Annotated in this window: 15 protein-coding genes and 1 pseudogene (1 of these 16 running past the window's edge); 8 read left to right on the forward strand and 8 right to left on the reverse strand. The window is 74.6% G+C overall.

Going from position 1 to position 57,671, the window contains the following annotated elements; all coding sequences use genetic code 11:
- Nucleotides 1–1,060 precede the first annotated feature (1,060 nt).
- Genes panD through ACIPXC_RS27265 form a run of 3 tightly spaced genes read left to right on the forward strand, consistent with a single transcriptional unit; the run spans nucleotide 1,061 to nucleotide 3,856 of the window.
- Nucleotides 1,061–1,477: an aspartate 1-decarboxylase gene (gene panD, locus ACIPXC_RS27255; RefSeq protein ID WP_401623454.1), complete on the forward strand. Its 417-nt coding sequence runs from the start codon at nucleotides 1,061–1,063 to the stop codon at nucleotides 1,475–1,477.
- Nucleotides 1,478–1,505: 28 nt separating this feature from the next.
- Nucleotides 1,506–2,465 (forward strand): class I SAM-dependent methyltransferase, encoded by a 960-nt coding sequence (locus ACIPXC_RS27260; RefSeq protein WP_401623456.1) that lies wholly within the window; start codon nucleotides 1,506–1,508, stop codon nucleotides 2,463–2,465.
- 35 nt (nucleotides 2,466–2,500) lie between these two features.
- Nucleotides 2,501–3,856, forward strand: coding sequence for an acyltransferase domain-containing protein (locus ACIPXC_RS27265; RefSeq protein WP_401623458.1), 1,356 nt, complete (start codon nucleotides 2,501–2,503; stop codon nucleotides 3,854–3,856).
- 40 nt (nucleotides 3,857–3,896) lie between these two features.
- Here ACIPXC_RS27265 and ACIPXC_RS27270 read toward each other — a convergent pair whose 3' ends face one another.
- The 8 genes and pseudogenes from ACIPXC_RS27270 to ACIPXC_RS27305 all read right to left on the reverse strand — a co-directional run bounded on the left by ACIPXC_RS27270 (nucleotide 3,897) and on the right by ACIPXC_RS27305 (nucleotide 9,849).
- On the reverse strand, nucleotides 3,897–4,454 hold the full coding sequence (locus ACIPXC_RS27270) for a DUF2087 domain-containing protein (protein WP_401623460.1): 558 nt from the start codon (nucleotides 4,452–4,454) through the stop codon (nucleotides 3,897–3,899).
- Between the two features lie 65 nt (nucleotides 4,455–4,519).
- A complete protein-coding gene (locus ACIPXC_RS27275; protein WP_401623462.1) occupies nucleotides 4,520–4,855 on the reverse strand; it encodes a DUF6204 family protein in 336 nt (111 codons plus the stop codon).
- A gap of 58 nt (nucleotides 4,856–4,913) precedes the next feature.
- Nucleotides 4,914–6,590, reverse strand: coding sequence for an MFS transporter (locus tag ACIPXC_RS27280; RefSeq protein WP_401623464.1), 1,677 nt, complete (start codon nucleotides 6,588–6,590; stop codon nucleotides 4,914–4,916).
- Nucleotides 6,587–7,324: a TetR/AcrR family transcriptional regulator gene (locus ACIPXC_RS27285; RefSeq protein WP_401623466.1), complete on the reverse strand. Its 738-nt coding sequence runs from the start codon at nucleotides 7,322–7,324 to the stop codon at nucleotides 6,587–6,589. Before ACIPXC_RS27285 ends, ACIPXC_RS27280 begins: the two co-directional genes overlap by 4 nt.
- 118 nt (nucleotides 7,325–7,442) lie before the next feature.
- Nucleotides 7,443–7,706 (reverse strand): annotated as a pseudogene (locus ACIPXC_RS27290) (crotonyl-CoA carboxylase/reductase); the annotation flags it as partial.
- 10 nt (nucleotides 7,707–7,716) lie between these two features.
- A complete protein-coding gene (locus ACIPXC_RS27295; protein ID WP_401623468.1) occupies nucleotides 7,717–8,112 on the reverse strand; it encodes a DUF3037 domain-containing protein in 396 nt (131 codons plus the stop codon).
- Entirely contained in the window at nucleotides 8,109–8,888 is a 780-nt protein-coding gene (locus ACIPXC_RS27300; RefSeq protein ID WP_382506817.1) for a HipA family kinase, read from the reverse strand. Before ACIPXC_RS27300 ends, ACIPXC_RS27295 begins: the two co-directional genes overlap by 4 nt.
- A 202-nt stretch (nucleotides 8,889–9,090) precedes the next feature.
- Nucleotides 9,091–9,849, reverse strand: a complete 759-nt coding sequence (locus ACIPXC_RS27305; RefSeq protein ID WP_401623470.1) for a 4'-phosphopantetheinyl transferase — start codon at nucleotides 9,847–9,849, stop codon at nucleotides 9,091–9,093.
- Between the two features lie 400 nt (nucleotides 9,850–10,249).
- Between ACIPXC_RS27305 and ACIPXC_RS27310 the strand changes: the two genes are divergently transcribed.
- The 5 genes in view from ACIPXC_RS27310 to ACIPXC_RS27330 are tightly spaced (at most 57 nt apart) and all read left to right on the forward strand, a layout consistent with a single transcriptional unit that may run on beyond the window.
- Nucleotides 10,250–16,312, forward strand: coding sequence for a beta-ketoacyl synthase N-terminal-like domain-containing protein (locus ACIPXC_RS27310; RefSeq protein ID WP_401623472.1), 6,063 nt, complete (start codon nucleotides 10,250–10,252; stop codon nucleotides 16,310–16,312).
- A 57-nt stretch (nucleotides 16,313–16,369) separates the two neighbouring features.
- A complete protein-coding gene (locus ACIPXC_RS27315) occupies nucleotides 16,370–29,728 on the forward strand; it encodes an SDR family NAD(P)-dependent oxidoreductase (RefSeq protein WP_401623474.1) in 13,359 nt (4,452 codons plus the stop codon).
- Complete coding sequence (locus tag ACIPXC_RS27320) at nucleotides 29,725–34,407, forward strand: amino acid adenylation domain-containing protein (RefSeq protein WP_401623476.1); 4,683 nt, start codon at nucleotides 29,725–29,727, stop codon at nucleotides 34,405–34,407. Before ACIPXC_RS27315 ends, ACIPXC_RS27320 begins: the two co-directional genes overlap by 4 nt.
- Nucleotides 34,407–53,972 carry an SDR family NAD(P)-dependent oxidoreductase gene (locus ACIPXC_RS27325; protein WP_401623478.1) on the forward strand — a complete coding sequence of 6,522 codons (19,566 nt, stop codon included), beginning with the start codon at nucleotides 34,407–34,409 and terminating at the stop codon, nucleotides 53,970–53,972. Before ACIPXC_RS27320 ends, ACIPXC_RS27325 begins: the two co-directional genes overlap by 1 nt.
- A protein-coding gene (locus ACIPXC_RS27330; RefSeq protein WP_401623480.1) for an SDR family NAD(P)-dependent oxidoreductase crosses the window boundary here: on the forward strand, nucleotides 53,969–57,671 show its 5' portion. The gene runs 3,332 nt beyond the window's last position; 3,703 of the gene's 7,035 nt are visible here — the first part of the coding sequence; its start codon is at nucleotides 53,969–53,971; its stop codon lies beyond the right edge, outside the window. The genes ACIPXC_RS27325 and ACIPXC_RS27330 overlap by 4 nt, the downstream gene beginning before the upstream one ends.

Below are 57,671 nucleotides of genomic sequence, written 5' to 3' on the forward strand. Positions count from 1 at the left end.
GAACATCCCGCTTCGCGGGACGTTCCCGAAAACCGGGATTAACCCTCATAAAGCGACCCTGACGAGGTTGACCAAACAGATAGGGGCACCCCCCCCGCGTGTGCTTCATCCGCCACGCCGAGTGTTGCCATGCTGCAGTGTCCCGCGCTTCCGGAGAGGGCCTGCTCCACGGGGGAACGATGCGTTGAGGAAAGGGAGGCCAAGATCCCGTCGGGACCGTCCAGAGGCACTGGCCGCGGACATCTGCGCATGGGATCGATGGTGATGCTGCTGTCGACAGGTCCCACGGTGTTGAAGCGCTGAACCGATCCGATCCAGGTGATGAAGCGGCCGTTTCTAGGGAATTCTGTGGGGCTGCTATCCGTGGCATATGTATCGTCGTTGTCGCACACCATGAGCGCTAACCGGGTACCGGTGTCTGAGGTGTCGAGCCCTGCGGGAAGCCCTTTCGTAAAGCGTTCCGCTACGAGCCAGCCGGATTCATTTTCGGCCATCTGGGCCGAGGTGAGGGTCACTACGTACGTCATGATCGGACTCTATCGACCCCCACGACTGCAGGTGCTCGCCTGGTCCGTCAGGTGCTGCGTGGTCGCGCGGGCCCTGGTCTTGTCCAGTTCGGGGCTGGGGCCACCGAGTTGGCACCGTATGCGGCAAGTGAAGGACTGATGGAGTTGCATCGCGGCGGTGCAGCAGCCAGCCCGGATGCAAATGGTGCGACATGCCCTGCGCATGGTCGGTTGATTGATCGCGGCGGGCATCATGAGATGCGTCCGAGGGGAAGTGAGTTGGCCTGGCCCTTCCTAGACCGCGTGACGAACCGTCAGGGAAGTCAGCACTTGGTCAGCATCAGCCCCCCCACCTTCCGAACCGGCTGTCCGATGCGATCCTTGTTCGGCGGCGTCACATCAGCCTGGTGCCCACGGAAGTGCAGGCCAGGAGCCTTCTCGTCCGAGGCGATGGATTTTCCTTTGGATCTCCGACCCGACGCCCGCCGGTGTAGAGTGCAGAACGCCCTTGACCTGCAGAAAGCTGGCAGGGAGCCGTCCTCCAGGAGCTCGAATTGCTGCGCACCATGTTCAAGTCCAAGATCCACCGTGCGACGGTGACCCAGGCGGACCTGCACTACGTGGGCTCCGTCACCATCGACTCCACCCTGATGGCCGCCGCGAACCTGTTGCCCGGCGAAAAGGTCGACATCGTCGACATCGACAACGGGGCCCGCCTGAGCACCTACGTCATCGAGGGCGAGGCCGACAGCGGGGTCATCGGCATCAACGGCGCCGCGGCCCGCCTCGTCAACCCCGGCGACCTCGTCATCATCATCTCCTACGCCTCCATGAGCGAGGAGCACGCCCGCTCGTACCAACCGAGCGTGGTGTTCGTCGACGCCGACAACCGACCCGTCACGACCGGCACCGACCCCGCCGACGTACCCGAAGGATTCGGCCTGGTGCGCGGCGACACCGTCACCGCCTGACCACCCACCCCGCTCACCGGAGACCCACATGAGTGCCACCCCTGACGTCATGACCGCCTTCACCAGCGGTCTCGCGGACATCAACCTCGACGAGTCCGGCACGGCCCGCCGCGGTGAGAACGCCGCCGGCATGAAGTCCGCCAGCGCCACCATCTACGACATGGCCGCCACCCTCTCCGGCCACGGGGCCCTGTGGAACTGGGGCATGCACGACCCCGCCCTCGTCGAGGAGATCCGCGCCCGCGTGCCCGGCTTCGGCGAGCCCTGGACCGACGGCTTCAGCGAGCAGCTCTACTTCCTCGCCCTGCGCGAGCTCCCCATCGACCTCGACGACTACGCCGGACGCCACGTCCTCGAAGTCGGCTGCGGCATGGGAGAGGGCCTCAACCTCCTCTCCCGCATCGCCCCCGGCGCCCGCATGACCGGCCTGGACCTGTCACCGAAGGCCGTCGCACGGGCCACCGCCACCCTGTCCCGGGGCGACGCGCTCACCTTCGTCCACGGCGACGCGGAGGACCTGCCCTTCGAGGACGGCTCCGTGGACGTGCTCGTCAACATCGAGAGCTCGCACACCTACCCCGACCTCGGCAGGTTCCTCGCCGAGGCGGCACGCGTGCTGCGCCCCGGCGGCTTCCTCAGCCACATCGACGTCTACACCCGGCAGCGCACGGAGACCATGCGGCGCACGGCGGAGGAGACCGAGGGCCTGGAGTGGACGGCCGACCACGACATCTCGGACCGGGTCCGCGCCGCCGTCCGCCGCCGGATGGCACCCGGCAGCCACTTCCGCACCACTCTCGGCAAGCAGCGCATGAACCCGCTGGTGCGCCAGATCGCAGCGCACAGCCAGATCCTCATGTTCGGCGGCATGTTCGCGGGCTACCAGCCGCCGCCCGCCATCAAGGCGCTCAGCAAGCTGGGCATCGTGCCGTGGATGAGCGGCCTGCCGATGGAGAGCTACCGCCACCGGATCGCCGTCCGCCGATGACCCGCCGCCCCGGCCGTAACCGAAAGGAGGGAACAATGAGTCCACGACTGTTCGCCGTCGCCGCCGGCAGCGAGGACCTGCTCCGGGTCCTGCTGTACGCCCACATCGACAGGATCCGTGCCGGCCGCGAACTGCCCTCGCTCGCCCGGTACTGCCACGAGGCGGCGACGGGCACGGCCGGCATCCACCGGATCGCCTTCGTCGTCGACTCGTACGACGACCTGCGCACGCAGCTCGAAGAGGCCTGCGCGGGCGAGGTGGGGCGGGTCCCGGCCGAGGTCACGGCCCGGCGCCCCGGCCTGGTGTTCGTCTTCGCCGGGCAGGGCGCCCAGTGGTACGGGATGGGCCGCGAACTCCTCGTGCACCAGCCGGTGTTCCGTGAGGCGATGCACCACTGCGACCGGCTGGTGGGCGAGTTCGCCGGCTTCTCCGTCGTCGAGCAGCTGGAGCTGCCGGCCGAGGAGGCCCGGCTGGACGAACTGGACGTCCTCCAGCCGACGATGGTCTCCCTGCAGATCGCCCTGACGGCGCTCTGGCGCAGCTGGGGGATCACACCCGACGCGGTCGTCGGGCACAGCATGGGGGAGATCGCCGCCGCCCACACGGCCGGCGGACTGACCCTGCGCGAGGCCATGACGGTCGCCTGCCGGCGCAGCGCGCTGCTGCGCCGGATCTCCGGCAAGGGGGCGCTGGCCACGACGGAACTCTCACCCGCGCAGGCGCGGGCGGTGGCCGAGTCGAGCGGCGGCGGGATCAGCGTGGCGGGGGAGAACAGCCCCCGCTCCACCGTCCTGGCGGGGGACTCGCACTCGCTCGCCGCGCTCGTCGGCGAACTGGAGGCGCGGGACGTCTACTGCCGGGTGATCAAGGGGACGGTCGCCTCGCACAGCCACTACGTGGAGGAGCTGCGCGAGGACCTGCACGCCGCCCTGCGCACCCTGGAGCCGACCCCCACCCGCCTGCCGATGTACTCGACAGTGACGGCCGAGCCCGTGCGCGGCGCCGGGCTAGGGGCCGCGTACTGGATGCGCAACCTGCGGGAACCGGTACGGTTCGCGGCTGCGGTGGAGCATCTGGGCGCCGCGGGACACGAGGTGTTCCTTGAGGTCAGCGCCCATCCGGTGCTGTTGAGCCCGGTGCGCCAGACCCTCGAACACGGGGAACGGCAGGGATGGCTGCTGCCCTCCGGCAGGCGGCGGGCCGAGGTCCGCTCCATGCTCGCCTCGCTCGGGTCCCTGTACGCCTGCGGGCGGGAGCCGGACTGGGCCGCGCTGTTCCCGCAGGAGCGGGCGAGCTCCCTCACCCCGTACCAGGCCGCCGTACTGGAGGCGGCACGCCGGCCCCGGCCGGTACCCGCGGCGGCGGGCCGGGGCGCCGCCTGGCGCGAGTGAAACCCGAGGGGCCCCGTCCGGCCGGCCGGGGCCCCTCGGGTCAGGCGGCGCCGACCGGAGCGGCGGTGAGGCCGTACAGCCCCGCCTCCCGGCGCAGCACGCCGAGGTCGACGAGGGCCCGGCGCAGGGACACGGCGTCCAGGACACCGCCCTCGCACCACGGCTCCAGACGCTCCGTCACCGTGCGCTCGTCGTAGTCCTCGCCCGGGGTGAAGGTGGCCTCCCCCACGTGCCGCAGCACCGTGCGCCGCGCCTCGTGGTCGGCCTCTTCGGGCAGACCCACCAGTACCCGGTCGCGTACGAAGCCGCGCAGCCGGGCGTCGGGCTGCTCGGCGGCGGCCTCTTCCTCACGGCGGCGGGCAGCGGTCTGCGCCGCCTCCTCCAGGGCGCCTTCGTTGACGACGAGCCGGCCGCGCCCCTCGGGCACGAGCAGACCCGTCCGGGTCAGCTGCCCGATGGCCTTGGCCGCCACCGGGGTGTCGAGCCCCGCGGCCTTGAGGATCTCGGACGAGGTGGACGAGCCGAGCGCGACCGCGGAGAAGACGCGGCGCAGTGTCGGGTCGGACAGCACGAGGGTGAATTCGTCAGGTGTCATCATGTCCGCGTTCCCGCCGGTGCGGACCGGCGTGGCGCCCGGGCGCCGCGCCGGCCGGGACCTTCGGGTCAGCGCCCCTTCCGCTTGATCTTGATGCTGGCCAGGTCGGTGGAGACCGACTTCAGGTCGAGGCATCCGGCGCCGAGCTTGGCGACGGCCGCCACGGCGAGCTCCTCGGCCTGCGACAGGACGAGCTCCTCGGTGTCGTCGTCGGTCGCGGGGATCAGCACGCGGAAGGTGAACCCGTGCAGTCCGCGCTCGTAGTTCACCGTGCCCTCCTCGGTGAACCGGGCGCTGAGCACGCCGTGGTTGTCGGCCTGGGCGAGCAGCGATGCGCGCTGCTCCTCGTCGAGGGGCGCGAACTTGCCCCGGGTGAGGACCTGGTAGGTCGTACTGCTGCTCATGATGGGAGGTCTCCAGAGGTGGTTCTCGGGTTCGACTGGTCGTCAGAGGCGCGGCACATTAGGCCATTTCCTCCCGCCGGACCCGGTGGTGCGGCAGGAGCAGGACGAGGGCGGTGACCGGGACGAGGCCACCGGCCGCCCAGTACAGCGTCTCGCTGTAGGTGGACACGAACGTCTTCGCGCGGATCTCGCCGAGCGCGCCATTGATCGTATCCCGGGTGCCGCCGTCGGCGCCCTGCACCAGGGAGGAGCACGTGTCCGGAACCTTGGCCAGGTCGTCCTGGCCGAGTGCCTCGGTCGCGCAGTCCTGGAGGTCCGCGGCCTGCTGGGGCGACACCGACTGCACGGTGGGGGCGACCCGTTCGGCCTGCGGCCCGGCGTTGGCCGCGAGCGCCGCGAAGAAGAGGCTGCCGAGGACCGCCACGCCGAGCGCGGCACCGAGCTGGCCGGTGGCGTTGATGATGCCGGAGGCGGCGCCGGCCTCCTGCGGCGGGACCTCCCTGAGGACCAGCGCCGTCAGCGGGGGCATGAGCAGACCCATGCCGGAGCCGATCAGGAGCATCGACGGGATCGCGTGCCAGGAGGTGATGTCCGTACCGAAGTGGTCGGCCGCCCAGGCGTAGGAGACGATGCCCGCGAACATCAGGACGGCCCCCGCGAGCAGGCAGTAACGGCCGTAGAGCGGGGCGAACCTGCGGACGGCGAGACCGCCGACGACCGGCACGCACAGGGAGAACGGGATCGCCGTCAGACCGGTGTGCAGGGCCGACCAGCCGAGACCGGCCTGGAGGTAGAGGGTCCAGCTGAGGAAGAAGCCGGCGGGGATGGCGCTGAAGAGGAGCTGCACGCCGATGCCGGCGCCGAACGCGCGGACCTTGAACAGGGCCAGCGTCACCAGCGGCGAGCCGTCCTTGCGGGTCTTGTGGCGTTCGTAGACCACGAACAGCACGAGGACGGGGGCGGCGGAGGCGAGCGAGACGACGCTCCAGAGCGGCCAGTCGAGTTCGCGGCCGAGGGTCAGCGGCACCATGAGCAGCAGCAGTCCGAGGATCACCAGCAGCATGCCGATGATGTCCAGGCGCTTCGCGTGGGGGGAGCTCGACTCCCGCATCCACTTCGCGGCGCCGATCAGGGCCACCACGCCGACGGGCAGGTTCACCACGAAGATGCTGCGCCAGCCGAGGTCCAGCGGGCTCCAGCTGATCAGGGCGCCGCCGATGAGGGGACCGGAGACGATGGCCAGGCCGACCATGCTCGCGTAGAGGCTGACGACGCGGCCGATCTCCTGGGGGGCGAAGGAGACGTGGATGAGCGCGAGCACCTGGGGCACCATGATCGCGGCGGTGAGGCCCTGGAGCGCGCGGGCGACGACGAGTAATTCGGTGGTGGGCGCCGCGGCACACACGGCGGACGCGAGGACGAAGCCGCTGACGCCGATGAGGAACATCCGCTTGCGGCCGAAGATGTCACCGAGCCGGCCGCCGGTGATCAGCAGGACCGCGAAGCTCAGGGTGTAGCCGGCCGTCATCGCCTGGATGGCGACGGTCGAGGCGCCGAGGTCGCGTTGGATGCTCGGGATCGCCACGGTGATGATGTTGGCGTCGAGCAGGTCCATGAAGGTGGCGACCAGCAGGACGGTCAGCGCGAGCCACCGCTTCGGGTCGGGCTCGGGCGCGTCGGGGGTGGCAGGTGGGCCGGCGTTCGCCGGCTTTTCTGCCTGCCCTGCCTTGTTCATGGGTTCTTCTCCAGGTTCTCGATCGGGGGTTCGGCGGTGGGTTCCGCGGGGGGTTCGGCAGCGGTTGCGGTGCTGCGGGCGAGTGCGGTCCAGGACTTCATCAGGAGTTCCACCACGTCCACGACGGAGTCCATGCCGCTGTCGGCGGGGGAGAGCACGCGCTGGATGGACAGTCCGTCGTTCAGCGCGTGCACGATCAGGGCCAGCAGCTCAACGGGAGCCGGCGTGCTCACGCCGCGCGCGGTGAAGCCTTGCTCCAGCGACTGGGCGATGGCCTCGCGGGAGCGGCGCTCGCGGTCCGCCAGTACGGGCAGCAGCTCCGGGTCGCGCAGCCCGTAGAGCCAGAGTTCGGTGCGCAGGGCGAGCCAGCTGGCGAGGTTCTCGTCGCGCCGGCGGTGCCAGGAGCGGAGGTGGTCGAGCATCTCCTCGAAGGTGGCCGCCTGGCGGCTCATCGCCTGGATCTCTTCCAGCTCGTGCTGGGTCCGCTGTTCGAGCAGGGCGAGGACGAGCTCGTGCTTGCCCTCGAAGTTGCCGTAGAACGCGCCCCGGGTGTAGCCGGCGGCCTCGACGATCTGCTCCACCGAGGTGCCGCTGACCCCTTGGCCGGCGAAGAGTGCGGCCGCCGACTGAAGGATCTGCTCGCGGGTGACCTGCCGGCTCTGCTGCCGGGTGAGTCGCTTGGTGATGGTGATCGCCTCCTTGACGCGCTTCCCAGATACGAGACTGTATCCCAATACAGAGATGTATCTGAAACGCATTCAGGGAGGGCGGCCGCGCCGCGGGGGCGCACATGCGAACGGGCTGCCACCGGTGCCCGAAGGCGTGGTGGCAGCCCGTGGCCGAGTCGCAGGGTCAGCCGGAGGCCGGTGCCGGGACCCGGAAGCGGTTGATGGCGTCGAGGTGTTGGGCGCGCAGTTCGTGGTCGCGGACGCCCAGGCCCTCCCCGGGGGCCGGCGCGAGGACCCCCACCTTGCCGTGGTGGAGGTTGCGGTGGACGTCGTACAGGGCCTGGCCGGTGTCCTCCAGCGCGTAGACCTTGGACAGCGTGGGGTGGATCCTGCCCTTGGAGATCAGCCGGTTCGACTCCCAGGACTCCCGGTAGTTCGCGAAGTGGGAGGAGGGCGGCTCAGCGCACCAGACGGTGCATCAGCCGGGCCAGTTCGGCCGTCGGGTCGGCCGTGAGGCCGCCGTGCACGGGTCCGGTCTGGACGACCGCGCTGCGTGGGGCCGTCAGCCAGCCGAACCGCGAGCGCAGCGTGCCGGCTCCGGCCTGGCCGGCCTTCGGCTCGCCCGCGCAGATGGCGCGGATCGCTTCGAGCGCGTCGGTGACACCGGTCAGGTCGACCTCGGGGTCCAGGGCGCGCAGGCGTGCGGCGTCGACGTGGATCTCGGCCGCGAGGAAGTCGGCCTGCTTGCAGTAGAGCAGCGCGCCGACGTTGATCCGCTCGCCGCGGTCCACGCGGGGAACGGCCTGCAGCAGCGCGTAGTCGAAACCGAGGGAGGGCGAGACATGAGTGCTCATGCCGCCACCTCCGGCCACCAGGCGCGCTCACCCGCGAGACGGGCCAGCAGGTATTCGCAGTAGCGTTCGCGCAGGGTTTGCGGGTCCGCGCCGTTCGCCGAGTTCATGGTGACCAGGAAGTCGTCGGGCACGAGTCCGAGGATCCGCTCCAGCGCCTCCGGCGTCACGAGGGCGGCCAGCTCGGCGTCGAGGGCGTCGAGGACCGGGGGAGCCAGCGTGGACACCCGCTCGGACAGGACGTGCGAGCCCAGTCCGTAGTCCCGGTTGGCCCAGCCGTCCACCGACGGCCACGAGTGCTGGAAGATCAGCGCCGCGCCGTGGTCGATCGCCCACAACTGGCGGTGCCAGATGAGGAGGTTGGGGTTGGACCAGGTGCGGTCCACATTGGCCGTCAGGGCGTCCAGCCAGTAGATCCGGGCGGACTCCTCCGCCGGAGCCCGCCAGGCGATGCCGTCGTAGCCGACCGAGCCGGGCAGGAAGTCCATGGCCAGATTGGGGCCGGTGCTGGCCTGGAGGAGCTGTTGCACCTCCTGGTCCGGCTCGCGGCGGGCCAGTTCGGCGTCCACGTCGAGGAGGACCAGGTCGGGGACCCGGATGCCGAGGTGCCGGCCGAGCTCGCCGACCACGATCTCGGCGACGAGAGCCGCGCTTCCCTGGCCGGCTCCCCGGAACTTGACGACATAAGTGCCGTCATTGTCGGCCTCGACGATACCGGGGAGTGAACCGCCCTCGCGCAGGGCCGTCAAATATTGCGTTCCTTTTACTTCTTGCAGCATGTCGATCACCCTACTGGCGCAAGATGGGCCCTCCAAGGGTGTGATCGAGTTCCGGCCATTGGCCCGGCGGCCCCGTGCGGGTCGGCTGCGCGGGGGTTCGGCGAGTTAATTGGCTGATTTCCTGCGGAACCCAGCAAGCGAATGCGCCCGCATCCCATGAATTTCAGCCACTCGTCGACAGTGGCCGGAATCCAGGGTGTCATCACCGGTTACCGGACGTCGCGGGTGCGGGGACGGCCGGTACGACGATCCCCGTCGCCACGTACTCGACGCCCTCCCGGACGACGGTTCGCCAGTGCCCGGTGAAGGTGTTCACCCGGCGCCCGCCGACCACCGGGCCCGGCACGTGCAGCGAGCTGCTGAAGGTCCCCTGCTCCGGATCGGGGGTGATGGTGCAGTCGCTGAAATCCAGCAGCCGGCCCATCAGCGGGAAGCACGTCTTGTACGTGCTCTCCTTCGCGCTGAACAGGAGCCGGTCCCAGGCCACGGCGGGATGGGACAGCGTGAGGCGGTCCAGGGTGCGCCGCTCCTCGGGCGAGGCCACCATCCTCTCGACGCCCCTGGGCAGCACGGAGTTCGGTTCCGCGTCGATCCCGACCGCGGCGACCGCCGTGGTCCTGGCGACCGCCGCCGCCCGGTAGCCGGGGCAGTGGGTCATGCTGCCCGCGACGCCCTCGGGCCAGGCCGGAGCCCCGGCGGGACCGGGGAGGATCGGTCCGGGTGGCATCCCGAGCCGGGCCAGGGCCGTGCGGGCGCACAGCCGGACAGTGGCGAATTCTCGACGGCGCTTGTCGACCGCGCGCTTCACCCTGTCCGCTTCCTCCGGGTACAGGTGGATGTCCGGCGGGTCGGCGAACAGTTCCACGATCTCGACGTCCGGCAGCGTACCGACGAGTAGGCCGGGCCCCCCGGCGACGGGGTACGGCTCGGGCCCCGGCCCCGTGGGGGGTACGGGGTTCACGTCATCCGGCCAGGTCGGCCCGGGTTTCCGTCCCGGATGGCGGATGCCGGGATCCGGCTCTGGAATTCCTGACACGAGCGCCCCCTCCACTTGCGTAACCACGCATGATCATCCACGATGCATTCTCGCCGGTCCTCGAATTCCGGTGACGGGAAAGAGGGCCTGGCCGAGGGTAGTTTCAGTAGTCAACCACCTCGGTGGTCACTGTGCTATACAGGGCCTTGCGGGAGTGGTTTCAATGGTCAACTACTTCGGTGGCCGGTGTGCTAGACAGGTTCAGGGAAATGCATCGGGGGATGTGGATGATTCAGCGCTGCCATCAGTCGTGGTCGCATCCGGGTCGGGTTGCACGCCGGCCCGCAGCGGCCGCCGAGCGCACTGCGGCCGGACGGGCACCCATATGCTGACCCGCCGGATCGTCCTCGGCCTTCCCGCACTCTCCGTCGGCGGCCTCTCCGAGAACTGGCTGTTACGCGAAGCCGGCGACCTCCACTGGTCGCTGATCGGCGAGCACTTCGGTCTCCCCGTCGCCGAACTCGCCGACGCCGGCGGCGAACGGCTGCTGCCCGCCTTCACGCGTGCCCGGCTCACCGCCGCGGACTCCCTCCGCTTCTTCACCGAGCACGACGAGGGAGAACTGACCGGCACGCTCGCCCGACTCGACGAGCACGCCTTCGCCAGCGACATCCGCTTCGCCACGCCCACGACGTCGGTCGACGTCCGGCTCCTGACCTCCTTCGTGCGCAGGGGCCCCGGCAACTGGCTCGTCCCCGGCACCCCGCGGCACGAAGGCCGCGGTCCCGTGGCGGACGCGAGCACGGAACACCGCCACTTCCAGGACGAGTTCCGGGCCCTGACCCGGCTGGAGCCCGACGGCGCCACCGGCCTCTACGCCGACACGTACGAACTGAACCCCTTCGCGGACGTGAACGCGGCGGGCCTGCTCTACTTCGCCTCGTACCCGCACATCAACGACCGCGGCGAGCGCAAGTACGTACGGTCGGTGGTGCCCGGAGGCGAGTGGGCCGTCGACGCCGTCACCCTCAGCCGGGACATCGTCTACCTCGGCAACTGCGACCTGGCCGACGCCGTGCGCTACCGCCTGGACGGGTGCCGCCGGGAGTCGGGGGACCGGGTGGTCCTCACCTCCTCCCTCCTGCGCGAGCGCGACGGCCGGACACTCGCCCGACTGGAGACCGTCAAGCGGCTCGTCCGGCCCGAGGCCTTCGCGGCCCTCCCGGGCGACGGCGCGGCCCCGATCGCGATCGGGGCCGCCGCTCCTGCTGCCTCCGAGCCGCCGCGCGCCTCCCTGCCCGAAGACCTCGAGAACCGGCTCCTGGCCCTGCTGGAGGCCGTGCTCGGGGAGCCCGCAGGCTCGCTGACCGCCGACGACGACCTGCGCCCGCGCGGACTGGACAGCCTGTCCCTGTCGGAGGCCGCCGTACGCGCCGAGGACGAGATCGGCTGCGAGATCGACCCCAGCACCCTGTTCCAGGCGTTCACGGTCACCGCCATGGCCCGCGTCCTGCGCGGCGAACGCCCGGTTCCGGCCGCGGCCCCGCCGTCGGCAGCGCCGGCCGCCGTACCGTCGGCGGCGGACGGCGCCGCCCTGCCGATCGCCGTGATCGGCATGGCCGGCCGGTTCCCCGGCGCGCCGAGCGTGCCCGAACTGTGGGACCTCCTGGGCCGCGACGAGGACGCCGTCCGCGACGTTCCCGCCGACCGCTGGAACGCGGCCGACCACCCCGGGCTGATCGGCAAGGCGGCCCTGCTCGACGACATCCGCGGCTTCGACCACGAGTTCTTCTCCATCAGCCCCCGTGAGGCCGCCCTGATGGACCCCCAGCAGCGGCTGCTGCTGGAGACCGTGTGGGCGACGGCCGAGGACGCCGGATGCGATCCGGCCTCGCTCACCGGCAGCCGCACCGGCGTCTACGCGGGCGTGTGCCACTCCGACTACGCCGCGCTGATCGCCCGGCACGCCGGACGGGACGAGCCGCACCTGAGCGTCGCGGTCTCACCCTCCCTGGTGGCCAACCGCGTCTCGTACGCACTCGGCCTGCGCGGGCCCAGCGTCGCCGTGGACACCCTCTGCTCCTCGTCCCTGGTCGCCGTCGCACAGGCCGTCGCCGCGCTGCGCGCCGGCACCTGCGACCAGGCGTTCGCGGGAGGCGTCAACGTCCTGTGCGACCCCGCCCGGCAACACGCCTACCAGCGCACGGGCGTCCTGAGTCCGCGCGGCCGCTGCCACACCTTCGACGAGGACGCGGACGGGTACGTCCGGGGCGAGGGCGTCGCCGCCCTGCTGCTCAAGCCGCTGGACCGGGCACTGGCCGACGGCGACCGCGTGCACGCGGTGATCCGCGGCGTGGCCGTCAACCACGGCGGGCAGGCCCAGTCCTTCACCGCCCCCAACCCGGACGCGCAGGCCGACCTGCTCGTCGCCGCCTACAACGAGGCGGGCGTCGACCCCCGCACCGTCGGCTACATCGAGGCGCACGGCACTGGCACGCGCCTGGGTGACCCGATCGAAGTCTCCGGCATGGTCGCCGCGTTCGAGCGCCTCTACGCGCAGTGGGGTCTCGCCCGGCCCGCCGAGCCGCACTGCGCGGTCGGCTCGGTCAAGACGAGCATCGGCCACCTGGAGGCGGCCGCCGGAATCGCCGGCATGGTCAAGGTGATCCTGGCCATGAGGCACCGTACGCTGCCGGCCGCGCGCAACCTGAACCGCCCGAACCGGATGATCAAGATCGACGGTACTCCGCTGCGGCTCCAACGCGACCGCAGCGCATGGGAGTCGCCCGCAGACGGCGGCCCGCTGCGGGCCGGAGTCAGCTCCTTCGGGATGGGCGGCACCAACGCGCACGTGGTCCTGGAGGAAGGTCCCCGCGCGGCGGCGGCCCCCGCCACGACCGCTCCGGTGGTCGTGCCCGTCTCCGCCCGGACCCCGCAGGCACTGCGGGAGGCCGTGGCCCGGCTGCTGGAGGCGGTCCGCGCACCGGACGCCCCGCCGCTCGCGTCGATCGCGCGGACCCTGCACACCGGGCGCGCGGCACTGCCGTTCCGCGTCGCCGTCGAGGCCTCGGACCTCGGCGAACTCGCCGCGCGGCTCGCCTCGGTACTCGACACCCCGCCGAACGCGCCCGTGAACGGGCAGTCCGAGGGGGCGGAACCGGCCCGGTCGGCCCCGGACGCACCGCCCGTGTCCCTGCCGACCTACCCCTTCGGCCGCGACCAGCACTGGGTGGCACCCGTCGCGGGCGCGGAACTCCTCACCACCGAGTGGGCGGACGCACCCGCGCCCGACACCGGCGAGACCGGCCGGCTGCTGGTCGTCACCACCGACCCGGAACTGGCCCGTACGGTGCTCGGGGAACGCGCCGTCGCGCACGTCCCGGGGGATCCCGTCCCCGACCTGGCCGGCCTCGGCGGGATCGTCGACCTCGTCGACTGGTCCGCCCCCGGCGCCCTCGTCACCGAGCGCATCGCCCTGCTGCAGCGGACGCTCACCTCGAACCCCCGCGTCGGGCTGCGCTGCGTCCACGTCAGCGGCGCCGAACGCTCCGCGCTCGCGGGCTTCTACCGCTCCCTGTCCGGCGAGTTCCAGGCCCTTCACGGCCGCACCGTGCGCGTCGACGGCGGCGCCGCCGAACTCGCCGCCGCCGTCCGGGCCGAGACCGGCGCCGTCGACCGGGAGACGGAGATCCGGTACGAGGGCACGCGCCGCCGCCGGCCCGTGGCCGCCTTCGCCCCGGCGCGGGCCGCCGAGGACCTGCTCGCGGGCGTCGACCGGGGCGCCGTGCTCATCACCGGCGGCCTCGGCGGCATCGGACTGCGCCTCGCGGCGCACCTGGCCGACCGGGGAGCCCGCCACATCGTGCTCGTCGGCCGTTCCCGGGTGCCGGTCCGCAACCAGTGGGCCGCCCTCGTCGCCGCACCCGCCACGGACCCGGTGCTGCGCGCCCGCCTCACGGCGCTGCTCGCCCTCGTCGAGCGAGGGGTGACGCTGACCGTACGGACCGACGCCCTGGAGGACGTCGCCTCCCTGCGCCGGCTGATCGGCCGGGTCAGGAAGCAGGCCGGCGGGATCGACGCCGTCTTCCACTGCGCCGGGGTGATGGACCCGCCCACGTCCTTCCTGTCCCGCACGCCCGAGGAGATCTCCCGGGTGCTGCGGCCCAAGACCGACGGGCTGCGGGTGCTCTGGTCGGCCTTCGGGTCCACGCCACCCCGGCTCATGGTGCTGTTCTCCTCCGTCGCCGGAGCGCTGCCCTCCCTCGCCGCGGGCCACCTGGACTACGCGGCGGCGAACGGCGTGCTCGACGACTTCGCCGCCGCCCACGACACCGGCGCCTCCGGGTGCGTGGTGCGCGCCCTGCGCTGGCCCCTGTGGCGGGGCGTGGGCATGGGGCTGGAGCGTACGAGTGCGAGCGGCGCGCTCGGCATCCCCGACCTCGCCGCCCACGACGCTCTGGAACTGCTCGACCTCGCCCTGCGGGTGCCCGGCGACCCCGTGTCCCTGCCCTGCCGGGTGGAGCGCGCCGCCGTGGCCGCCGACGAGCTGTTCCTGGCACCGCGGCGCTCTGCGGAACCGCGCCCGGCGGTGCCGGCCGTGGCCGTGCGGGCGGCGACCGCGCAGACGGTGACCGCATCGGCCGCGACCGCATCGGCCATGGCCGGTGCGGCCGAGACCGCACCGTACGGCGCGTCCGCCCCGGCGGCGGCGCCGGACTGGCTGTACGCCGTCGTGGCCCGCACCACCAAGGTCGACCCCGGCCTGCTGGGTGCCGGCACCCTGCTCGGTGACATCGGCGTGGACTCGCTGCTGATGGCCGAACTCGTGCGCGACCTGGAGGAGATCCTCGGCCACCCGGTCGATCCGAGCCTCCTCCAGGAGCACCCGACGCTCGGCGGCCTCGCCGCAGCGCTCGGCGCGCCCCCCGCCGCCCTCGTACCCGAGCCCGCCGGCCCGCCCGCCCCCGCGGCGCAGGCACAGCCGGACCGGGCCGAACCGCGGGCCCAGGTCGAACCCCGGGTCCAGGCCCCGCTCCCGACCCCGCTCCCGGACGGGCGGCCCACGCCCATCGCCGTGATCGGGATGGGCTGTCGCCTGCCGGGCGCAGCCGACCCGGCGCAGTTCTGGGACGCGCTGCTGGCGGGCCGCGACATGGTCACCGAGGTGCCGGCCGACCGCTGGGACGTGGCCTCCTTCTACAGCCCGGACGGCGGACGGGGACGCAGCCAAGGCAAATGGGGCGGATTCCTGGACGACGCAGCCCTGTTCGACCCGGAGTTCTTCGGGTTCGACGCCGAGGGGGCACGCCACCTGGACCCGCTGGCGCGCAAGGCGCTGGAGGTGTCCGTGGAATGCCTGCGGGACGCCGGGTACCGCGAGGACGAGGTACGGGGAGGGGCGGTCGGCGTCTTCGTCGGCACGCGCACGGGCAACCACCGCGCGCACCTGCAGCCCCCCGAGCGGCCCTACATCGCCGGCGTCAACCAGAACTTCGTCGCCGCCCACATCTCGCACTTCCTGGACCTGACGGGGCCGAACCTCGTGGTCGACAGCGCGTGTTCCTCGTCGCTGGTGACCATCCACCTGGCCGCGCAGAGCCTGGCGGCGGGGGAGTCGTCGATGGCCCTGGCCGGAGGCGTGGACCTGCTGTTCGACGAGGAGCCCTACCTCATGCTCAGTGCCGGCAAGGCGCTGTCGCCCAGCGGCCGCTGCCGTACCTTCGACGAGTCCGCCGACGGCCTCGTGCCGGGCGAGGGCGCCGGCATGGTGCTGCTCAAGCGCCTCGACGACGCCCTGCACGACGGAGACCGGGTGCTGGCCGTGATCGAGTCCTCGGGCGTCAACAACGACGGCCGGACCATGGGGCACACCACGCCGAGCGGCCGCGCCCAACGGGCCCTGATCTCCGGTGTACTGGAGCGCGCCGGGGCCGACGCCCGCACCGTCGGCTACGTCGAGGCCCACGGCACCGGCACGATGATCGGCGACCCGATCGAGCTCCAGGCCCTGACCGCCGTGCACCGGACGTACACCGAGGACCGCGGCTACTGCGGCATCGGCAGCGTCAAGAGCTCGATGGGGCACCTGCTCAGCGCGGCGGGCGTCGCCGGGTTCATCAAGGCGGTGCAGATCCTGCGGCACGGCCGGCTCGTGCCCACCCTGCACTGCGACCGGCCCAACCCGCGCTTCGCCTTCGCCGACTCGCCCTTCTTCCCCGTCACCCGGGTCACGGACCTGCCGGCCGGGAGCCGGGTGGGCGTCAGCGCCTTCGGCTTCGGAGGCACCAACGCCCACGTCCTGCTGGGCCCCGGCGCCCCCGGGGAACCCGGACGGCCGGCGCTGCCGAAGCCCGCCTACCGGCGCAGCAGATTCTGGCGCCGGCCCACCGCACCCGGACCGGCCCCCGCGCCGGTCCGCTCGGCCCGGCTCGACCTGACCTTCCCGTAACCCGGCGCGGCCGGGCCCGAACACGCCCCCGCATCGCCGACCACCAGGAGAGAACACGTGGACCGAAGGTCCGTTCGCTGTGCCCTGCACCTGAAGCGGGACAACCCGATTGTCGACGACCACCGGGTGCACGGGGTGCGCACCCTGCCGGGTGTCACCTTCCTCGACATCGTCTACCGGCTGCTCGCCGCCCGCGACGTCCCCCTGGACCGCACCGAGTTGAGCGACGTGCTGTTCGTCGAGCCGGTGGTCACCACGGACTCGTTCGACCGTGAGCTGACCGTCGACATCACACCCGACGGCGCCGTCTTCCGGGTGACGGCGACCAGCCGCCGGATCCGCGACGGAGTGCCCGTCGACGACGGCGTGACCACCCACCTCCGGGCCACCCTGCGCACGGACCTGCCCCCGCTGGCCGGCGCCCCCGGACCCCAGCCGTCCGGCACGCCGCGGGACGTCGGCGAGGTCTACGCCACCGGCCGGTCGGCCGGCATCGAGCACCGGGCGTTCATGCGCTGCGCGGGAACCCTGCGGGCCACGGCGGACCGGGTGCGTGCCGAGATCGCGCTCGGTGACGAGGCACGGAGCACGGTGGGCGACTTCCTGCTGCACCCGGCCCTGCTCGACGGCTCGACCATGCAGTCGTACGCGCTCGCTTTCGACGGCGCGGACGCGGACGGGCGCCCCCTCATACCCCTGCACATCGGCTCCTTCCGCGCCGCCCGCACCCTCGGGGACGCCTGCACCGTCGACCTGCGCATGCACCCGGCGGGGGAAGGCGCCGGTGACGACGTGGTGAAGGCCGACATCGAACTGCGCGACGGGTCGGGCGCGCCGGCCGCCCGGTTCACGGACCTGACCTTCAAGCGGGTCCGCTCCGCCGCGGCGATCACCCGGCTCGCCGTCGAGCGGACGGAGCCGGCCCCGCGCGCCGCGGCCCCGGCCGGCCCCGCGCAACCGGAGGGCCCCGCGGCCCCGGCCAGCGCCGATGCCGGACCGGTGGACATCCGGGCCGAGGTGGTCGAGCTGGTCCGCCGGGCGGTCGGCAACCCCGCACTGGTGGTGGAGGGCGACCGGGGCTTCTACGACCTCGGCCTGGACTCCTCCCAACTCCTCACCCTCGTAAGACTGTTCGAGGAGCACTGGGACATCACGCTCTACCCGACCCTGCTGTTCGAGTACCCGACCGTCGACGCGGTCGCCGCCCACCTCACCGGACTGCTGCCCGCCGAACGGCCCGCCGGCCCGGCCACCCCCGCCCCGGCGGCGGCCACCCCCGCCCGGACCCACTGCCTGACCGGCCTGTGGCAGGCGGCACCGCGCCCCCTCGCACCGGCCGCCGGACCCCTTCTGGTCATCGGCGACCAGCGGGTGCGGACCGACCAGATCACCGTCCGGCGCGGTCCCGCCTTCCGCCGGATCGCCCCCCGCACCTACGAGCTGCGCCCCTTTGAGACCGGGGACCTGAGGCTGCTCCTGGCCGACCTCGCCGACCTCGGCACGGCCCCGGAAGCGGTCCTGCACGTCGCGGACCATGACACCGCCGACCTCCCCGAGGCCGTACGGTCCGCCTGCGGCGAGGTGCTCGCCCTCGCCCAGGCCCTCACCGACCGTCCGGTCCCCGTCGTGCACGCGGGCCCGGCCCCCGTCGCCGCCGCCGTGGCCGGACTGGCCCGCACGGTGCGCCTGGAGCAGCCGCGCCTGGCGATCACCGCCGTCGAGTGCGAGGGCCCCGCCGATCCGGACGCCCTGCTCGCGGAGTTCGCGGACCACGGGGAGCCCTGGGTACGGCACACCCCCGGCGGCCGCCACGTCCGCCGCTACCGCGACGCCGACCCCGGCCCCGCCGTGCCCCTCCGGCCCGGAGGCGTCTACCTGATCACCGGCGGCGCGGGCGGCATCGGCCGGGAACTCGCCGCCCGGATGGCCGCGCGCGGAGCCACTGCCGTCCTCGTGGGACGCACACCGCGCCCGGGAGCGGAGGGCCCCTACGTCCGCGCCGACATCACGGTGCCCGCCGAGGTCGACGCCCTGATCGGCGGCATCCTCGAACGGCACGGCCGGCTGGACGGCGTCGTCCACGCGGCCGGCGTCCTGCGCGACGGCCTGTTCACCACCAAGCCCGCCACGGACCTGGCGGCGGTCCTCGCGCCCAAGGTGCGCGGAGCCGTGCTGCTGGACGAGGCGACCCGCCACCTGGACCTCGACTTCTTCGCCCTCTTCTCCTCGGTGACCGGTGTCGCCGGCAACGCGGGGCAGAGCGACTACGCGGCCGCGAACGCCTTCCTGGACGCCTACGCCCGCGACCGCGGACTGCTCTCCCTCGCCTGGCCGCTGTGGGCCGAGGGCGGCATGCGCACGGACGCCGCCGCCGAGGCCCTGTTCGCCCGGCAGGGCCAGGCCCCGCTGCCGACCACGGCCGGCCTGGACGTGTTCGAGCGGGCCCTCGCCCTGTCCGGCACCGAGCTGGTCGTGCTCCACGGAGACCCGGAACGGGCCCGCGAAGCCCTGGGCCTCACCCCCGCCGACGCCGTCCCCACCGGCACCACCCCCACCGAGGCCCCTGCCGCCCCGCGGCCCGGGGTGAACCACGGCGCACCGCAGGACGAGGACCGGGACATCGCAGTGATCGGCGTCGCCGGCCGCTACCCCATGGCCGAGGACCTCGACCGGTTCTGGAGCAACCTGAGCGCCGGGCGGGACTGCGTCACCGAGATCCCGGCGGAACGCTGGACCTCGGACGGGTTCTACCGGCCCGACCGCACGCCCGGACACTCGTACAGCAAGTGGGGCGGATTCCTGGAGGGAATCGACGAGTTCGACCCCGGCTTCTTCCGGATCACCCCGCGCGAGGCCGCGGGGATGGACCCGCAGGAGCGGCTGTTCCTCCAGACCTCCTGGCACGCCCTGGAGTCCGCGGGCCTCACCCGCGCCGACGTGGCCGGCCGCATGGTGGGCGTCTTCGCCGGAGTGATGTTCAACCAGTACCAGATGCTCGGCCTGGGCGCCGAGGACCGGCTGCCCGTACTGCCGACCTCCTTCTCCTCCGCCGTCGCCAACCGCGTCTCCGCCTTCCTCGACCTGCGCGGCCCCAGCCTGGCCCTCGACACCATGTGCTCCTCGTCCCTGACCGCACTGCACCTCGCCTGCGAGAGCCTGCGGTCCGGGGACAGCGAGCTGGCGCTGGCGGGCGGCGTGAACCTGATCGTCCACCCGTACAAGTACCTGCACCTGAGCCAGGTCGGATTCGTCTCCTCCGACGGCCGGTGCCGCGCCTTCGGCGCCGGCGGGGACGGCTACGTACCCGGCGAGGGCGTCGGGGTCGTCGTGCTCAAGCCGCTCGCCCGCGCCCTGGAGGACGGCGACCGGGTCCTCGCGGTGATCAAGGGCAGCGCCGTCAACCACGGCGGGCGCGCCGGGGGCTTCTTCGTCCCGAACCCCGCGGCCCAGGCCGACGTGGTGCGCCGGGCCCTCGGCAGGGCCGGCGTGGACCCCGCCTCCGTCGGCTACATCGAGGCGCACGGCACCGGCACCTCCCTCGGCGACCCCATCGAGATCACGGCCCTCTCCCAGGCCTACGGCGACGCGCGGAGCCGGCTCGGATCGGTGAAGTCCGGCATCGGACACCTGGAGTCGGCCGCGGGCATCGCCGGGCTCACCAAGATCCTCCTTCAGCTCCGCCACCGCACCCTGGTCCCCTCCCTGCACGCCGACCCGGCCAACACGAGCATCGACTGGGACACCGCGGGCCTGCGCGTCCAGCGCGAGAGCGAGCCGTGGCCCGCCGGAGCCGCCGGCGGCCCGCGCCGCGCCGGAATCAGCGCGTTCGGCGCGGGCGGGTCCAACGCCCACGTCATCGTCGAGGAGTTCCAGCAGCAGACGCCGGCCACCGAGGGCCCCGCCACCCCCGGACCGCAGGTGGTACTGCTCTCCGCCCGCACCCCGCAGGCGCTGCGCGAGCTCGCCGAGCGGTACGCGGAGCCGACGGCGGGCGACCCGCTCGACGCGCTGGCCGACGTGGCCGAAGCGGCCGGTCTCGCCGGCGCCGACCCGGAGGCCGAGCTCGACGAACTCGGCCTGGACGTCGCCGACCTGCGCAGGCTCGCGCGGGTCCTCGCCGACCGGTTCCCGGGACGGGCCCCGCACGTCGACGCCCGCTCCACCCTCGCCGGTCTCGCCGAGGCCGTCTCGGCGGGCGCCGGACCGGAGGCCGCGCTGGCCGACATCGCGTACACCACGCAGATCGGCCGGGAGCCGCTGGAGGAGCGGCTCGCCGTGGTCGCCTCCGACACGGCCGGACTTCGTACCGCCCTCCACGCCTTCCTCGCCGGCTCGCCGGCGCCGGGCCTCCACCGGGGCACCGTCACCGGGCAGCGCCCCGCCGGCGCCCCGCCTGCCGCGGACCCGCTCCCGGCCGACCCGTCCGCGTGGGCGGCCGGCTGGGCGGAGGGCGCGGCACCCGACTGGCGCGCCCTGCACCGCGACCGGCGGCCCCGCAAGGTGGAGCTGCCGCAGTACCCGTTCGCCCGCGTGCGGTGCTGGGTCGACGTACCGGCCCCCCGGCAGAGCGCCCTTCCGTCCGCCGGGGCCGCTGCCGAGCCCCGCGCCGAGACACTCCCGCTGGACGTCCCCACCTGGGAGGCCGTCCCGGCGCCCACCGCGACGCCGGCCCCGGACGGTGCGGTCGTGGTGCTCCACGCCCCCGCCCGCGCGGACCTGGCCCGCGAACTGGCCGCCCGCCACGAGGACGCCGTTCTCGCCGAACTGGGCACACCGCTGCGGGTGACACCCCGTCTGGTCTACGTCCTGACCGGGCCCACCGACACCACCGTGGACGAGGTCGCGCGCGTCGCGCGCGCCGAGGCCGCGGGCGTGAAGGCACTCGCCCCGTACGCCCGGGCCTGGTCCCGTGCGCACACCCTGGACTGGGTGATCGTCACCACCGGCGCCGCCGCCCCGCCCGGACGCTCCGTCACCGACCCCTACGCCGCCGGGATCACCGGCTTCGCCCGGGTCATGGAGAACGAGCACCGTGGCTGGTCCGTCGCCTGCGTCGACCTCGACCCCGCCCACGCGTCCGCCGCCCTCCTGGCGCCCGAGCCCCGGGGAACCCGCGTCGCGTACACCGGAACCGTCCGCCACGCCCAGGTCCTGCGCCCCGCCCCGGCCGCCGCCGGGCCCGTCCCGCTGCGCCGCGGCGGCACCTACGTGATCGTCGGAGGCGCCCGGGGCATCGGCCTGGCCATCGCCCGCCGCCTCGTCGAGGACTGGGACGCCCACGTGGTGCTCGTCGGCCGCAGCGAGCTCGCCGACCCCGACCTCGGGGACCGGATCCGCTACGCCCGCGCCGATGCCACCGACCCGGGCCGGCTGGCGGCCGTACTCGACGAGGCGGGCCCGGTGCACGGCGTCGTCCACGCGGCCCTGGTGCGGCGCGACCGGCTGGTACGTGACCTCACGGACACGGACCTCGCACAGAGCCTGGCCGCCAAGTCCGGCGTCGCCGCGGCCCTGACCGACGCCCTGCGCGGACGGAACCCGGACTTCCTGGTGTTCTTCTCCTCCGCCCAGTCCTTCCTCGGCGACCCCGGCCTGGCCAACTACGCCGCCGGCTCCACCTTCCTCGACGCCTACGCCCATGCGCTCGACGCCCGCCTGCCCTACCCGGTGCGCGCCGTCGACTGGGGCTTCTGGGGCACCGTCGGGGCGGTGGCCGACGACACCCACCGGGACCGCCTGACCGCGGCCGGCTTCCGGTCCATCACACCCCGGGCGGGCTTCGCCGCGCTCGTCGAGACGCTCCGGCGGCCGGCGCCCCAGAGCGTCGTCGTGCCCGGCACCGAGGCCCTGCGCGCGCGCATGGCAGCGAACAGGAAAACGGAGAGCACCGACGTGACGCCCACCAGCGGGCGGCCGAACGCCGCCGACCTGCGCGTGGTGGAGGACTTCCACGCGCTCGACCGACAGATGACCCGCATCGCGGGCGGGGCCCTGCTCGCCCTGCTCGACGACCTGGGAACCTGGCACGGACCCGACCCCGACGCGGACGAGGTCCTGCGCCGGGTGGGCGTCACCCCCCGGTACGAACGCCTGCTGCGCACCGTGCTCGACGCGCTCGTGGAGGGCGGCCTGCTCACGGCCGACGCCGGACGCCTGCGCCCGACCCCGCACGCCCTGGCCGGCGCCCGTGCCGGCGGACACCTCGGACAGCTCGCCGCCCTCGCCGACGCGCACCCCGAGTCCGCCGTCTTCGTACGGCTGCTGGCCCTGTGCCTGGAGCGTTACCCGGAGCTGCTCCGGGGCGAACTCCTCGCCACCGACCTGCTGTTCCCCTCCTCCGGCACCTCGCTCATGGAACGCGTGTACCGCGGCAATCCCATCAGCGACCTCTACAACGGCCTGCTCACCCGCCGCCTCGTCGCGTACGTGGAGGAACGCCTCGCCGGCCTGCCCGCCGGCGCCACCGTGCGCATCCTGGAGGTCGGATCGGGCACCGGCGGCACCTCCGCCGGACTCCTGAGCGCCCTCGCACCGTACGGCGGCCGACTCGAGTACTGGTACACGGACCTTTCGGTGACCTTCCTCGCCCACGGCAGGCAGGAGTTCGGCGCCCGGTACCCCTTCCTCCGGTTCAAGCGCCTCGACCTGGACACCGACCCCGTCGGCCAGGGTTTCGACGAGGGCGGCTTCGACCTCGTGGTCGGCGCCAACGTCCTCCACGCCACCTCGGACGTCGGCCGTGCCCTGCGCCACCTGCGACGGGTCCTGCGCACCGGAGGCGAACTGCTCCTCAACGAGCTGACGACGGTCACCCTCTCCGGCACGCTCACCTACGGGCTGTTCGACGGCTGGTGGGCCCACGGTGACACCGGCCTGCGCCTGCCCGGCTCCCCGCTGCTGGACGTTCCCGGCTGGACCGGAGTGCTCGGCGAGGCCGGGTACGACGCGGTGACGGCCTCACCGGACTCCGCCCGGACCACCCGCAACTTCCAGCACGTCCTGGTGGCCAGGGCGGCGGCCGGCATCACCGCACCCGCCGGCACGCGGGCGACGGGGACCACGCAGTCCACCGGAACCGCCCCGGCCACAGCAGCCGAACAGGCCGCAGGGGTCGTCACGGCCGCCTTCACCGACACGCTGCTGGACCTGACCTCGGACGCCGCCGGCATCCCCGTCGGCGAACTCGACCTCGACCGGCAGATCGGGGACTACGGCTTCGACTCGGTCAGTTACAGCCTCCTCGCCAGCCGGCTCAACGAGACCTTCGACCTGGACGTGACGCCCGCGCTCTTCTACGAGACCCCCACCCTGCGGGCCCTCGCCGACCGCCTCGCACGCGACCACCGCAGGACGCTGCCCGCCGCCGCGCCGCCCGCCGCCCGGGCCCCGGAGGACCGGCCCACCACGACCTCGGCCGCGCACCCCGCCGGCCCGGAGGCGATCGCCGTCATCGGCATGAGCGGACGGATGCCCGGCAGCGCCGACCTCGGCGAGTTCTGGGACCACCTGGTGGAGGGGGACGACCTGGTCACCGACGTCCCCGCGGACCGCTGGGACCGCGACGCGCTCCCGGAGGGCGTACACGCGAGCCGCGGCGGCTTCGTCCACGACGTCGACCGCTTCGACCCCCTCTTCTTCGGCATCTCCCCGCACGAGGCCGAGGGCATGGACCCCCAGCAGCGGCTGGTGCTGGAAGGGGTCTGGACGGCACTGGAGGACGCCGGCCTGGCGCCGGGCAGCCTCGCGGGAACCGACGTAGGACTGTTCGTCGGGGCGGGATCGAGCGACTACGACGAGATCCGCGAGGCCGCAGGCCTGCAGGTCGACGCGCACGCCGCCACCGCCACCGCCCACTCCATCCTGGCCAACCGGGTCTCCTACCAGCTCGACCTGCACGGGCCGAGCGAACCGGTCAACACCGGCTGCTCCAGCTCCCTGGTCGCCATCCACCGGGCCGCCGAGTCCATCCGCTCGGGCGAGTGCGACATCGCCGTGGCCGGCGGGATCAACCTGGTGCTGTCCCCGCACAACCACGTCCTCCTCAGCAGCACGGGCATGCTGAGCCCGACCGGACGGTGCTGGACCTTCGACGCCCGCGCGGACGGCTTCGTGCGCGGCGAGGGCTACGGCTTCGTGGTGCTGGCCCGCGCCGAGCGGGCCCGGGGCCGTCAGGTCCGGGCCTGGCTGCGCGGCAGCGCCGTCAACCACGGGGGCCGGGCCCGGTCCCTGACCGCCCCCAACCCGGCCGCCCAGGCGGCGATGATCGTCCGGGCCCACGAGCGTGCCGGAACCGACCCGGCCACCCTGGGGTACCTGGAGACGCACGGCACCGGCACGGAGCTCGGCGACCCGGTGGAGATCAACGGCCTGCGGCTGGCCTTCGACGAACTGCTGAGCCGCCGGGGCACGCCCCCGCCGGCCGAGCCGTACTGCGCCATCGGCGCGGTCAAGGCCAACATCGGCCACCTGGAATCCGCCGCCGGCGCCGCCGGTGTGATCAAGGTGCTCCTCGCGATGGAGCACGGCGTGCAGCCGCCGCTGGCCGGACTGCGGGAACAGAACCCGCACCTGCGCCTCGACGGCAGCCCCTTCGAGCTGCTCCGTTCGGCGCGGGCCTGGCCGCCGCCGGCCGCCGGGCCGCGCCGCGCGGGCGTCAGCTCCTTCGGCTACGGAGGCGTCAACGCCCACGTCGTCCTGGAGGAGGCCGGAGCCGCGCCCGAGGCGCGGCGGCCGCACGGGCCCTGGGTGTTCCCGCTGTCCGCCCGCACCCCGCAGGCCCTGCGCCGGTACGCGACCGCACTGCTCGCGGCCGTCGAACGGGCCGACCGGACACCGGAACTGGCCGACGTGGCCCACACCCTCCAGCACGGCCGCGACGCCATGGCCGAGCGGCTCGCGGTCACCGCCGCCGACCGGTCCACGCTCGTCGCCGCCCTGAAGGCCGCCGCCGACGGCGCCGACCACCCCGCACTGGCCCGGCCCGCGGGCGGGGCGGACGCCGACCGCTGGGTGGCCGGAGAGGCGGTCGACTGGCCGGCGGGCGGGGTCTCGATCCCGCTGCCCACCTACCCGTTCGAACGCCGCCGCTGCTGGGTCGCCCCCGCGGCGCCCGCCGGTCCGGGGGCGGACGCCGACCGGGCGAACGCCGCCCCGGCGGCAGCGGCCCCGGTTCCGGCAAGCACGGCCCCGGCGAGCACGGCCCCCGCGTCGGCGCCTGCGGTCCCGGTACCGGTTTCGGCAGGTGCGTACGCCCTACGCCGGCAGCCCGTCGCCGACGTGGCCCTGCGCGGCCCGGTCACCGGCCCGGTCTGGGTGCTCGGCCCCGCCGAGCTGCCGGGGGCCGAGGTCCACCGGATCGGCGCGGCGCCGCTGGAGTCCCTGCCGACCCCCGTCGCGGTCCACGCCGTGGTAGAGGGCGAGCGCGGGGTCCTCGACCTCTTCCGGATCGTCCACCACCTCCAGGCGCGCCCCGGAGCGGGCGGCGAGCTGGCGCTGACCGTCGTGACCCGCGCCGCGACCGACCCGGCGTCGGCCGCGGCCCTGGGCCTCGCCCGGTCGGTGCGCAGCGAGTGCGAGCGCTGGCGGGTGGCCACCGTCGACATCGGCGCCGAGGACCCGACGGCGGTCCCCGTCGCCGCCCCCGGTGACTACGCCTTGCACGCCGGCCGTTGGTACCGCGAGGTGCTCCGGCCCGTCGACGCGACCGCCGGGGCCGCGCCCGTCCTGCGCGAGGGCGGTACGTACGTGATCGTCGGCGGGACCGGCGACGTCGGTCTGGACATCGCCGAGCAGCTCGTACGGCGCCACCGCGCCCGGGTCGTCCTCGTCGGGCGCTCCGCGCCGGACGGGGACCGGGCGGCCCGGATCAGGGCCCTCGACCCCTCGGGCACCCGGGTGGAGGTCCACCGGGCGGACGCCTGCGAACCGGGCCGGCTGCGCGCCGTGCTCGACCGGGTGGGCGTCGTCCACGGCGTCCTGCATTCGGTGACCGTGCCGAGCGACCGGTCGCTGGCGGCCATGGACGAGGAGTGGTTCCTGCGCGGCATGGCGGCGAAGAGCCGCACCACCGAGGCCCTCGCCGAGGCGCTGGGCGACCGGCGGCCGGACTTCCTGGCGCTGTTCTCCTCGGTGCAGTCCTTCCTCGGCAACCCCGGCCAGGCGGCCTACGCGGCCGGGTGCACCGCCCAGGACGCCATCGGCCGCGCGCTCGCCGCGCGGCTCCCCTACCCCGTCCGCGTCGTGAACTGGGGCGCCTGGGCCGGCTCGGCCCTCACCGAGCGGCACCGGGGCCGGCTGGCCGCGGCAGGGGTCCACCCGCTCTCGCCGGAGGCGGGATTCGAAGCGCTGAGCCGGGTGCTCGGCCGACAGGAGGTTCAGGTGGCAGTGGTCTCGGGCACGGACGAGTTCCTCGGCCGGATCGGTGTCCCGGCGGCCGGCGCGGACGTACGGCAGCAGCCCGCGACCGCGACCGCGACCGCGGTCTCGTCCGAGGCCGGGTCCTCCTGGCGCGCCGCAGCGGCCGACGAGATTCTGGCCGTCCTGCGCGAGGTGGCCGGCATCCGGCCCGAGGAACTCGCGCCGGACGACCTGCTCAGCCGGTTCGGCTTCGACTCGATCACGTACACGAGGCTGAGCTCGCGGATGAACGCGCGCTGGGACCTCGACCTGACCCCGGCCACCTTCTTCGGCGTGGCCACCGCCGACGACCTGATCGGCAAGATCCTCCAGCACCACGGAGCCGCTCTCGCGGCGCACGGGAGCGCGGACGCAGCGCCCGGGGCCACGGCATCCGACGGATCCGTGGCATCCGACGACGCCCCGGCGCCCGACCGGGCCCCGGCAGCCGAGCCGCCCCGCGCGTCCGAACCGGCCCGCGCGCAGGCCGTGGCCGCAGAGTCCCTCCCGGCCGCCTCCGTTCGGGCCGCCGCCCCGGCGCCCGTCACCGGCGAGCCCGTCGCCGTCGCCATCGTCGGCATGGCCGGGATGCTCCCCGGCTCGAACGACCTGGACGAGTTCTGGGAGCACCTGACGGCGGGCGACGACCTCGTCGACGAGATCCCGGCCGACCGCTGGGACTGGCGCCGCCTGCACGGGGAACCGACGCCCGGCGAGTTCCGCACCACGGCGAAGTGGGGAGGGTTCCTGCCCCGGGTCGACCTGTTCGACCCGCAGTTCTTCGGCATCTCCCCCCACGAGGCCGTGGCGATGGACCCGCAGCACCGGCTCGTGCTGGAGGCGGCCTGGAGCGCGATCGAGAACGCCGGCATCCGGCCGTCCGCGCTCGCCGGCACCGACACGGGCGTCTTCATCGGCAGCAGCACCTACGACTACTTCGAACTCCAGCACGCCCTGGGCGTCCCGCTCGACGGCTACAGCACGGTGGGCAGGGCCCACGCGATCATGTCCAACCGGGTGTCGTACCTGCTGGACCTGCACGGCCCCAGCGAGACCATCGACACAGCCTGCTCCTCCTCGCTCGTCGCCGTCCACCGGGCGGCCGAGGCGATCCGCGGCGGCGACTGCGAGGTCGCGCTGGCGGGCGGCGTGAACGTCATCGCCTCCCCGACGCTGTTCGTGGACATGAGCCAGGCCGACATGCTGAGCCCGGACGGCCGCTGCCGTACCTTCGACGCGCGCGCCAACGGCATCGTCCGTGCCGAGGGCGTGGGCGTGGTGGTGCTCAAGCGCCTCGAAACGGCGATCGCCGACGGCGACGTCATCCACGCCGTCCTGCGGGGCAGCGCCGTCAACCACGGAGGCCGCACCAACTCGCTGACCGCCCCGAACCCGGACGCGCAGGCCGCCTGCATCGTCAAGGCCCACCGCCGCGCCGGTGTGGACCCGCGGACCGTCGGCTACGTCGAGACGCACGGCACCGGCACCGAACTCGGCGACCCCGTCGAGGTCGAGGGCCTGAAGTCGGCCTTCGGGGAGCTGTACGCCGATCACGGCGCGGCACCCGGGCGGCCGCACGTGGTGCTGGGCGCGGTGAAGACCAACACCGGCCACCTGGAGGCGGCCGCGGGCGTCACGGGCCTGATCAAGGCGCTGCTCGCGATGCGCCACGGGTCGATCCCCGGCAACGTCCACCTGGAGAAGCTCAACCCGCACCTGCGTCTCGACGGCAGCCCGTTGCGCCTGCCGTCCGGGAACGAGCCCTGGAACCGGGGCCGCACGGCCGACGGGGCCGAGGCACCGCTGAGGGCGGGAGTGAGCTCCTTCGGCCTCGGCGGGGTCAACGCGCACCTGGTGGTGGAGGAGTACCGGGAGGCGCAGGTGCTCCCGACGGCGGGGGAGCGGCTGTTCGTCCTGTCGGCGAAGACCCCGGAGCGGCTGCGCGACTACGCCGCGCGCCTGGCCCGTTGGGCCGCGGACCACGAGGACGTGGACCCGGCGGCCCTGGCCCACACGCTGAGCACCGGCCGGGAAGCCTTCCCCGAGCGTCTCGCGGTCGTCGCCGACTCGCCGCGAGCGCTGGTGGCCGCCCTGGAGGCGTGGCAGGCCGGCGGACCGGTCCCGGGCGTCTTCGCCGGGGACGGCAAGGACGCCACCACCGCCCTGCTGCTGGACGGCCCCGAGGGCGGCCGGTACCTGCGGGCCGTGGTGGACGCGGGCCGGCTGGACAAGGTCGCCCGGCTGTGGGTCGGGGGCGCCCCGATCGACTGGGCGGAGCTGTGGCCGGGAACGGCGCCCCGGCGGGTGCCCGCACCGACCTACCCCTTCGCCCGGGAGAGCTACTGGCTCACGCCCGGAGCCCGCTTCGACGCCCTCCAGGCGGCCGAGTCGGGCCTGGTCGCCGACGCCGCGGCCGACACCGCGGCCGACACCGCGGCCGAGGCCGCGCCACAGACCCGTACCGGATCGGAGACCGCGACCGCAGTCGTGGCTGCGGCGCGAACAGCCGCCGACGTGGGGACACCTGACCCCGCTCGGCCGGCCGAGGCCGGGGCTCCCGCCGGAGACGACGCCGAGGGTGCCGTCCGTACGCACGTACGCGGGCTCCTCGCGGCGCACCTGGGCATGCGGCCCGAGCGCCTGCCCCTGGACCGGGCGCTGTCGGACGCGGGAGTGGACTCGCTGGGCCTGCGCCGGCTGAGCCGTCGCCTCGGCGCGGACTACCGGGTGGAGGTGCCGACCCGGATGTTCGGGGTGGCCCAGACGGTACGGGCGGTGGCCCGGGCCGTGTTCGAGGCGTACGGGCCACTGCCCGCGCCCCAGGAGCAGATACCGCAGCAGACACAGCAGCAGCAGACACAGCAGCAGACCCGAAGGCTGACGCAGGACCGGGAGCCGGGCCCCGCCCCCGCCGCCGCACCGGCCGCGGACCAGGTGGCCGCTCTGCTGGCCGGGCTGCGCGACGGAACCGTCCGCGTGGACGACGCGCTGGCCGTACTCGAGGGAGGGGCGGGCCGATGAGCACCGACCTGCGTGAACTGCTGGCGGCGATCGCCGCCGGCAAGCTGTCCGACGAAGTGGCCGAACTGCTGGTACGGGGCCTGGTCGACCCGACCGCACCGGCCGCCGCACCCGCCCCGGCCCCGCCGGCGGCCGCCGTCCCGAAGGCGCCCTCCGGGCCGTACCCGCTCAGCCGCGGGCAGGCCGCGCTGTGGGCCCTGCACGCCGACGATCCGCAGACCGTCTCCTACAACCTGCCGCTGGGCCTGTGGCTCGGGCAGGACGTGGAGGAGGACCGGCTCGTCGAGGCGCTGGCCGCGATGGTGCACAGGCACCCGGAACTGGGCGTCTCCGTACGCCTGGACGCCACGGGGCCGGTACAGGAGGTCACCGGCCGCGCCCCGGAGGTCGCCCGCCTGGACCTCGGCCACGTGACCGACGGGGAGTTCGCCGCCCGCGTGCGCAATCTGGTGCGCCGCCCGTTCGACCTGGAGCAGGACCCGCTGTACCGGATGTGGCTCGTCGCCGCCCCCGGCGGCGCCACCCTGCTGCTCCTGGTGTTCCACCACCTGATCACCGACGGGGTCTCCAGCCACCTGCTGCTGCGCGACATCGTCGCCTGCCACGACGCGCTCGCCGGGGGACGGGAGCTGCCGCCGGTCGAACACGCCGCCTCCTACGCCGAGTTCGTGGAGTGGCAGCGGACCATGCTCGCCGCCCCCGAGACGCAGGAGCACCGGAGCTGGTGGCTCGACCGGCTGACCGGTGCTTCCACGGCGCCGGTCCTGGACGCGCTCGCCGATCGCCGGCGCACCGGATCCGCCTCGCACACCGGCGGCGAGATGGTGCAGTTGCGGCTCCCGCACTCCACCTGGGCGGCCGTCCAGGACACCGCCCGTGCGGGCGGGCTGACGCCCTTCAGTGTTGTGCTCGGCGCGTTCCTCGCGCTGCTGCACCGCCACTCGGGGCACCGCGACCTCAGCGTGATGGTGCCGACCGACGGCCGTCCCGCGCAGCGCTTCGACCGCACCGTCGGCTACCTGATCAACCCGGTGGTCCTGCGTGTGGACTGCGACCCCGGCCACAGCTTCGGCGAGCTCACGGCCGCCGTCGGAGCCCGGATGGCGGAGGCCGAGGAGCACAGCGCGTACCCCTTCGCCTCCGTCGTCGACGACCTGCGCCGGGCGACCGGCACCGCGGCCGGCTTCGACATCGGCTTCTACATGCAGCAGGGAGTCGGCGGCGACCAGGACATGGCGGCCGGTCAGACCGTCTTCCGCGACGCGCTCGACCTGACCCAGGAAGGCGAGAACGACCTCGTCGCCGAGGTGGTCGTGCGCGACACCGGCGTGCTCCTTTACCTCAAGTACGACCCGGAGCGCTTCGACCGCTCCACCGTCGAGCGGCTGGCCGAGCACTACCGGCTGCTGCTGGACACGGTGACGGCCGACCCCTCCGTACGCCTCGGGGACCTCGACCCCGCCACCCCCGCCGAACGGCGCACGGTCGAGCGGGCCAACGCCACGCGCACCGAACGGCCGCGCGACGTCACCGCCGCCGACCTGGTGCTCGCCCGCGCCCGCCGCGCCCCCGGGCGCACCGCCCTCGTCGACGCGACCGGCTCGCTGACCTACGGGGAACTCGCCGGACAGGTGCACGCCCTCACCCGGATCCTCACCGAGCACGGTGTACGCCGGGGCGACGTCGTGGGCGTCCTCGTCGCCCGCCGGGCCGCGCTGGTCGTCTCCCTGCTCGCCGTCCAGGCCGCGGGGGCCGCCTACGTCCCCCTCGACCCGGAGTTCCCGGCGGCCCGGCTTGCCCACATCACCGCCGACGCGGCACCGGCCGCCGTGATCGTCGATCCGCACCTGGCCGACCGGCTGCCCGAGGACGCACCCGGCGTGCGGGTCCCCCTGACCGGCCTGGAGCCCGAGGCGCAGACCGTCGCCCCGGTCGCCCGCCGCGACGACGACCTCGCGTACGTCCTCTACACCTCCGGATCCACGGGCGAGCCCAAGGGCGTAGAGGTCTGCCACGGCAACCTGGTCAACCTGCTGGCCGCGACGGCCGAGCGGCCCGGCTGCTCCGAGGACGACATCCTGCTGGCGGTGACCACCGCCGGGTTCGACATCTCGGGTCTGGAACTGCTGCTCCCGCTGACCCGGGGCGCCACCGTCCACATCGCGTCCGAGGACGTGGTCCGGGACGGGTTCGCGCTGGCCGACCTCATCGGCGTAGCCGGCGCGACGGTCGTCCAGGCCACCCCGGCCACCTGGGAGATGCTGCTGCACGTCGGCTGGACCGGACGCGTGCGCAGGCTGCTGTGCGGCGGGGAGGCGCTCACCGCCGAACTCGCCGACCGGCTGCTGGACCGGTGCGACGAGCTGTGGAACATGTACGGGCCGACCGAGACGACCATCTGGTCCTCCGCCCAGCGGATCCGGCGGGGCGGACCCGTCACCGTGGGCACCCCGCTCGCCAACACCACCTTCCGCACCGCCGGTCCCGACGGCGCCCCCGTGCCCTTCGGCGCGGTCGGCGAACTGCTCATCGGCGGCGACGGCGTCGCCCGCGGCTACCGGGGCAAGCCGGAGCTGACCGCCGAACGCTTCGTGCACGACCCGGCGACCGGGGAACGGCTCTACCGCACGGGCGATCTCGCCCGCTGGTCGGCCGACGGGGACATGGTGCTGCTCGGGCGCGCCGACCGGCAGGTCAAGCTGCGCGGCCACCGCATCGAACTCGGCGAGATCGAGGCCGCCGTCCGGCGCGCCGGAGCGGCTGGTGCCGCCGACGGCATCGGCGACGTCCGGGTGGCCGTACGCGAGGACCTGCCCGGGCAGCCGCGTCTGGTGGCCTTCGTCCTGGCCGCCCCGGAGGCTGCGGAGGCCGCGGTCGGGGGGATCCGGGCCTGGCTGCCCGCGTACATGGTCCCCTCCCGCACGGTCGCGCTCGCGCGCTTCCCCCTGACCCCCAACGCCAAGGTGGACACCGGTCCGCTGATGCGCCTGCCGATCGAGGAACTCGTACACCGCTTCGGACACGGGGACCGCCCCGCCGAACGGGACGGGGAAGCGGACCGGCGGCCCCGGCCGGCCGGGAACGGAGACCTCGCGGAGCGGCTGCGCCACAGCGCGGCGGCCGTCGCCGGGCTGCCCGTGGAGGAGATCCCGCTCGACCGGCCGCTGGGCGAGGTGGGCTTCGACTCGATCGGCTTCACCCGCCTCGCGGTGGCGCTGCGCGAGCGGTTCGGCGTCACGGTGCGCCCGACCGTCTTCTACGCACGCCCGGACCTCACCTCGCTGGCCGCCCACCTGAGCGCGGCCCACCCCGAGGCGTTCGCCACGGCGGACCGCCGGACCGCCTCCCGGACCACGTCCGAGCCGGTGGCCGCGGCGGCCCCCGCGCAGCCCGGATTCGCGCCGGTGGCCGTCGTGGGCATCGGCGGACGGCTGCCCTCCTCCTCGGGCCTGGAGGAGTTCTGGCAGCACCTCGCCGCCGGACGCGACCTCACCCGGCCGTACCCCATGGAGCGGGGCTTCTCCGCACGGGTGTTCCCGCAGGGCCTGCGCGGCTCCTTCGTCGAGGACGTGGACGCCTTCGACGCGGCGCTCTTCCGCATCTCCCCCCGGGAAGCGGCGCAGATGGACCCCCAGCAGCGCCTGCTGCTGCACGCCGCGCACGAGGCCGTGCTCGATTCCGGCCAGGTCCCGGGCGCGCTCGCCGGCAGCCGCACGGGGGTGTTCGTCGGACTCAGCGGCACGGACTACCTGAGCCTGCTCGGCCCCGGCTCACCGGAGATGGGCGACCACTTCCTGATCGGCAACGTCCCCTCGATCGCGGCCAACCGCATCTCCTACGTGTTCGACCTGCACGGCCCCAGCGCCGTTTTCGACACGGCCTGCTCCAGCTCGCTCGTCGCCGTGCACCGCGCGGCCCGCGCCCTCCAGCAGGGGGACTGCGACATGGCCCTGGCCGGCGGAGCCAACCTCCTGCTGTCCCCGCACGGGTTCACCGGCCTGCGGCGCGCCGGGATGCTCAGCCCCGACGGCCGCTGCAAGACCTTCGACGAGCGCGCGGACGGCTACGGCAGGGGCGAGGGCGTCGTGCTCCTCGCCCTCAAACGCCTCGACCGGGCCCTGGCCGACGGAGACCCGGTGCACGGCGTGCTGATCGGCTCGGCGGAGAACCACGGCGGGCACACCCACTCGCTCACGGTCCCCAACCCGCAGGCGCAGCGCGACGTCGTGCTCGCCGCACACCGGTCGGCCGGGGTCGCGCCCGACACGATCGACTACATCGAGGCGCACGGCACGGGGACCCCGCTCGGCGACCCGATCGAGATCGACGCCCTCAAGGAGGCGTTCGGCCGACTGTACGCCGACTGGGGGATCCCGGTGGTTCCGGGACGCACCGGCCTCGGGTCGGTCAAGACGAACATCGGCCATCTGGAGGCCGCGGCGGGCGTCGCCGGCGTCGTGAAGGTCCTGCTGGCGATGCGTCACCGCACGCTTCCCGGCCTGGTGGACCTGCGGACGCCGAATCCGATGCTCGACCTCGACGGCAGTCCGTTCCGGATCCAGGCCGCCGCACAGACATGGGAAACACGCGAGGGGACGCCTGCCCGGGTCGGCGTCAGCTCGTTCGGTATGGGAGGCAGCAACGTGCACGTGGTAGTCGAAGAGGCGGGACAGCGTTGATGAGCGGCACCACCGAGGACAGGACCGCCCGACTGGTCCTCCTGTCCGCCGACGGCCCCGAACAGCTCGACCGGTACCGGGCCGAGCTGTGCACCTGGCTCGACGAGCACCCGTCGGCCTCCCTGGACGGCATCGCGCACACCCTGCGCGTCGGCCGGGAACCCCTGCGCGAGCGCATCGCCCTGGTCGTCGGGAGCGTCGCCGAACTGGCCGCGCGCCTGCGCGACGGGGAAGGCCTCGTGACCGGCACCGCGACGGCCGGCGCCGCCGCGGCCTCCGGCGGCGGGGCCGCGCCCGCGGCCACCGGCGATCCGGCAGAGGCCGCCCGCCTGTGGGTCACCGGCCGGGACGTCGTCCTGCCCGAGCCCTCCGGCGACCGCCCCGCCCGTCTCTCCCTGCCCCTGCCGCCCCGGCCGACCCGCCGCTACTGGATCAAGCCGCCCGCCGCCCTGGCCGACGGCCCCGGCGAACGGCTGCTGACCGGCGAGGAGTTCTACCTGCGCGACCACGCCCTGGGCCGGATCCGGATCCTGCCCGCCGTGGCAGCCCTGGAGTTCGCGGTGGCCGCGGCCGAACAGCAGGGCCACGGCCGCGCCACCGGCATCGTCAACGTGCTGTGGGCCCGCCCCGTGCTCGTCGAGGACGAGCCGGCCCGCGTGCGCCTGCACCTCGCGCCCACGGCCGACGGGGTCTCCTACGAGGTCCGGCTCACCGACGGCGGCGCCGAAGGCGCGCTCTGCTCCGCCGGCACCCTCCGCTTCGGCCCTCGTCCCGAGGCACCGCGCCTCGACCTGGACGCGATCCGGGCCCGGCTGCCGCGTACGGCCACCGCCGAGGAGTGCTACGAGGTCTTCCGCGTGCTCGGCGGCGGCTACGGGCCCAGCCTCCAGGGGCTGCGCTCGGTGCAGTCCGCGCCCGGCGAGGTCCTCGCGCACGTCGCCGTACCCGCGGCGGCGGACCTTCCCTTCTCCGACTTCGCCCTTCACCCCTCCCTGCTCGACGCGATGCTCCAGGCCTGCCTGTGGACCGACGAGGCCCCCTCGGCCCCGCGCGCCCGCGAACTGCCCTTCTCCCTGGACGAGGTCGAGATCTTTGGACCGCTCCCCGAACAGGGCCACGTGCACGCCGTGCGGACCCCGGCCGGCCACGACATCGCCCTCGCCGACGACCAGGGCCGGGTCCGCGTGCGGCTGCGGGCCGTCGTCACCCGGCCGGTCGACGGCGCCGCCCGCCTCGACGGCACCATCGGCGCCCACCTGCTCGCACAGCGCTGGCAGGACGCCCCCGCGCCGGCCGCCGGCCGGACCGTGCGCACCCTCCTGCTCGGCGAGGAGACCTTCACCGGAGCCGAACGCACCACCGAGGACTCCGTCTTCCCCTGCGACGGGGAACTCCTCCTCGTCCACACCGCGGGCGGTGACCCGCTGCCCGCCCTCACCGGGCTGTACCGGTCCTGGGCGGCCCAGCCCACCCGCCACCCGGTGCGCGTCCTGCACGTGTTCCGCACGTCCGGCGGGGTCGAGGACGCGCGCGCCGAGGCCCTGGACGGGTTCGCCCGGGCCCTCGCCAACGAGGACCCGCAGTTCCTCGTCTCCGCGGTCGACGCGGGCACGGCGGGCCTCGCCGCCACCGTCGAGTCCGAGGCGCGCGCCGCCCACGAGTTCCGCGTCCGCTACACAGCCGCCGGCCGGCAGGTGCCGCGCTGGGAGCCCGTGGCCCCCGACCCGGCGCCGCTCGCCCCGCGCGGCACCGTGCTGGTGACCGGCGGCGCGGGCGCCCTCGGCCGCCGGCTCGTCGCCCACCTGGGAGGCGACGCCCGCTACGTCCTGACGGGCCGTTCGGCGCAGGCCGACCTCACGGAGTTGCGCTCCGCCGGTCTCGACGTCCACTACGTACCCGCCGACCTGGGCGTTCCCGGCGCCGCCGGGGACCTCGTCGAGCGGATCCACGGCTCCTTCGGGCCGCTCCACGGGGTCCTGCACCTCGCCGGAACCACCCGTGACGCCCTGCTGATCGGCAAGAGCGACCAGCAGAGCGCGGCCGTGCTCGGCCCCAAGGTCCGCGGCACCGTGGAGCTGGACCGGGCCACCGCCGGCGACCCGCTGGACTTCTTCATCTCCTTCTCCTCCATGTCAGGGGCCGCGGGAAGCCCCGGCCAGACCGACTACGCCTACGCGAACCGCTTCCTGGACGCGTTCACGGCCTGGCGCCGGGGCAGCGGCCGGCCCGGCCGCAGCCTCTCCGTGCTCTGGTCGCTGTGGGCCGACGGGGGCATACGCGTCGACGCCGACGAGGCCTCGGCGGCCCGGATGGCCCGTCAGGTCGGACTGGTGGCCATGCCCACCGACGCCGGACTGGAGGCCTTCGACCGGGCTCTGGGCCACGGCGGCGACCACGTCCTGGTGGCGCACGGCAACCTGGCGCGCCTGCGCGAGGTACTGAACGCGCCGGCGCCCTCGGCCCCCTCCGTCCCCGCCCCGCGCGCCGTCCCGTCCGTCCCGTCCGTCCCGTCCGTCCCGACGGCGGAGCCGACGGCGCCGTCCGCCGACGCGGCCGAGGAGTTCCTGCGCGGGGTGCTCGCCGAGGTCTTCGAGTTCCCGGCCGAGGAGATGGAGGCCGACGCGCCGTTCGAGCGGTTCGGCATCGACTCACTGCTGATCATGGACCTGACCCGCCGCCTGGAGGACCACTTCGGATCCCTGCCGAAGACCCTGTTCTTCGAGTACCAGGACCTGCGCTCCCTCGCCGGCTGGTTCACCGAGCACCACGGCTCCCGCCTCGCGGAACTGGCACCCGCGCCCGAACCGGTGACCGTGCCGGCACCCCGGGCGGACGGGGCTCCGGAGCCGGTGGCCGCCGCCCCTGCCGTGCTCCCGGGAGCCGCCGAGGCCCCCGCCCACGCCCCCTCCGGGCCCGTGCCCATCGCCATCGTCGGCGTTGCCGCCCGCTTCGCCGAATCGGACACCCTCGACCAGTTCTGGGACCACCTTCAGGCGGGCCGGGACCTGATCACCGAGATCCCGGCGGACCGATGGGACTGGCGGGACTACGACCAGGCCACCCCCGCCGACCGGGCGGCCCGCTACAGCCGCTGGGGCAGCTTCCTGCGCGGCGTCGACATGTTCGACCCGCTCTTCTTCGGCGTCTCGCCCCGCGAGGCGGAGATCGTCGACCCCCAGGAACGGCTGTTCCTCCAGACCGCCTGGCACGCCATGGAGAACGCCGGACGCACCCGCGCGGACCTGCGCTCCCACCGCGTCGGCGTGTACGTCGGCGCGATGTACGGGCTCTACCAGCTTCACGAGGCCGAGGACGGCCGGATCGGCGCCTCCTCGCACGCCTCCATCGCCAACCGCGTCTCCTACACCCTCGGCCTCACCGGCCCCAGCCTGGGCGTGGACACGATGTGCTCCTCCTCGCTGACGGCCATTCACCTGGCCGTGCGCGACCTGCGCGCCGGGGACACCGACCTGGCCGTCGCGGGCGGGGTCAACCTGCACGTCCACCCGTACAAGTACCGCTTCCTCGGCCAGGGCAGCTTCACCTCCAGCGACGGCCGCTGCCGCAGCTTCGGCGCGGACGGCGACGGCTACGTCCCCGGCGAGGGCGTCGGCGCGGTGCTGCTCCGGCCGCTCGCGGACGCCGTCCGGGACGGCGACCACATCCACGGCGTCATCCTCGGGACCAGCGTCAACCACGGCGGCCGCACCAACGGCTTCACCGTGCCCAACCCCGTCGCCCAGGGCGACCTCGTCGCACAGGCGCTCGGCGAGGCGGGCGTGGACCCGGCCACCCTCGGCTACCTGGAGGCGCACGGAACCGGCACCGCCCTCGGCGACCCCGTCGAGATCCGCGGACTCGCCCGCGCCTTGGCCGAGGCCGGACTGCCCCCGCGCAGCCTGCCGATCGGCTCGGTCAAGTCCAACGTCGGCCACCTCGAATCGGCCTCCGGCATGGCCGGGCTGTGCAAGGTGCTGCTCCAGATGCGGCACGGCCGGCTCGTGCCCTCGCTGCACGCGGACCCGCTCAACCCGAACATCGACTTCGACTCGACCCCGCTGCACGTGCAGCGCGACCTCGCCCCGTGGCCCCGGCCCGACGGCGCCCCCCGGCGCGCAGGCCTCAGCTCCTTCGGCGCGGGCGGGGCCAACGCCCACCTCGTCGTGGAGGAGTACGTCGCCCCGCCGGCCGCCGGACAGGAGCCCGGCCCGTACCTGTTCCCGCTCTCCACCCGGGTGCCCGAACGGCTCCCGGTGCTCGCCGCCGAACTGGCAGACGCCCTGGAACGCGGCCTGGCGGACGGATCGTCACCCCACCTCGCCGACGTGGCGTTCACCCTCCAGCAGGGGCGCGAGGAGTGGGCGGACCGCATGGTCGTCCTGGCCTCCACCGTCACCGAGCTGGTGGCCCGGCTGCGCGGGGACGACCCGACGGGAGTCTGGACCGGCAGCGCCCGCGGCCGCGCCGCCTCCCGCGCCGCCGCACCCACGAGCAGCGACCCGGCGTCGATCGGCGCCGCCTGGGTCGCCGGAGCCCCGGTCACGTGGCCCGCGGGGAACGGCAGCCGCGTGCCGCTGCCGGGCTACCCCTTCGAGGAACTCCGCTGCTGGCTCACCGACACCATCTGGTCGCCGCCCGTACCGGCCGCACGAGCGGCCGAGCGCACCGCAGCGGGTCCGGTGCACCCGCTGCTCGACGCGATCGACCCGGCCGAGAGCCTGGACGGCCTGACCTACCGGACCGTCTTCGACCCCGAGCACCCCTACATCGGCGGCCACCGGCTCGGCGAGACGCGTCTGCTGCCCGCCGCCGCCGTCCTGGAGATGGCCCGTGCCGCCGCCGGGGCAGCCGGGGCGGGGGAGCGGCTGCGGCTGTCGAACGTCCGCTGGCTGCGGCCCTTCGTCGTGGCCGGCGCCGAGCGCACGGCCAGGACACGGCTGCGCAGCGGCGACAACGGCATGCGCTTCGACCTGCGCGACGACAGCGGCGAACTCCTCGCCGAGGGCCGGGTGGAGCCCCTGTCCGCGCCCGCCGGGGAGACCCTGGACATCGACGCCGTACGGGCCCGCCTCGGCAGCCGCCACGAAGGCGCCGGCCTCTACGCCGACCTCACGGCGGCGGGATTGTTCTACGGCCCCGCCCTGCGGGCCGTCGAATCGATCACCGCGGGCGACGGAGAGGCGCTCGTACGCCTGCGGATCCCCGCCGAAGCCGCCCGCTTCGCCGGCTCCGCCCTCCACCCCTCAGTGGTCGACGGCGCCCTGCACGCCTTCGCCGTCCTCCGAGACCGGGACAACGGCCCCGCGATGGTGCCGTACGCCCTCACCGCGGCCGAAGTCCACGCCCCGGTGACGGACCTCGGGTACGCCCACGTCCGCACCGTCGGCACCGACCGCTACGACCTCACCCTGACCGACTCCGAGGGGAACATCCGCGTGCGACTGCGCGACCTGTCGCTGAGGCCCGCGCCCGGCGTCGCCCAGGCCCGGCCGGCCGGATCCCCCGCCGCAGCGGCCGTCTCTGCCGCGGCGGCGGCCGCCGCGGACGACCTGATGTTCGTACCGCGCTGGACCGAGCTGTCCGGCCCGGCCCCGGAACCGCTCCCCGACGGGGCCACCACCTGGCTCGTGAGCGCACCGGACTCGGCACCGCTGGCGGCCGCCCTGCGCGCCCGCCTCGGCGGCGCCGTCGTCGAACTGGACCACGACCGCGTCGCCACCGCGACCGGCCGGCCCGACCACGTGATCCTCCTCGCCCCCCGCGCCGGGGGCGCGACCGACGACACCGCCGCGCTCGAAGCGGCCCAGGAACGCGGTGTCCTCGCCCTGTTCCGGCTCGCCAAGGTCCTCCAGCGGACCCGCTCGGCCGTCCGCCTCACCGTGGTCACCGAGGACGCCCTCACCACGGCGGACGAACCCGTCGCCAACCCGTACGCGGCCGGCCTGCACGGCCTGGCCCTGTCGCTGGCCCAGGAACACCCCCGCTGGCAGGTCGCCGTCGTCGACCGCTCCTCCGCCGACGCGCCCGCCGCGGACGTCCTCGACGCCCCCGCCGGCGGCCCCTACGCACTGCGCCGGGGCGTGCTCCACCACCGCCGACTCGCCCCGGTCGCCATCACGCCGCCGCAGGAGCGGATCCGCCGGGACGGCACCTACCTGATCCTCGGCGGGGCCGGGGGCATCGGCCTGGAACTCACCGAATGGCTGGTGCGCGGCTACCGGGCGAAGGTCGTCCTCCTCGGCCGCAGCGAACTGGACGCCGACCGCCGCGCACGGCTGCGCGCCATCGACCCGGACGGCACCCTCGTCTCCTACCGCAGGGCCGACGCGACCGACCCCGCCGCGCTGCGGGAGGCCGTCGAGTGGACCAGGAGCACCCACGGCGCCCTGCACGGCGTCTTCCACGCCACGATCGTCCTGCGCGACCAGACCGTCGCCACCATGACGGAGGAGACCTTCCGCTCCGTCCTCGACGCCAAGGCGCACACCTCGGTCGCCCTGCACGCCGCCCTGAGAGGCGTGGGCGGCCTGGACTTCGTCCTCTTCTTCTCCTCGGCGGTCGCCCTGTCCGGCAGCGCAGGCCAGGGCAACTACGCGGCCGGATCCACCTTCGAGGACGCCTTCGCCCACCACCTCGACTGGATGCTCGGGGCCCGGGTGGCCGTCATCAACTGGGGCTACTGGGGAACCGTCGGCATCGTCGCCGACGAGCGCTACCGCGAGCGGCTCGCCGCCACCGGCATCCACTCGATCACCCCGGAGGAGGGGATGGCCGCCGTGCACGCGGTGCTCGGACGCGAGGACCGGCAGGTCGTCGTGGTCAAGGCCGACGCGGCCGCACTCGCCGCGGTCGGCGCCCAGCCGCGTCGGGCCGCCGGGCAACCGGCCGGCCCGGAGACGACGCCGTCCGACCCGGGGACGCCCTCCGACGACGTGTCCCTGGTGCCGTCGCTGGCCCAGCTCCCCCCGGTCGCCCGGCTGCTCACCGAGGCCGACGACGCCCGCCTGACCGAGGTCATGTGCGACTGGCTGTGGACGCTCTTCCAGCGTGAAGGGGTGTACCTCGGCGACGCCGAGAGCTGGCAGCCCGACGCGCTCGCCGAGCGGCTCGGCGTCGTCCCCGCGCAGCGTAGGCTCTTCGCCGAGCTCCTGCGCCAGCTGACCGAGGGCGGCTTCCTCGACGACCGGGGCGGAGCACTCGTCCCCGCCGGACGCCGGGCCGCCGAGGACCCCGAGGCAGACCTGGTCGAGCTGTGCGAGCGCAAGCCCGCGCTCAACCGCTTCGACCGGCTGCTGCGCCCCTGCATGCAGAACCTCTTCGGCGTGCTGCGCGGCACCGTCCGCGCCACCGACGTGATGTTCCCCGGCGGCTCCAGCGCCCTCGTCGAGGGCGCCTACCGGGGCAGCCCGGTCGTCGACCGCGCCAACGAACTCGTCGTGGGAGCCGTCCGGGACCTGCTGTCACGCCACGAGGGCCCGCTCACCGTCATCGAAATCGGCGCGGGCACCGGCGGCACCACCGCGAGCGTCCTCCCCGCCCTCGCAGCCTCGGGCACGGAGGTGACGTACGTCTACACGGACATCTCCCGCGCCTTCCTGCGGCACGGGGAGCAGCGGTTCGCCGAGGCGCACCCGTACGTCAGCTTCCAGCGGCTCGACATCTCCGCGGACCCCGAGACCCAGGGCTTCACCCCGGGCAGCGCGGACCTGGTCGTGGCGGCCAACGTCCTGCACGCGACCGCCGACCTGCTCGCCACCCTGCGCGCGGTGACCCGGCTGCTCAAGCCCGGCGGACGGCTGGTCCTCAACGAGGCCAGCAGCAACGTTCTCACCGCCACCCTCACCTTCGGCCTGCTCGACGGCTGGTGGCTCCACGAGGACGCCGAACTACGCCTGCCCGGCTCCCCGTTGCTCTCCGCGCCCGGATGGCGCAAGGCCCTCGCCCTCGCCGGCTTCACCCGCAGCCGGGCCGTGCCGGCGGACGAGGGGCTGAGCCAGCACGTGGTGGTCGCGGAGACGGCACCGGGCGGCACGCCGCCCACCGCCGCCGCGGCGCCCGCCGCGCCGCCGCGCGCCGCGGAGCCCCCGCTCCCGTCGTCCGGGCCGTCCGGCACGGACGGCGACGCGCTGCTGGAGGCCGCGCGGGAGTACGTCAAGGACGCCTTCGCGCAGATCCTCCAGGTGCCGCGCGAACGGCTCTGGCTGGACGAAACGTACGAGAACTTCGGCGTCGACTCGCTGACGGTGCCCCTCATCGTGGACGTCCTCGCCGAGGGCATGGGCGAGCTGCCGGTGTCCCTTCTGTTCGAATACCCGACCGTCCGCGAGGTCGCCGACTACCTGGTCGAGCGGCACGCCGACCGAGTGCGCGCACTCCTTCCCGAGCCCGCTCCGGCGCCGGTCGCCGTTCCCACCCCCGCGCCGGGCGCCGTCCCGGCAGTCCAGGCGCCCGGCGGCGACGTACGTCCGGCCGCGCGCCCGGCGCAGTCCGTGCCGGCCGCCGACCACCGCGTCGCGATCGTCGGCGTCGCCGGCCGCTACCCCCAGGCCGAGAACCTCGACGCCTTCTGGGAGAACCTGCGGTCCGGCCGCGACTGTGTGGGGCAGGTGCCCGCCGACCGGTGGGACCACCGGGCTCCCGCCGGCGCGGACGGCCGGCCGGTGAGCCGCTGGGGCGGATTCCTGGACGGGATCGACGAGTTCGACCCCCGCTTCTTCCAGATGTCCCTGCGCGAAGCCGAACTGACCGACCCTCAGGAACGGCTTTTCCTCCAGACGTCCTGGCACGCGCTGGAGGACGCCGGCTACACCCGGGCCCGCCTGCGGGGCAGCCGCGTCGGCGTGTACGTGGGCGTCATGTACGGGCACTACCAGCTGTTCGAGGACGAGCGGGGCCTCGCCGGCGGCATGGGCTACGCGTCCATCGCCAACCGGGTCTCGTACTTCTTCGACTTCCACGGGCCGAGCCTGGCCGTCGACACCATGTGCTCCTCCTCCCTCACCGCCATCCACCTCGCCTGCGAGGCCCTGGCGACCGGTCAGGCGGAGTACGCGCTCGCCGGCGGCGTCAACCTCGCCCCGCACCCGCGCAAGTACCGCCAGCTGGCAGCCGGCGGGTTCACCGGCGAGAGCGGCCGGTGCCGCAGCTTCGCGGCGGACGGCGACGGCATGGTACCCGGCGAGGGCGTCGGCGCCGTCCTGCTCAAGCCGCTGGCGGCGGCCGAGCGCGACGGGGACCGCATCCTCGGCGTGATCCTCGGCAGCTCCGTCAACCACGGCGGGAAGACGGGCGGATTCGCCGTGCCCAGCCCCGGCGCCCAGGGCGAGGTCATCGCCCGGGCCCTGCGCTCGGCCGGTGTGCCGGCCGACGGGATCTCGTACGTCGAGGCGCACGGCACCGGGACCCCGCTCGGCGATCCGGCCGAAGTCGCCGGACTCGTACGGGCCTTCGGCGACCTGCCGGCCGGCTCGGTCGCCCTCGGCTCGGTCAAGTCCTCCGTGGGCCACCTGGAGTCGGCCGCGGGTATCGCGGCCCTCACCAAGGTCCTGCTCCAGATGAAGGCCCGCGAACTGGCGCCCTCCCTGCACGCGGACACCCTCAACCCCGCCGTCGACTGGAACACCGTGCCCTTCCGGGTGCAGCGCGAACTCGCCCCCTGGACGGGCGCCGGGCCCCTGCGCGCAGGCGTCAGCGCCTTCGGCGCGGGCGGCTCCAACGCCCACCTCGTGGTCGAGGAGTACCGGACCACGGACCGGCGGTCCGGCGGCCCGGAGGGACCGGAGGTCTTCCCGTTCTCCGCGCGGGACGCGGAGGGACTGCGCCGCGTCGTCTCGGGCATGCGGACCTGGCTCGGTTCGACGGGTACCGGCGCCGATCCCCGGGACATCGCGGCCGCGGCCGGCGTCCCCGTCACGGCGGTGGACGAACCCCTCGACGAACTGGGCCTGGACCCGACCACGATGGTGCGGCTGATCGGCCTCGGCGACGTTGTCGGGGCGGGTTCCGTGCACGGCGGCACGACCCTGCGCGAACTCGCGGGCCGCGCCGGAGGCGGCGCCGGTGTGGACCTCGTCCGGCTCGCCCGCACCCTCCAGACCGGCCGCGAGGCCATGGCCCACCGGTTCGCCGTCGTCGCACGCTCGGCGGGCGAACTCGCCGAGGCGCTCGACGCGTTCCTCGACGGGCGGCCCGGCGGCCACACCGGCGTCGTGACGGCCGAGCCGGGGGCCGCCTCCCGCCCCTCCGCGGCGGATCCGCACGACACGGCCCGCCGCTGGGCCGGGGGAGAGGTCTTCGACTGGGAGGCCGGCCGGCCCGGCCCGGTACCGGCCCTGTCCCTGCCCGGATACCCCTTCGCCCGGACCCGCTGCTGGATCGACGCCGTCACCCCGGCCGCCCTCGCCGCCCCGGTGGCCTCCGCGGCCCCGGTGGCCCCGACGGCATCCGGGACCGCGCACGCCCCCGCCCGGGGCACTCGGCTCCGGGACGCCGTACTGACCCTGCTGGGCACGGTCAGCGGATACGCCCCCGCCGACCTCGACCCGGCGGGCTCCTTCCACGAGCACGGCCTGGACTCCCTCGGCCTGATCCGGCTCGCCGACGAGGTCTCCAACGCCTTCGGCGTACCCGTCGGCCCCGACCAGCTGCTCGCCACCCCCACCCCCTCCGCACTCGCGGAGTGGCTGGAGAACGAGCACCCGGACGCCGCCCCGCCCGGGCCGGCCGAGCCCGCACGGGACCTGCCGGCCGAGGACGACCCCGTCGTGATCGTCGGCATGGCGGGAACCCTGCCCGGCGCACGGAACCTCGACGAGTTCTGGGCGGCCCTCCAGAAGGGCGGCGACCTCTTCTCCGACGTGCCCGCCGACCGCTGGGACAGCCGCGCCCACTACGGAGACCCGGCCCTGCACCCCGACCGGACCCGGATCACCCGGGGCGGCTTCATGCCGGACATCGACCGCTTCGACCCGCTGTTCTTCGGCATCTCGCCCCGCGAGGCCCGCTGGATGGACCCCCGCCAGCGGCTGCTGCTGCGCACGGTGTGGTCGGCGCTGGAGGACGCGGGCATCGACCCGACCCGCCTCGCCGGCACCGACACCGGCCTGTTCGTCGGCGTCGGCTCGTCCGAGTACGCCGAGCTCGTGCAGCGCTCGGACACGGCCACCGACGCCTACTCCTCGACCGGCCTGACCCCCTCCATGCTGGCCAACCGCATCTCGTACCACCTCGACCTGCGCGGCCCCAGCGAACCCGTGGACACCGCCTGCTCCAGCTCGCTCGTGGCCCTGCACCGCGCGGCGGAGGCCCTGCGGCTCGGACACTGCGACACCGTCATCGCCGGCGGCGTCAGCCTCATGCTGTCCCCGGTCACCTTCGCCTCCCTCGAACGGGCCGGCATGCTCAGCCCCGACGGCGTGGGCCGGGCCTTCGACAAGGACGCCGCAGGGTACGTGCGCGGCGAGGGCGTCGGAGCCGTCGTGCTCAAGCGGCTCAGCCGTGCCCGCGCCGACGGCAACCCGGTGCTCGCCGTCCTGCGCGGCACCGCCGTCAACCACGGCGGCCGCTCCAACTCGCTGACCGCGCCCAACCCGCGCGGCCAGGCCGAGGTGATCGTGAAGGCCCACCGCGAGGCGGGCGTGGACCCGGCGACCATCGGGTACGTCGAGACCCACGGCACCGGCACGGTCATCGGCGACCCCGCCGAGACCAACGGCCTGCGCCAGGCCTTCGCCGAGCTCTACCGCGACTGGGGCCACCCCGCTCCGGCGGCCCCGCACTGCGCCCTGGGAGCCCTGAAGAACACCATCGGCCACCTGGAACCGGCGGCCGGCATCGCCGCCGTGCTGCGCGTCCTGCTGTCGATGCGCCACGGACGGATCACCGGGGACCCGCACGGCCCGGAACTCAACCCCCACCTGGCGCTGGAGGGCACGGCCTGCGAGATCGCGGTGGAGGCACGTGACTGGACGCCCGTGGCCCCCGGTGTCCCGCGCCGCGCCGGGGTCAGCTCCTTCGGCTACGGCGGGGTCAACGCCCATGTCGTACTGGAGGAGTACCCGGCCGACGAACCGGCGCCGTCCGGCCGCCCGGCCGTGTTTGTCCTCTCCGCCCGCGACCCGGAGCGGCTGCGGGCCACCGCCCGCTCCCTCGTCGACACCCGGGACGGCTGGGAGCACGACCTCGCCGGAACCGCCCGTACCCTCCAGTCCGGCCGCACCGAACACGCCGAACGCCTGGCTTTCGTCGCGGACTCGGGCGCGCACGCGGTGGACACCCTGCGCCGCTACCTCGCCGGGGACTTCGCCGGCATCCACCAGGGGCGCGTGGAACGGCACGCCGACCGCGCGCCGTTCGACGGGCGGGGCGACGAGGAGACCGCCGCCGCATGGGTGCGCGGCGCGACGGTCGACTGGTCCGCCCGGTGGGAGCGGACGCCGAAGCTGCGTTCGCTGCCGCCGTACCCCTTCGCCGCCGACCGGTACTGGTTCACCGACGGGGCTCCCGCGGCGGCCACCGCGCCGGCCACCGACCCGGCGACGGCCACCGCGACCGTCCCGGCGACCGAGGCGAAGGCCGCCGCCGGGTCCGTCGCACGGACCGGCGCCGGCACCGCTTCCGGGTCCGCTCCCGAGTCCGGCTCCGGGGAGGCCGACGGCCCGGCACCCGTCAGCCTGTTCACGGCCGAATGGGTGGCCGAGCCCGCGCCGCCCGCCGCCCCGCACCCGGGCCGGGTGCTGGTCTTCGGCGACCTGCCGGTCCCCGGTGCCGTCACCGTGCGGGCCGGAGCCGCGTACGCCGACGAGGGCTCCACCGTCACGATCCGCCCCGGCGAGGCCGAGGACTACACCCGGCTGCTCGCCGCCGGTGCGGACCGGATCGTGCACCAGTGGCCGCTGCTCCACCCCGAGCGCCCGGACCTGGGCATCGAGTCGGCCTTCCTGCTCGTACGCGCCATGACGTCCTCCCGGGCCGCCGCACGGATCCAGGTCCTGGTGCCGGAGGGCGCCATGGCCGAGGCCTGGGGAGGGTTCGACACCTCGCTGCGCGCCGCCCTGCCCGGCACCGCCTTCGGCGTCGTCCGCGTCGCCGGACGGGTCGAACAGGCCGCCCTGCTCGCCGAGGTGGCCGCCGAGCGGCTCTCCGCGGCAGCCGTCCGCCTCTCCGCGGCCGGCCGCACCGTGCGCGTGCTCACGGAGACCGACCCGAGCCCCGTCACGGAGTCCCCGCTGCGCCCGGGAGCCGTCCACCTGGTGACCGGCGGCGCCGGCGGTCTCGGACTGCTCCTCGCCCGCACCCTGCTGTCGCGCGGCGCCCGGGTGGCCCTCACCGGCCGGTCCTCCGCCGAGGACCGGGCCCGGGAACTCGCCGGCCTGCGCGCCCTCGGCGACGTCGCCTACTTCCAGGCGTCCGTGGAGGACCAGGCCGCCATGGCCCGCGTCGTGGCGGACGTCAAGCAGAAGTGGGGCGCCCTGCACGGGGTCTTCCACCTGGCGGCGACCGCCTCGCGCACACCGCTGCCCGGCAAGGACCTCGCGGAGTTCCGCTCCCACCTGCGGGCCCGCATCGAGGGCACCCGTGTCCTCGACGACGTGACCCGTGACGAACCGCTGGACCTGTTCGTCCTGTACTCCTCGCTGGCCGGGCAGCTCGGCGACTACGGCCTGGTCGACTACGCCGTCGGCGCCCGCTACCTCGACGGTTTCGCCGAGGAGCGCGCGGCCCTGCGTACGGCCGGCCGCCGCAGCGGGCACACGGTCTCAATCGACTGGCCCATGTGGCGTGCCGGAGGCATGCACGTGGAGGCCGAGGACGAGCGCCGCTACCTCGCCGACACGGGCTTCCGCTACCTGGAGGCCGAGGAGGGCGAACGGCTGCTCGACCTCGCCCTGCGGCTGGGACGCCCCCAGGTCGCCGTACTGCCCGGGGCGCCCGAGCGGATGCGCGAGCAGGTCGAGGCGCTGCGGATCCGGGAGCACGGGCACCGCGCCCGCCCGGCCGCCCCGGCGCCCTCCGACACCCCCGCCGCCCCCGCCGCTCCCGTGCACGCGGGCGATCTGACCGAGCGGCTGCGGGAGCTCGTCGCCGAACTGCTGGGCCTGGCGCCCAAGGCGCTCGACCCGGAGGCCGGCTTCGGGGAGTACGGACTGGACTCCTTCGGGCTGCAGTCCCTCTCCGTGGCACTGGAGGAGCGCTACGGCGTCTCGGTGCCGACGACGACCCTGTTCGGCGAGAACACGGTCGAGAGGCTCGCCCGGCACCTGCTCGCGGAGCACCCCTCCCTGGCAGAACGGAACCGGACGCCGGCCACCGCCACAGCCCTCTCCACCGCCACCACCCCCTCCGCCGCCCCCTCCCCTGCCACCGCTCCTTCCGCCGTTTCGTCCACCGTGCCCACCCGGGAGGACGCCGTCGCCATCGTCGGCATGTCCGGACGTTTCCCGGGCTCGGCGGACCTGACGGAGTTCTGGCGGCACCTCAGGGACGGTGAGGACCTGATCACCGAGACCCCCGCCGACCGCTGGGACTGGCAGGAGGTGTCCCGGCGCTTCGGCGGCACCGCCCGCTGGGGCGGATTCCTGAGCGACGTCGACCGGTTCGATGCTCGGTTCTTCAAGATCTCGCCCGCCGAGGCGGAGGTCATGGACCCGCAGCACCGGCTGTTCCTCGAACACACCTGGGCCGCCCTGGAAGACGCGGGCTGCCGGGCCGACCGGCTCGCCGGCCGCCGCGTCTCCGTCTTCGCCGGCGTCCAGTTCAACGACTACGAGTCGATGGTCCTGCGCGGCGAGCAGGTCAACCCCCACGCGGGCACCGGCCTCGCACGGACCATCCTGGCCAACCGCATCTCGTACCTGCTGGACCTCAAGGGCCAGAGCGAGAGCATCGACACCGCCTGCTCCAGCTCCCTCGTGGCGCTGCACCGCGCCGTCCGGGCCCTGCGCGCGGGGGAGAGCGAGCTCGCCGTCGCCGGCGGCGTGAGCCTGGTGCTCTCGCCGCAGACCGTGGTGGCCGGGAACCAGCTCGGGGTACTCTCCCCGGACGGCCGCTGCAAGGCCCTGGACGCGACGGCCGACGGTTACGTCAAGGGCGAGGGCGTGGGCGTACTCGTCCTCAAGCCGCTCTCCCGCGCCCTCGCCGACGGCGACCGGGTGCACGCGGTGATCCGCGGCAGCGCGGTCGGCCACGGCGGGCACGCCTCCTCGCTGACCGCCCCCAACCCGCTGGCCCAGGCCGCCCTGCTCGTCGAGGCCTACCGGGACGCCGGGGTACCGGTCGGGACGGTGTCCTACACCGAACTCCACGGCACCGGCACCTCCCTCGGCGACCCGGTGGAGATCGACGGCCTCGTCCGGGCCCATCGCACCCTGGCCGACGGACCCGCCACGCCCTGCGGCATCGGCACCGTGAAGAGCAACATCGGACACCTGGAGCCCGCCGCAGGCGTCGCCGGGGTCATCAAGGTGGTGCTGGCGATGCGGCACCGGACCCTGCCGAAGACCTTGCACCTCCAGACGCTCAACCCGCTGATCGACCTCACCGGTACGCCGTTCCGGCCCGTACGGGAGACGACCCCGTGGGCGCCCGCGGACGCCGACGGCGCGCCCCTGCCGCTGCGCGCGGGCGTCAGCTCCTTCGGCTTCGGCGGCGTCAACGCGCACGTCGTCCTGGAAGAGGCGCCCACCACCACGCCCCCGGCCCCGCTGCGGTACGACGCCGACGAGGTGTTCCTGCTGTCGGGCAGGGACGAGGCCGCCCTGCGCCGGTACGCCGCCGCGATGGTGGAGTTCCTCGATGCGGACGCGGACGCGGACGCGGACAACAGCAGCGGCAGGGGCAGCGGCACGGACCCGTACGCGCCGTCGCTCGCCTCACTCGCGTACACCTCCCAGGTCGCCCGCGTCCCCATGGCCGCCCGCCTCGCAGTGGTCGCCCGCTCCACCCGCGACCTGCGCGACCAGCTGGCCGGCCACCTCGCGGCCGAACACGCCCACGCCGGTATGGACGGCGACCACGCCTGGCTGTCCGAACCGGAAGGCGCCGAGTACCTCGCGCGTCTGGTCCGGGAGGGACGGCTCGACCGGCTCGCGCGGCTCTGGCAGGACGGCGCCGACATCGACTGGGCCGCCCTGCGCACCGACCGGCCGCAGCCGGCGTCCATGCCCACCTACCCGTTCGCCCGCGAGCGGCACTGGCTCACGACGCCGGCCGCCACCGGGGGCGCGTCCGCCCCGGTGGACTCCTCCCTGCTCCTGGTCAAGCGGTGGGAGGCCGCTCCGCTGCCGCCCGCCGAACTGCCCGCCGGGATCCTGGTGCTGGCCCGCGCCGAGAACGAGTCCCTCGCCACGAGGGCCTTCGGGCCCACCGCCACAGTGGTCCGCGTGGACGGCGGCGAGAAGGACGCCGCCCGGCGGATCGCCGAAGCGGCCCGCCTCGCGCCGGCCGTGATCGACCTGGCCGACGTGTCGGACGCACCACTCACCACTCCGGACCCCGACTGGCCGCGGATCGCGCTCCTGCGTGAGCTGGTCACCGAGAACCGCACCCGCGGCTTCACCTACCTCCACCTGACCCGGGGGCTCACCACCTTCCGGACCGAGCGGCCCACGCTGCGCGGCGCGGCCTACGCGGGCCTCGTCCGGATGCTCACGGCCGAGTACCGCGGGCTGGCCGCCCGCACCCTCGACCTCGACACCCTGGAGCCGGCCGCGCTGCGCGAGGCGGCCGCCGCCGAACTCGCGGCGACCGACCCGGTCACCGAGGCCTGCGTACGGGCGGGCGTACGGCACCGTCCGGTGCTGCGCCCCGCCGACGCGGCGCCCGCCTGCGCCGACTGGTCCGCGGACCTCGCCGGCCGGACCGTCGTGATCACCGGAGGAACGGGCGCGCTGGGCCGGCTGCTCGCGGCCCGGCTCGTCGAGCGGGGCGCCGACCGGCTCGTGCTCCTCGGCCGCACCCCGCTGCCCTCCCGGACCGAGTGGGCCGCCCTCCTCGCGGACCCCGGCACCGACCCGGCCCTCGCGGCCAGGCTGCGCGACCTCGCGGCCCTGGAACGCCCCGGGGTCCGGGTGGTGTTCGAGACCGGCCCGCTGGACGGGATCGCCGAAGTACTCGACCGCGCCCGGCGCGAGATGGGCCCGATCGTCGGCATCGTGCACTGCGCCGGACTCGGCGTCATGCGCGACCCGGCCTTCATCGGCAAGCGGACCGAGGACGTGCAACGGGTCCTGGAACCGAAGACCGCGGGGCTCCAGGCCGTCCTGGACGGCTGCGCCGGCGACCCGCTGCGCTTCGTCGTGCTGTACTCGTCCGTCGCGGGCGGCGTGCCCGCGCTGGCCGTGGGCCTCAGCGACTACGCGCTGGCCAACTCCGTGCTGGACCGCGTCGCCGAGTACCGCACCGCCACCGGCGGCGCCACCGGCGGCGCCTCCGGCCCCGTCATCCGGTCGCTGCAGTGGCCGAGCTGGCGTGCGGCCGGCATGCCCGAGGTCGACACCCCGGCCTACCGGGACCTCGGCCTGCGGACCCTGGCCCCCGAGGCGGGACTGGACCTGCTGGACCGCGCCATGAGCGGCCCCGACCCGGTCGTGCTGCCCTGCGTCGTGGACGCCGGACGCTTCGACGCCGCCCGGCTGCTGGCCGTGCCCGCGCCGGGCCGGCCGGACGGGACGGCGCCCGCGCCGGCTCCGTCGGCCGCCCCGCGCGGGGTACCGGCCGCGCACGGCCTCGTCCGCCGGGTGACCGGGGTCATCGCCTCGACGCTCCGGCTGGACCCCGCGGCGATCGGAGGGGACGAGGACTTCGCCGACCTGGGCGTGGACTCGATCATGATCGCCCAGATCCTCGCCGCGCTGGAGCGGGAGCTCGGCGTCGTCGCGGAGCCCTCGACCATCCTGGAGAACCCGACCGTGGTCCTCCTCGCCGAGGCCCTGCGCGACCAGGTGCCGGACCCCGCGACCCCTTCGGAGGACGCCGGCCCGGCCGTCGCGTCCGCCGTCCCGGCGGCCCCTGCCGAGGTCACCGCTCCGGCTCCGGCCCCGGTGCCCGCCCCGGCCGAGGCCGTCGCGTACGGCGCTCCCACCGCCGGAGCGGCCGCGCGGCGCGAGGACATCGCCGTCATCGGCATCGCCGCCCACTTTCCCGGCGCCCCCGACCACGGGACGTTCTGGCGGAACCTGATGTCCGCGACGGACTCCGTCACGGAGGTGCCGCCCTCCCGCTGGGACAAGGACCGCTTCTGGCGGCCCGACCCCCAGCCCGGCACCACCGTCAGCAAGTGGGGCGGCTTCCTCGACGCCATCGAGGACTTCGACCCGGAGCACTTCCGGATCGACCCGGCCGGCGCCGCACACGTCGACCCCCTGGTCCGGCAGGTCCTGGAGACCGGCGTGGAATGCCTGGCCGACGCCGGACTCACCCCCGCGGAGGTCGCGGGCCGGCGCGTGGGCGTCTTCGCGGGCGCCCGTGCGGCGAACTTCGGCGCGCACGTCGCAGCCGCCGGTCCGCACTCGATCAGCGGAATGGCGCAGAACTTCATCGCCGCTCAGCTGTCCCACCACCTCGACCTGCGAGGACCGTCCGTCGTCGTCGACACCGCCTGCTCCAGCGCCCTCGTCGCCGTGCACATGGCCGCCGCCGGCCTGCGGACCGGGGAGTGCGACCTGGCCTTCGCGACCGGGGTCGACATCCTCCTCGACGAGGTGCCCTTCGTCGGGATGAGCGGGGCGGGCGCACTGTCGCCCACGGGACGCTGCCACACGTTCGACGAGCGGGCCGACGGCATCGTCCTCGGCGAGGGCGCCGGCACGCTGCTGCTCAAGCGGCTGTCCGACGCCGTGCGCGACGGCGACCGGATCTACGCGGTGATCGAGGGCAGCGCCGTCAACAACGACGGCCGCACCATGGGCATCACGACGCCGAACCCGCGCGCACAGCGGGAGGTGATCGAGGCGGCCCTGGCCGACGCCGGTGTCTCCCCGACTCAGCTGGGCTACGTGGAGGCCCACGGCACCGGCACCATGATCGGCGACCCGATGGAACTGAAGGCGCTCACCGAGGCCTTCCGCGCCCGCACCGACGAGGTCGGCTTCTGCGGCGTCGGCAGCGTGAAGACCAACATCGGGCACACCCTCAGCGCGGCCGGCATGGCCGGACTGATCAAGGTCCTGCTGTCGGTCCACCACGCGCAGCTGCCGCCGACGCTGCACTGCGCGACCCTCAACCGCCGCTTCCGCTTCGAGGAGTCCCCGCTGTTCCCCGTACGGGAACCGCGCGGGTTCACGGGCCGCGACGGTACGCGCCGCGCCGCCGTCAGCTCCTTCGGGTTCGGCGGCACCAACGCCCACATGGTGGTGCGCCAGGCACCCGAAGCCCACGTTCCCGCGCGCGGACCTCTGGACCCGCCCCGCTACCGGCGGCGGCGCTTCTGGTTCGACCGGCCCGTGTCGGACCTCCCCGTACAACCGCCCGCGCACACCCCCGTACAACCGCCCGCGCGAACGCCCGCACCGGCCCCCGCGCCGTTCTTCGAGCTTGAGTTCTCCGCCGTGCCGGAAGGAAAGAAATGAACCCGTTGGACGGCCTGATCTGCTCCGTGGTGGTGCGCGGTACCGACCCGGTGCTGCGTGACCACCGCGTGCACGGCACGCGCATCCTGCCCGGAGTGTCGTTCCTCGACATGATCTACCGGATCCTGCGGGCCCGTGGTGTCGACACCTCCCGCGTGGAGCTGCGCCGCGTGCTGTTCCGCAACCCCGTGGCCGCCGGCCCGGACTTCGACACCGAGCTGCGGGTGGAGTTCACGGCGGACGCGGACGGCCACCGGGTCTCCGTCACCGGAACCCGCCGCCCCACGGGCGAGACCGAGCCGGTCCTCGACTGCCGGCTCCATCTGGACGTGCCCTTCCCGGCCGAGGCCGTCGACCTGTCCGCCCTGCGCGCGGGCATGCCCCGTACGGCCGACATGGCCGACCTGTACGGGCTCGTCCGCCGGACCGGCATCGAGCACGGGGAGTTCATGCGGGCCCGGGGCACCCTGCACGTCGGCGACCGCGAGCTGCTCGCGGACCTCTCGCTGGGCCCGGAGGCCGCCGCGTACGCCGACTACTTCCACCTGCACCCGGCCGCGCTGGACTCGTCGACGCTGCTGCCGACGCAGTTCGCCACGGCCGGCGCCGGCGCGGCGGCCCGGCCCTACATCCCGATGCTCATCGACTCCTTCCGGGCCCGGGGGCCGGTCGGCGACCGCACCCGGGTGCACGCCACCCCGCCCCGCGCGACCGGCCCGGCCGGCGATCTGACCACCTGCGACCTGCGCTTCCTCGACGCCGACGGCGGCGTCCTGCTGTGGCTGCGGGGCCTCACCTCGAAGCGCGTCCGGGAGGAGGACGCCATCACCCGCCTGGACGGCTCCCCGCGCGCGGCGCAGCCGGCCGGGACCGCGCCCGCCGGGGAGACCTCCGAGAGCCTGGTGCGCGGCCTGCTCGCCGAACGGCTCGGCCGGGCCGAGTTCGACGAGGAGGCGGGCTTCTACGAGCTGGGCCTCGACTCGACGGCGCTGCTGGGCATCGCCGCAGACCTGGAGGGGGCGTACGGCACCGACTTCTCGCCCACCCTGCTGTTCGAGCACAGCTCCTTCGAGGCCCTCGTCGAGTACCTGGGCGCGTACGAACTGCCCGAGGGCGGGGCCCGCCCGGCCGCCGTCGCACCGCAGGAGCAGGAGCAGGAGCAGGAGCAGGACGTGCGCGAGGACGTGCCCGCCGAGGTGGTCTGGTTCGAGCCCCGCTGGCGTGACGCGCCGCTGCCGCCGGCACCGACGCCGGCACCGACTCCCGCGTCCGTCCTGAGCGTCGACGGGAGGACCGCGCGCGACTGGGCTGCCCTGCTCACCGGGCACGACGCCTCCGACGTGCTCTGGACCCCCGCCGATCCGCAGGAGGTCGAGGGCGAGGCCGTCGCCCTGACCGGCTTCGCGGCCGCCCTGCTGCGCAGCCGGCGCAGCCCCGTACGGATCGTCTGCCACCTGCCCCTGAGCGCGGCCGCCTCGGCGGTCGCGGGTCTGCTGCGCACCCTCCACCGAGAGCAGCCCGGCGTACGCGCCGCGGTGGTGTGCTCCCCGGAGCGCGCCGATGCCCTGGCCGAGCTCGCCGCGGGCGTACCGGACGTGGAGGTGCGCTACGAAGCGGGCCGGCGCTCGGTGCGCGAGATCCTGCCCACCCCGGCCCCGGACCACCCGGCCCGGCTGCGGGAACGGGGCGTGTACCTGATCACGGGCGGGCTCGGCGGCGTGGGCCTGTCCCTGGCCCGGCACCTGGCGCGGACCGTGCGGGCCCGGCTCGTGCTGTGCGGACGCTCGGCCGCCGACTCCGCGGCCACCGCCGCGCTGAGCGCCGAACTGACCGCTCTCGGGGCCGAGGTGCAGGTGGTCGGCGCGGACGTCTCCCGCGCCGAGGACGTGCGCCGCGTGGTCGCTCTGGCGCTGTCCCGGTTCGGCGCGCTGGACGGGGTGGTGCACGCCGCCGGTGTGCTGCGCGACGGGCTGATCGCGGGCAAGAGCGCCGCGGACGTCCGTGCCGTGCTGGCGCCCAAGGTCACCGGCACCCGCCTGCTGTACGAGGCCACCCGGGACCTGGGGCTGGACTTCCTCGTGCTCTGCTCGTCCACGGCCGCCGCCTGGGGGAACCAGGGCCAGGCCGACTACGCGTGCGCCAACGCCTTCCTCGACGCTTTCGCCGAGGGCAAGCCGGGCGTCGTGTCGATCGGGTGGCCCGGCTGGTCGGACGGAGGCATGCGGCTCGACGACCGCGCCCTGCGCCGGATGGGCCTGAAGGCCATGGACACCCCGACCGCGGTGGACATCATGCTGCGGGCCGTCGGCAGCGGCCGCCCGCACCTGGTGGCCCTCGTGGGCTCGGCGGCCGAGATCACCGAACGGTTCACACCGGCCGCTGCGGCCCCGGCTCCCGCCGTTGCGGCTCCCGCCGTTGCGGCTCCCGCCGTTGCGGCTCCCGCCGCCCCGGCCCCCGCCGTTCCGGCCGCGGCCGTCGCCGCCGTCACCGCCCCCGCGACCCCCCTGCCGGGAGCCTCCGGCGGCACTGGTGGCGAGGACGACGCGATCGCCGTCGTGGGGATCAGCGGCCGCTACCCGGGCGCCCGTACGCTCGACGAGTTCTGGGAGAACCTCAGGGCCGGCCGTGACGGCATCACCGAGGTGCCCGCCGACCGCTGGGACCACCGGGCGATCCACAGCGACGCCAAGGGCGTGCCCGGACGCTCGTACGGCCGCTGGGGCGGATTCGTCGACGGCATCGACGAGTTCGACGCCGTCTTCTTCCACATCTCGCCCAACGAGGCCGCCGTCCTCGACCCGCAGGAACGGCTGTTCCTCCAGGAGGCCTGGCACGCCTTCGAGGAGGCGGGGCACGCCCCCTCCTCCTGGCGGGGCCGCGCCGTCGGCGTGTTCGCGGGCGTGATGTACAACCAGTACCAACTGCACGGCGTCCGGGAGGAACCGGGCCTCGTGCCCTCGTCGTTCAGCGCGTCGATCGCCAACCGCGTCTCCTACTTCCTCGACCTCAAGGGACCGAGCATCGCGCTCGACACCATGTGCTCCTCCTCGCTCACCGCGCTGCACCTGGCCGTCGAGGCGATCCGGCGGGGCGAGTGCGAGGCCGCGCTCGCGGGAGGCGTCAACCTGCACGTCCACCCCAACAAGTACCTGCTGCTCAGCCAGTCGTCCTTCCTCTCCACCGACGGCCGCTGCCGCGCCTTCGGCGAGGGCGGCGACGGCTACGTGCCCGGCGAGGGCGTCGGCGTGGTGCTGCTCAGGCCGCTGCGCGACGCGCTGCGCGACGGAGACCACGTACACGCCGTGATCCGCGGTACGGCCCTCAACCACGGCGGTCACACAGGCGGGTTCTCCGTGCCCGACCCGGCCTCCCAGGCCGCACTCGTCCGCGACTCGCTCACGGGGGCGGGGGTGGCCCCCGCCGACCTCGGCTACCTGGAGGCCCACGGCACCGGCACCAGCCTGGGCGACCCGATCGAGGTCACCGCCCTGGAGCGGGCCTTCGACGCCGTCGGCGCGGGCCGGGGGCCCTGGCCCATCGGCTCCGTCAAGTCGAACATCGGCCACCTGGAGTCGGCGGCGGGCATCGCCGCGCTCACCAAGGTCGTCCTCCAGATGCGCCACCGCGAACTGGTGCCCTCCCTGCACGCCGAGCCGCTCAACCCGGCCGTGGACTGGGCGGGTTCGCGGTTCCGCGTGC

The sequence above is a fragment of the Streptomyces sp. NPDC090021 genome, from assembly GCF_044748225.1.
Taxonomy (GTDB): domain Bacteria; phylum Actinomycetota; class Actinomycetes; order Streptomycetales; family Streptomycetaceae; genus Streptomyces.

Coding starts and splice junctions, on each gene's coding strand:
- ACIPXC_RS27270 (WP_401623460.1), bottom strand. CDS start 4,454: ATGATGACACCTGACGAATTCACCCTCGTGCTGTCCGACCCGACACTG.
- ACIPXC_RS27300 (WP_382506817.1), bottom strand. CDS start 8,888: ATGCTGCAAGAAGTAAAAGGAACGCAATATTTGACGGCCCTGCGCGAG.
- ACIPXC_RS27320 (WP_401623476.1), top strand. CDS start 29,725: ATGAGCACCGACCTGCGTGAACTGCTGGCGGCGATCGCCGCCGGCAAG.
- ACIPXC_RS27275 (WP_401623462.1), bottom strand. CDS start 4,855: ATGAGCAGCAGTACGACCTACCAGGTCCTCACCCGGGGCAAGTTCGCG.
- ACIPXC_RS27280 (WP_401623464.1), bottom strand. CDS start 6,590: ATGAACAAGGCAGGGCAGGCAGAAAAGCCGGCGAACGCCGGCCCACCT.
- ACIPXC_RS27310 (WP_401623472.1), top strand. CDS start 10,250: ATGCTGACCCGCCGGATCGTCCTCGGCCTTCCCGCACTCTCCGTCGGC.
- ACIPXC_RS27260 (WP_401623456.1), top strand. CDS start 1,506: ATGAGTGCCACCCCTGACGTCATGACCGCCTTCACCAGCGGTCTCGCG.
- ACIPXC_RS27295 (WP_401623468.1), bottom strand. CDS start 8,112: ATGAGCACTCATGTCTCGCCCTCCCTCGGTTTCGACTACGCGCTGCTG.
- ACIPXC_RS27325 (WP_401623478.1), top strand. CDS start 34,407: ATGAGCGGCACCACCGAGGACAGGACCGCCCGACTGGTCCTCCTGTCC.
- ACIPXC_RS27265 (WP_401623458.1), top strand. CDS start 2,501: ATGAGTCCACGACTGTTCGCCGTCGCCGCCGGCAGCGAGGACCTGCTC.